Below are 56,568 nucleotides of genomic sequence, written 5' to 3' on the forward strand. Positions count from 1 at the left end.
GAGCGTGGCCCAGATGGGAATGAACAAGATGGAGTGGGTTAACCCCCGGTGCCACATCTGGTCCATGATGCGCCCCGTTTCCGTTAGGCGGGCTATCACATCGATGTCGGGAATTTGATTGCTGACCAAGGACATAAACAACAGGGCACGTTTGCTATCGGGAGAAGCGCCCTCTTTTTTTGCGCATTGATACATGGTATAGCCAAATAACCCATGGGTGAGCGTATCCATCGCGTCGCCTCTCTCTACGTGAAAGTTCACCTTATATTATAATGGAAATAAAAAAATCGTCATACGACGATTGTGATGGTAGGGAGGAAAAGGACGCGAATGGATGGTGGGGTAGGCACGGTTTCAGCCAACGGGGATCAAAGTCAAAAACCACTCCTATGCCATTCACGTGTTTCCGTACGGCTGATTCGAAATATGGGAAATGCTGTGTTCCCCAGGACCTAAAAAGATGAGGGAAATGGCATTCAGCATGATCAGGACATCAAATTCGTAACCGTTGATAAAGCCTTTAGTCCCTTTTACTGTGATGATCGTGCCGCACATTAACAAAATCGTGCAAAGGCTCGCCAAGCGTATGTGAATTCCCAGAAAAAACGCGATGCCGCACAAGATTTCGGCCGTGGCGATGACATAGGCGGCAATGGGCGGCGCGGGCAACTCAATGAGTTGGAAAAATTCAATGGTCCGACTGATGTATAAGAGCTTCTGTAAGCCGTGGAAAAAGAGGATGCTGCCAAGGCCGATCCTGATCAATAAGGGAGCGAGCGGGTTTGTTTGTGCCATGTTTTTCTCCTTTCATTTTTTCCATCAAAGTATGTGCTCACATTCTACCTGCTGATTGTTGAAGAAGGATGAAGGGATTCTTAAAAAGGAACAAAAAACGCGATCCGATTTGGGATCGGATCACGTATCAAGAGAGTGAGTATTTTATAATATAAAAGAACCTTTTTATATTTTGATGACAGTGCCTTTATTGGCGCTTTGCAGAGCGGCGGAGATGATCTGCATGACCATCCGTGCTTCTTGAGCGGGAACGGGAATGGCGGCAAGACCGCGAATGGCTTGGGCCAATTGTTGATAATAGGTTTCATAAGAACCGGTCAATGTGGGGATCGTTCCTTGGATTTCCACCCCTTGCACCGTTGTGTCGATGGAAGCTTGGAAGTGGGCATCTTCTTGGCCCCAACCGGGATCGCCCGGTTTCATCCCCAGTTTCAACATGTCTTCTTGCGGGTCCATGCCATGCTTGATCAAAGAGCCGAGACCCCCATGCACTTGATAACGCGGACCCGCTGATTTGACCAGGCAACTTCCGTGCAGGATCGCGCGCAAGCCGCTTTCGTATCCGAGAATGAGGTGGAAGTAATCGTTCACTTGGGCTTGCGGACGTTGGATCAACAGATCGGCGTATACCGTTTGCGGCATGCCAAACAATTGGAGCGCCTGATCGATCAGATGCGGTCCTAAATCATACAAGAGGCCTGCTCCCGGCACGTCTTGCTCGCGCCAACGATTGCGAACTTCCGGGCGGTATCGGTCATAGTGCGCTTCATATGTATAAATGTCACCCAGCAGCCCTTGCTTGATGGCTTGCTTGACAGTGAGAAAATCGCTGTCGAAACGGCGATTGTGGTAAACGCTGAGTATGCGGTTCTGCTTTTCGGCAAGTGCGATCAATTCATCGGCTTCGGCCACATCAATAACAAAGGGCTTTTCCACCACCACATGCTTTCCGCTCAGCAAGGCCCGCTTGGCGTAAGGGAAATGGGTTTCGTTGGGAGTGGTAATCACGACCAGTTCAATCGTGGGATCGCTCCACAGTTGCTCAAGTTCGGATACCACCTCCGCTTCAGGGAGTTGATGTTTCACTTTGTCCGGATTGGAAGAAACGACTTTGGTTAGCTTGAGTCCGGGAACCTGCGTGATGATGGGTGCGTGGAAAGTAGAGCCCGAAAAGCCAAAACCAATCAGTCCAACATGAATCGGTTGCAACGACAACACTCCTTATGGATTTTAAATTTGATGAATTACGAGCAGGGTAAAGAGGCATTCCCCTCTTGCCACCACTGCCATATTTGTTATTATTATAACATTACCGGGTAATAAAAAAGCGAACGCACGGGTGAATCCGGCGATCATGTGCATCAGAAAAATGTGTAATAATTGATGATTATATATGATTTTAAGCAGGGAATATAGTACTGTTAGTCGAATATTATCATAATTGCCAAAAATACTTATGTATGTGATGAATAGGTAAGGTTGAGGAGGAAGAATGGCTTGAGACCGCGTGTTGTAGTGACCAGGGACATAGGGAAAGAACCTTTGGCCCGATTGGCCGAACTGGCTGATGTGGTGTTGTTGCCAGCGGGGTGGACAACATCAGCGTTGATTAAAGAGCTGCAAACAAGCGAGGCCTTGCTCTGCAACGTGACGGATACGATAGACAGGGAGTTGCTTCGCGCTTGCCCCGGCCTTCGCATCATCAGCAACTATGGGGTAGGATATAACCATATCGATGTGGCTTATGCCAATGAACGACAAATCATCGTGACCAACACACCGGGTGTTTTGACAGAAGCCACCGCGGACCTGACTTGGGCCTTGCTCTTGGATGTTTCACGAAGAGTGAGCGAAGGGGATCGCTTCGTGCGACAAGGGCGTTGGGCTGGCTGGGAACCCCTGTTTATGCTGGGCAGGGAAGTGTCAGGCAAATCCTTGGGTATCATTGGCATGGGGCGCATCGGAAAAGCGGTGGCAGAGCGGGCCAAAGGATTCCGGATGAGGGTGGTGTATTGTTCAAGGACGAGATTGCCCCTCGAACAGGAAGCTTCATTGGGGGTCACCTTCGCCAATCTCGAGCAATGCTTAAGCGAGGTGGATTATGTCACCATCCATTGTCCCTATACTCCGGAGACCCATCACCTCATTGGCGCAGCCGAACTGAGCAAAATGAAATCAACCGCTTACTTGGTCAATACGGCTCGTGGCCCGATTGTGGATGAGCAGGCCTTGATTGTGGCCCTGAAGGAAGGTAGAATTGCCGGAGCGGCACTGGACGTGTATGAAGATGAACCCCATGTGCCCGAAGCATTGCGTCAAATGGAACAAGTGGTGTTGGCGCCTCATCTCGGCAGTGCCACGTTTGAGACCCGCTTGGCGATGGCAGACTTGGCAGTGCGGAATCTAACCGCGTATTTCCAAGGTGAAACCCCGCCGCATGTTGTTACCGGATGAAAAAACTTTAAGGGATCACTTGGAGTATTGATATAAATGTGCTAATATATTGTCCAGCTTGGGCTTTTAGTGAGGATGCTGACGCAACTCCAGTAGGTGGGTGTGAAATCGTTTTCCACATAAAAGTCTTTTGATCTGCGTAAAGTGACTAGAAGTATTCATAATACTGGCTGGTTTGGCATATGCATTTGACGGGGATCTATCACATTTGCAAGCTTATGTGATTAAGGAGGAAACGTTTGATGTCTCAAAATAAAAAAGAGGTTTTATTAACTGAAGAAGGTCTGGAAAAAGTAAAACAAGAACTTGAACATCTAAAAACACACAAACGCCACGAAGTTGCGCAACGCTTAAAAGAAGCGATTGCGCAGGGGGATCTCAGCGAGAACTCTGAATACGATGCGGCGAAAGAGGAACAAGCCTTTATCGAATCCCGCATTATCACATTGGAAAACATGATTCGGAACGCAAAGATTATCGGGTCTACCCAAAATACGGGTGTGGTGAGTGTGGGATCGAAAGTAACCATTCAAGAAGTTCCAGACGGGGACAAGGAAACTTATACCATTGTCGGTAGTGCCGAGTCCGATCCTTCTTCATTTAAGATTTCTAATGAATCCCCCATCGGTTCGGAACTGATCGGGAAGAAAGTTGGAGAGGTAATCAACGTTTCCACACCGAGTGGAACGATCCAATTTAAAATCATGGAAATCGAGTGAAGCCCATCCCCCGCTTTCGGGGGATTTTCCTTTTGTTTGAAGCAAATCGCGAGGGATGGAAAAGGAGAGGGCGAAAGATTACGAATATGCCTATAGCTATTGTATGCCAAGATTGTTTTCGTTTTGCAAATGGAATGTAAAAAAATTTTGAAACTGCTTACAAGTTCTTGGAGCAAAAAAGGAAGCGAGAGAGGGCCGCTTCCTTTGATTCGTATAATTGAAAGATCCTTCCATCCGAATTAGAAAAAGAAAAAATCCTATTTATAGATAATATGTGGTTTGACGCTGCGCAAGAAAGCTTCCACCCGCGCAATATCTTCAATGGCGACGTTAAACTTTCTCAGCGCGCTGTTGAGGTGTTTGATGGCGATTTCATACTCTTCCGAAGTGATATTTAAGCCGCTATGCGCTTTGCGCAAAGTATTCCCCTCATAGTGTTTCGGTCCGCCCAGCGCATAACTCATGAAGTAGGTGATTTGATGGCGCCGCAACACTTCCATGTTCACGCCGATGAAGTGATGATTGACGCGGTCGTCTTGAGTCATGCGGTCATAGAACTCACTGATCACGGCTGCTATCGACTCTTCTCCGCCCAACCTCTCATATAAGGTGCTTCGCGTGCTTCTTAACATGATGAGAGACCCCCATTCTAAGTGGAATATACTAAAAATTAAATAAAATCCTCGCGAATAATCTCTAAATTTTTATGTAAGTTCTAGTTAATCATTTGAAAAATTAAATCAGAATCCCTTTTCTCCTATCCAAAGCACATTTCGACTTGACGAATCAACATATCTTCCCAAGTGGCTTGATTAGCGGTTTTGAACGCTTTATCCCGCTTATGATGATGGGGAAGCTGTTCACATCAAAAGAGTACAGTTAGATGATTACAACGGGAAACCCTCATTTTTCCAAATGTTACAAAGGATGTTGCTTTGACGATTTATAAATTTCGTATACCATAATATGATATTTTTTTTGTTCGCGCAATGGTATTTATATTTGATTAGAACGAATTAAGTCCCATGTTTACCATGGGACTTAATTAAATTCTTACTCATTATCATGAATTCCTGCTTGGCTATACATTTGTTGAATCGCATTTTGCACATGGCGAATACCTTCATCATCGCTCAATTCGAATGAAAATTCAGTATCCGTTCGCTGTTTGTACATGTTTTGTGTCTGTTCTTGCGAATTCTCGATTGGGCTCACCTCCTGAGGTTGGTGTGGCATACCGTTAACGTCTCACCAAGCAGATTGGAATATACGTGTGCCCAAGCTGTCTAATTTTTGTAATTTGCCAGCGGGAAAAGGTTTGTTCTATGATGAAATAGATTTAATGTGAAATTATCTTTTAAGGAGAGAATGAGAAGTGGAAGGGTTGCAAGAAGGGTTTTCTGCATTTATTTCTGGATTTGCCCGTATTTTTTTAGTGTCGATTATCATCTGGATGGTTGGTTTAGTCGTGATCTTGTTTAGAGAGATGTTTCAGGCGGGTGAGTTTCATTTGCGCGACTACTTGCACAAAGTATGGAAGATGCTGCTCACTTCGTTTGAATTTACGGCATATGGTGCGGTGATTGTCGGGCCGATCATGATGATGCGCGCTGAAGAAGAAGGGCGGTTGACCTACAGTATGTTGACTGTGGCGGCGGTGATTTTGTCGGTCATTTATCTGTATATCCGCAAACAAACAGGTGGTTTTAAAAAAAACAAGCAAACTGAATAAAGCGCCAGTCTTTGCCATGACTCCGGTTGGTTCTGTTCCAACCGGTTTTTCATTGGTTCGGTCATGGTGGTGAAGAATCATTTTCTGGATTAGGTGAACAGCAATCTTTATGGGCGCTTTACTTTCCTATTGGTCTGAGTGATAATAATAGGAAAATTTCATTTTAGGTGCGGATGTGAGTGAAATGCAGGTAGAACAATTGCTAAGCCTTGCAGCTACCTATTTATCAAAAGATGACCTCGTGCAATTGGAGAAAGCGTATATGTTTGCGGAAGAGGCCCATCGCGGGCAATTCCGCAAATCGGGAGAACCGTATATTTTGCATCCTGTGGCCGTGGCGGAGATTCTCGCCGATCTGCGCATGGATGTGACCACATTGATCGCCGCCTTGTTGCACGATGTGGTGGAAGATACGGGCGTGACGTTGGAACAAGTGGAAGAGCGTTTTGGTGAAGCGGTGCGCCACCTGGTTGATGGCGTGACCAAACTGAAGAAACGGATGAAATTCACATCAAATGAGGAACACCAAGCGGAAAACCACCGCAAGATGTTTGTGGCGATGGCGCAAGATGTTCGGGTGATCTTGATCAAATTGGCTGACCGATTGCACAATATGCGGACGCTCAAATATATGCCGGAACACAAGCAACGGCAAAAGGCGACGGAGACTTTGGAAATTTTCGCCCCTTTGGCGCATCGGTTGGGGATTTCCAAAATCAAATGGGAATTGGAAGATATCTCGTTGCGCTATCTCAAACCGCAACAATATTACCGTATTGTCCACTTGATGAAGAAGAAGAGGGCGGAACGGGAAAAATACCTCGATGAAATCATCGATTCATTAAAGTTGCGTTTAGAGGAGATGGATGTCACGGTGTTGGACATCTCCGGCCGACCCAAGCACATTTATAGCATTTATAAGAAGATGGTTTCCCAGAACAAGGAGTTCAATGAGATCTATGACCTGATGGCGGTGCGGGTGATCGTGGAAACGGTGCGGGATTGTTATGCCGTATTGGGCATCATTCACACGGTATGGAAGCCGATGCCGGGTCGGTTCAAGGATTACATCGCCATGCCTAAAACCAACATGTATCAGTCTCTGCACACCACGGTGATCGGACCGAAAGGGGAACCGATCGAGGTGCAGATACGGACTTTGGATATGCATCGGACTGCCGAATATGGGATTGCCGCCCATTGGGCGTACAAAGAAGGATCCGCGGTTGAGAAAAGCAAATTTGATGAGAAGTTGAAATGGTTCCGGGAAATGATGGAGTTGCAGCAAGAGGCAAAAGATGCGCAAGAGTTTGTGGAAAACTTAAAGATGGATTGGTTCTCCGATTCCGTCTTCGTCTTCACTCCAAAAGGGGACGTGATCGAGTTACCGATGGGTTCGGTTCCGCTCGATTTCGCTTACCGAATTCACACCGAGATTGGAAACATGTGCATCGGTGCGAAAGTGAACGGAAAGATCGTGCCGCTTGACTATCCGTTGAAAACGGGGGACATTATCGAGATTTTAACGTCGAAGCATAGCTATGGGCCGAGTCAGGATTGGTTAAGCCTAGTCAAATCCTCTCATGCCCGCAGCAAAATCCGCAACTGGTTCAAGAAACAGCGGCGGGAAGAAAGTGTGGCCAAAGGCCGGGAAATGATAGAAGCCCTGTTGAAGAAACACGATTTCAATGTGAACGAAGTGCTGACAACAGATCGGATCGAAGATGTCACCAAGAAGTTTAATTTTAACGAAGAAGAAGATTTGTTCGCTGCGGTGGGGTACGGCGGCATTTCCACAGCCCAAGTGGTGCATCGTTTGACGGATGGATTAAAGGAAGCGGAACCCATTGTGCTTCCGGAAGTCAAAGCTTTGCCCACGCGCAAGCATAAGCCGGACCAAGGGGTGCGTGTGAAGGGCGTGGAAAACTTATTGATTCGCCTGTCGCGCTGTTGCAATCCCGTGCCGGGCGACGACATTTCCGGTTATGTTACGCATGGGCGGGGAGTGACCGTTCACCGGATCGATTGCCCCAATCTGAAAACTGTTCCCGAAGAGCGCCGAATCGAAGTGGAGTGGGATACTCACGCCACACAACAACATTATCAGGTCGATATTGAAGTGTCAGGCTTTGACCGCCAGGGGTTATTGAATGAAGTGTTGCAGGCGTTGACCGATTCGAAAACCGATTTGGCGGCCGTGAGTGCCCGGGGTGACCGACGGGGGATCGCTTCGATTCATGTTCGGATCGGCATCCAAAATATCAACCACTTGAAGTCGGTGGTGGAACGGGTCAAGCGTGTCCGCGATATTTACAGTGTGAGACGAATCATTCAGTGAGGAGGCCATCCGATGAAAATCGTGTTGCAGCGCGTGCGGGAAGCGAGCGTTACCGTCGATGGGGAAGTTACCGGCGCGATCGGGAAAGGCGTGATGCTTCTCGTCGGATTTACCGAAGGGGATGCCGAAGAGGATCTCCGCCACTTGGCTGAAAAAGTCGTGCATCTGCGGATTTTTGAAGATGAGGCGGGCAAGATGAACCATTCTTTGTTGGATGTGGGGGGAGGCATCTTGTCTGTCTCCCAATTCACCTTATACGGGGATTGTCGCAAAGGCAGACGCCCCAACTTTATGAATGCGGCCAAACCGGATGTGGCCAAGCCGTTGTATGAGCGATTCAATGAAATGTTGAGACAATATGGCGTTCAAGTGGAAACGGGGATTTTTGGAGCGATGATGCAAGTTTCTTTGATTAACGACGGTCCAGTTACGCTGATTTTGGAGAGTAAAGCGTGAGTGGGCTAAAGTAGGTTATGCTATAATAACCAAGAGAGTTTGAAGCGAGTTGAAAGAGAGGGATACATAGTGACAAGTGTAGAACAACAGGCTATTAACACCATTCGGATGTTATCGATCGACCAAATCGAAGCTGCGAACTCCGGCCACCCTGGTTTACCGATGGGTGCGGCGCCGATGGCTTACACATTATGGGCCCATTATATGAACCATAACCCGGCCAACCCAGGCTGGTTCAACCGCGACCGCTTTGTTCTGTCGGCGGGGCATGGTTCAGCCCTTCTGTACAGCTTATTGCACCTGTTTGGCTATAACCTGCCAATGGATGAGTTGAAGAAGTTCCGTCAATGGGGGAGCTTGACGCCGGGTCACCCAGAAGTGAAACACACGCCGGGGGTGGAAGCGACGACGGGGCCACTGGGACAAGGGATTTCCAATGGAGTGGGAATGGCGATGGCCGAAGCGCATCTTGCGGCAAAGTTTAATCGTGATGGGTTGGACATCATCGACCATTTTACCTATGTGCTCTGCAGTGACGGCGATTTGATGGAAGGCGTGGCCGCTGAGGCTTGTTCCTTGGCGGGTCATCTACGGTTAGGTAAATTGATTGCCCTGTACGATTCCAATGACATCTCACTCGATGGTGAGCTTGCGCATTCGTTTACGGAGAGCGTGCAAAAACGCTTTGAGGCTTACGGTTGGCAAGTGCTTCGTGTCGAAGATGGCAACGATGTGGAAGCGATTGGCCGCGCGATTGCCGAAGCGCAAAAAGAAACGGGACGTCCCACGTTGATTGAAGTGCGCACGGTGATTGGTTATGGAAGCCCAAATCGCGCAGGAACGTCCGAAGTTCACGGAAAGCCATTGGGCCAAGAAGAAGTGGGAGAAGTGCGCAAATCTTATAATTGGACCCATGAAGAACCATTCACCGTTCCAAGTGAGGTGAAAGAGCATTTTGCGGCGATCCAGTCCCGCCTTGCCGAAAAGGAAGCGGCTTGGAACGATTTGATGAAGCAATACGAGGCGAAGTATCCTGATTTGTCCAGAGCCTTACATCAAGCGATGAAAGGGGAACTGCCGGAGGGTTGGGATGCCGACTTGCCCAAGTTTCAAGTGGGTGACAAGGCGATGGCGACACGCGCGGCTTCCGGCGCGGCGCTGCAAGCGTTGGCGAAAGGCGTGCCTTCGTTGATTGGTGGATCGGCTGACCTTGCTTCTTCCAACAACACCCTGATGAAAAATGAAGGCATCTTCCATGCCGAAGATTTCTCCGGCCGCAATATCTGGTTCGGGGTGCGGGAACACGGAATGGCAGCGGCGATGAATGGGATGATGCTTCATGGGGGCGTACGCGTCTATGGAGGCACCTTCCTTGTGTTCTCCGACTATTTGCGTCCGGCTGTTCGTCTGTCGGCGCTGTCCAAGCTTCCTGTGGTCTATGTGTTGACGCATGACAGCATCGCGGTGGGGGAAGATGGACCTACCCACGAACCGGTGGAACATGTGCCTTCACTCCGTTTGATTCCGGGCTTGCGAGTGATTCGCCCCGCGGATGCCAACGAAACCGTAGCCGCTTGGCAATATGCGCTCAGCCAGAATGAACACCCCGTTGCGTTGATCCTGTCCCGTCAGAACCTGCCGATCCTACCGGGGACGGTTGGCAAAGACCAGGAGATCATCGCCAAGGGGGCGTATGTTGTTTCAGATGCGGAAGGCGGCAGTTTGGATGGGATCATCATCGCGACCGGTTCCGAAGTGAGCCTGGCCATTGAAGCACAGGCGAAACTCAAAGAAAAAGGCCTTCACGTGCGTGTTGTCAGCATGCCATGTCGTGAGAACTTTGACGCGCTGTCCGAAAGTGAGCGCGAAGTGATTCTGCCCAAACGGGTTCGTGCGCGTTTGGCGGTGGAAGCCGCCCATCCGATGGGCTGGGAGCGCTATGTGGGCGACCATGGCGCAGTGATCGGGATCGATCGCTTCGGAGCGTCGGCTCCAGGCGGCTTGGTCATGAAAGAATACGGTTTTAGTGTGGAAAATGTGGTGGCTCAGATGGAAGCGGTTTGCAAAAAACAATAACGGACGGATGGAAAAAACGGTCGCTGTGCATGGCAGCGGCCGTTTTCTTTTGCCGTGAATGGGCAAAACTAAGGGGAAAACGGAAGAGGTGAACAAGGTGCGGCGATCACCGCGCGAGATCGGCATCCAAGCCCAAATGGTGCTTCAGGGCTATGCTGATCCGATGCAACCCATGAGGCGTACCAATCAAGGAAAGGTCGGACAAAGCACTCACGCCCAGTTGCATATAAAACAGAAACCAACCATGAGCTCTATATGGTGAGCGGTTTTTTGGCTGTCCAAACCGTCCAGCGATCCTGTTCAACGATGGTTTCCAGCTTGAGATGTCGCAACTCATCAGTGATGTATTGGACCAGTTCATGAAGTTCGTCATCGCTCAGGTGATGCAGAATGCTGCGCCCAATGCGCCCGCTCATCTCTTTGGCCAATTCGCTCAATGTTTGATACGTGCGGCGGACTTCCCAGACAGTCGTGGATTTGACCGAGAGAAATCCCGATTGAATCAGATCGCTTTTAACTTCCAAGTCCGTATATCTCCGACGCCTTTCTATTTCTTTTAAATGGGGGAATTTCTGGAATAGGTAGCCGCGAATGTGAAATTCGCTGCCTGGCAAGAAACAGTCATCAGGCGTACGATTCTGCACGATGATGAACCCACCAGGTTTGATGATACGCTTGGCCTCTTGGAGAAAGGAGGGAAGATCGGTTAAATGGTGGATAAGGGCGCGGCTAAACACAATGTCGACCTCATTGTCCGCCAACCCGGTTTGTGTCGCTTCGCCCATCTGATAACGGATGCGCGGATCGGGATTTTTCTCGTTGGCCGCCTTCAGCATCTCAGATGAATAATCGATCCCGATGACGCAAGCCGCTTGAAGCTCCAGCATGGCTTTGGAGTATATCCCGCCACCACAACCGATGTCGGCCACAGTTTTCCCCTCCCAGTCAATGAGTTGGGACATCTGTTGCAACCAAGCTGAATCTGCTGATCGCGACGCATACGTGTGACGGTGCTGGCGATCATGAAAGAAATGGGTCATAAGGTGCCACCTTTCTTGTGAGGTTTCCTCTCCTTCTATTTTACAATAGAGTGATAATATTTCAAAAATATTTGTGATTGGTTGGTTGTGGCGAACATAACCAACCAATGATGGAAAGCAATTAGAGTTGTTTCACTGCCGCAACCGCCACCAGAATCCAGCCGGCGATAAACGCTACCCCACCGATCGGGGTGACGGCCCCCCATGTTCTCACTCCAGTGAGCACAAGTGTGTACAAACTGCCGGAGAAGAAAACGATCCCGGCAAAGATGAGCCAGCCGGCGATGGGCAGCAAGGAAGAGGCTCCGTTCACTTTGGACATCAACAGGCCGACCCCAATCAAGGCCAAGGCATGGATGATGTGGTAATGAGCGCCCGTGTTCCAGTTTTGCAACATCTTTTCGGTCACTTTCCCCGCCAAAACATGCGCGCCGAACGCGCCAATGGCCACGGCGAGAGCCATGTTGATACTGCCGAGCAAGACAAACAGCTTCATGCGCATTTCACTCCTTTATTCGGCGTTTGATCTGTCCATACTATATCATATTCCCATGGGAAGCTGAGAAGAAGGAGCCAAAATGTTGTCAAGTCGTAGCAACTTCGCCGCTGGATGATGGCCGTCGCTCCCTTTCAAAATTAAATTAAAAAATCGCTTCGCTTTTCTTGACAAACAGGTTTCACCTGTTTAAAATGAGTAAACAAATCCGCAATAATTAACTGCATATGGCACAACACCTATGAAGGGAAAAGTACTCGTTTACGGGCAATCAGAGAGGGGAACTCATCGGCTGCAAGGTTCTCCATGTTACGATTCGAGGAAAGACACCTGGAGGTTCTAACCGAACGCCGTCACCGCGGTTAGTAGACTTAGACGTCACCCTGGCGATAACAGGATCTGAAGCGGAGAGCTCCGTCCAATGGAGTTTTCAATAAGGGTGGCACCACGGGAAAACGTTAAACCAATCTCTCGTCCCTGACAATTGAGGTCAGTGGCGGGAGATTTTTTAATTTGCGCAGGATTCGACAGAAGGAGGTAAGATCTGGATGAAATTTCAAGCTTCAACGAAGGTTCAAATCCCTCGTGGCACGGATGACATTATGCCGGGAGAAGTGGAAAAATGGCAATGGATCGAACAAAAAGCGCGTGAAATCTGTGGATTGTATGATTATCACGAGATCCGGACACCTGTCTTTGAGCACACCGAACTGTTTCATCGGGGGGTGGGGGAAGCGACCGACATTGTTGAGAAAGAGATGTATTCGTTCACCGATCGCGGGAACCGGTCGATCTCTCTGCGGCCTGAAGGTACGGCGGGCGTGGTTCGTTCGTTTGTGGAGAAGAAAATGTTTGCCCAGCCGCAGCCAACCAAATGGTACTACATGGGGCCGATGTTTCGTTATGAGAATCCGCAAGCGGGACGGCGGCGCCAATTTCACCAATTTGGCGTGGAAGCTTTCGGCAGTGTGGACCCGCTCCTAGATGCGGAAGTGATTGCGCTCGGCATGCAATATTTCAAATCGCTTGGCTTGAAAGATGTGCGGGTTGAGATCAACACCTTGGGAGATGCGGAAAGCCGACAACAATACCGGGAGAAGCTGATTACGTACTTTGAGGGGTATATGGACGAATTGTCCGCCGAAGCGAAATCGCGCCTCTACAAAAATCCGCTTCGCATCTTGGACAGCAAGGATGCGCGAACGAAAGAGATTGCGGCAGGGGCCCCCTTGTTGCGCGACCACTTGAACGAAACGAGCCGCAACCACTTTGATACGGTGATTCGGACGCTTGATTTGCTTGGCATTCCTTACGTGATCAATCCCCGTCTTGTCCGTGGTTTGGATTACTATACGCACACGGCTTTTGAATACACGGTCGATATATCCGGGGCGCAAGCGGGCAGCATTGGTGGCGGTGGCCGCTACAATGGTTTGGTTGAGCAATTTGGCGGTCCGGAGATGCCCGGTGTCGGTTTCGGGATTGGATTGGAACGGGTGATTTTGGCTCTGACGGAGCAGCAAGTGAAGCTGCCGCTGGCGCAAGGGCTGGATTGTTACCTCATCACCCTGGGAGAAGAAGCCAAGCTGGTTGGGATGAAGGTACTGCAATCGATGCGGGAAGCGGGATTGCGTGTGGATCGTGACTATATGGACCGCAAGATGAAAGCGCAATTCAAGACAGCGGACCGCTTGCAAGCAACCTATGTGGCCATCTTGGGAGAAGAGGAATTGAAGCGAAATCAAATCAATGTGAAACGGCTCGCGACAGGGGAACAAGAGACGATTTCTTTGGACCAACTGATTTCCCATATTCAACAACAACGCTAAGGGGGAGAAAGTGATGGAAAGTTTCCATCGTACACATTTTGCATTGGAGTGCACAAAAGAACTTGTCGGGCAGACGGTGACTTTAAACGGATGGGTGCATAAGCGCCGTGATTTGGGTGGGCTGATTTTCTTGGATTTGCGTGACCGCTCGGGACGGGTGCAAGTGGTGTTTAATCCGGAAATCTCCCCCGAAGCCGTCAAAGTTGCGGAACAGGTACGTTCCGAGTATGTTTTGGCCATCACGGGGAAAGTGGTTGAGCGTGAACCGAGCACGGTCAACCCCAATATGAAAACGGGGGATATCGAGATTCAAGGTGAGCGGGTGCACCTGTTCAACGCGGCCAAAACGCCTCCCTTCATGATTCAGGATGATTTGGATGTGGATGAATCGGTTCGCTTAAAATACCGCTACTTGGACTTGCGCCGCTCGAAGATGCAGAAGACGCTGATGATCCGTCACCGGGCGATGCAAATCGTGCGCCAATTCCTGGACGAGCGCGGTTTTATCGAAATGGAAACGCCGATGCTGACGCGCAGCACACCGGAAGGGGCAAGGGATTATTTGGTGCCAAGCCGCGTGCATGAAGGTTCCTTCTATGCGCTGCCGCAATCCCCGCAATTGTTCAAGCAATTGTTCATGGTGGCGGGAATGGAGCGCTATTTCCAGTTCGCCCGTTGCTTCCGCGATGAAGACCTCCGCGCTGACCGTCAACCGGAGTTCACCCAGATCGATATTGAGGCGTCTTTCCTGCCGACAGAAGAGTTCTTGGCCATGATGGAAGAGATGGTGGCCAAACTATTCCAAGAGACGATTGGCGTCGAAGTGGCTCGTCCGTTCCAGCGTCTGACTTATCAAGAGGCGATGGAACGGTATGGATCGGATAAACCGGACTTGCGGTTTGGCATGGAACTGATGGATCTGTCCGACATCTTGCGCGACTCTTCCTTTAAAGTGTTTAGCGGGGCGATCGCCGCTGGCGGGCAGGTGAAAGCCATCAATGTGAAAGGCTGCGCCGACTGGAGCCGCAAAGAAGTGGACAATTGGGGACAAGTCGCGCAGACCTTTGGGGCCAAAGGCCTGGCATGGCTGGCATTGAAAGAAGATGGATTAAAAGGTTCCGTCGCCAAGTTCCTGAGTGAAGAGGAAGTGGCGGCGATCAAACGGGTGACGGGTGCGGACAAGGGCGACATGTTGTTCTTCGTGGCAGATAAGAAGAAAGTGGTGGCCGATGTTCTGGGGGAACTGCGCCTGCGTTTGGCGAAAGAGTTGAACTTGATTGACCAGAACCAGTATGCTTTCGCTTGGGTGACCGAATTCCCGCTGTTGGAGTACTCGGAGGAAGACAACCGTTACTACGCGATGCATCATCCATTTACGATGCCCATGGAAGAAGACATCCCACTCTTGGAGAGCGACCCGGGCCAAGTTCGCGCCAAAGCTTATGACATGGTGTTGAACGGTTATGAAATCGGCGGCGGAAGCCAACGGATCTATCAGCGCGATGTCCAAGAGAAGATGTTTAAGGCTTTGGGTCTCTCCATGGAAGAAGCGAAAGAGAAGTTTGGCTTTTTGCTGGAAGCGTTTGAATATGGGGCGCCGCCACATGGTGGGATTGCGTTCGGGTTTGACCGGATTGTCATGCTGCTCGCAGGCCGCACCAACCTGCGTGAATGCATTGCGTTCCCCAAAACAACTAGCGCCGCCTGTTTGTTGACGGAGGCGCCGGCCCCGGTGGATGAACAACAGTTACGCGACCTTCACATTCAACTGTCGACACCAAAATAGGTTTTCCTGCAATTTGCACAGTAGACAACTTGATCTTGCTGGTGAGATCTGTTAACATTAAAACAACAAATGAGTCCTGCGATGTACGTGACGCCCGAAAGTTTTGAGCCAACGCGATTAATACGGGAGCCTGAAGTCATCTGAGGGAGTGGAAGCCACCGCCGAGTGGACCCATGAACTACAGATTCAGGGCACCCACCTGCTGATGAGGCAGGTTCAAAACTGACGGAGCACGGCATAATGGGGCTCTTTTTTGTACATATCTCGCCGGATTTGGGGAAAATGTTAAATGAAATGATCTAACAGAAGGCAGGCGAGTGCGAAATGATCCTTGGTGTGGATATTGACGGCACAATCAAAGATACGCAACGAGCGGCGATTGAAGTACATAACCGGGTTTTAAAACGAGACGTAAAACAGGAAGAGGTCAAAGAGTTTTATCTTGATAAAGCGTATGGATTGACGCCCAAAGAAGCATCCCGTTTATGGCGCAAACTAGAAGAAGAGATTTATTCTTTGGGGATCCCGCTCCAGCATGCGTCCGAGGTATTGAATGAATTGGTCAAACAAGGGCACCAAGTTTATTTTATTACGGCTCGCCCAGGATTCCCCAACATTGTGCAGGTAACCAAAGCATGGTTGAAGAAACACGGGTTTCCCTATACGGGAGATAACCTGATCATGAATTCGCAAGATAAAGCGCGCAAAGCCAAAGAGCTTGGGGTGGAATTGTTTTTCGAGGATGCCCCCAACCATATCGAAAACCTAGTCAAACACCATGTTCCCACCGTGATTGTGGATGCGGTCTATAATCGCAAGATGCCCAAGGAGATCAAGCGGATCACGGATTGGCGGCAAGTGTATGACCTAGTTGAAGAACATATCAACCAAAAACTGAACGAAACGTAATGGAAAATAAGCCGATGTCCTTTTGAACAGGGGACACCGGCTTATTTTTATCAGACTTTTTAGCGTTTTGTCAGAAAGAACGCACCACCTATGACCCTTTCTTCATTGCTTTATTCATTTTTCCGAATGGATAAAAAAATGAGACGGCAACATGCCAATGGTCCAAGGTCAAAGCAATTCGATGCCCCAAATACCGGACATGCCGGAAAAGAAAAAACAGCCTAGCGAAGGCATGAGATCGCTAGGCTGTCGCCGCTGATTGGCGTTACTGCAGAGGAAGTTGAGGAGAAGCAGGGCTATAGGAAGTGGTCAATTGTTGCATCTCTTGAGGGGAGAATTGCGGAACTTGATAATAGCCATGCTTGTTTTGATACAGGAAGATTTCATAAGCCATCTCGATGCAGTTTGGGATGCTGTCCGCCAGAACGCGGCGTACGACCGGGTTGGTTGTTTCGGTAGCGGCAACGGCTCTATGGCCGGCACCCGTTTTCACACAGCTTAACATCTGTGAAGAAACGCGTTGGTCATTGATTTCGGTTGGGCTGGTCATGGGTTTTTTCGGTTGCCCCGGTTTTAAGCCATAAACAACGTTGTTTCCTTGTTTCATTTGATAACGGCTGGTCGGTTTCGATGGATCGCGACCGGTGGAGAAGCATTCAACCAAAGTGTTGTACTCGTTGACCATATATTGGTATTGGCGTTGCATAATGTCGGCCAGTTCGGGATCTTTCACATGCTGGCGCAACATCACGTACGTATCCAATGTGTTGACGGCATGCGACAAAATCTCATGCACGTCCAAGACTTCATGACCCGCATGGTTCATGACGGGTGGCACCGGATTGACCGTTTGGTTTTCCATTAGGTTCTGTGGATTTATCGGTTGCATGTTCAGAACTCCTCCTTCCTAAATGTGACACTAAGTAATATGTCCCCGGAAAGGCGATTTACTCATCACAAGTTATGGCAAGGATGGAATCATCACAGGATCATCCCGATGTGTTGTTTGGATCCTCCCCCTTCATCCAGCGCAGAAAGGTTTGCAATTTACGCTCGTATCCATGCGGGCTGGGATGATACAGCGTTTTGCCGCGATGTTCATCCGGCAAGTATTGCTGTTCCACATATCCACGCGGGTAATCGTGCGGATAACGATACCCTTTGCCTCTTCCCTGTGCCTTGGCGCCGGCAAAATGGGCGTCGCGCAGGTGTGGGGGAACTTCCCCGTTTTGTTCCTGTTTGACTGTGGCGTTGGCTTCGTTAATCCCCCGGACGGATGAATTACTCTTCGGTGCCGTGGCGATGTAGATGACCGCCTGGGCCAAGGGAATCTGCGCTTCCGGAAGGCCGATGAACTCAACCGCATGCGCTGCCGCTGATGCGATCAACAAGGCCCGGGGATCGGCCATGCCCACGTCTTCCGCCGCGTGGATAAAAATGCGGCGGGCGATGAAACGGGGATCTTCGCCTGCTTGCAGCATCTTGGCCAAATAGTACAAAGCGGCGTCCGGGTCTGATCCGCGCATGCTTTTGATGAAAGCGGAAATGGTATCATAATGCTGGTCACCGCTTTTGTCATAGCGAATCACTTTGCGTTGGATCGATTCTTCAGCCACTTCCAGAGTGATGTGGCGAATGCCCGCTTCATCGGGCGGGGTCGTGACGACAGCCAATTCCAAGGCGTTTAAGGCATTGCGGCTGTCTCCACCCGCACAGCGGATCAAGTGGGATTTCGCGTCGTCGTCCAGACGGACTTGGTAAGCTCCCAAACCGCGCTCCGGATCAGCCAGCGCGCGCTCAAGCACTTGGCTGAGATCCGTTTCGGTCAACGGTTCCAGCATAAACAGGCGCGAACGCGACAACAATGCGGCATTCACCTCAAACGAGGGATTTTCGGTGGTCGCGCCGATCAAAATGATGGTGCCGTCTTCAACGTATGGAAGCAAGGCATCCTGTTGGGCGCGATTAAAACGATGGATCTCATCGATAAACAGAACGGTGCGTTGGCCATACAAGTTGATCCGTTCTTTTGCCCCCTCCACGATGCGGCGAATATCATTAACGCCAGCGGTTACGGCATTGATGCGCTCAAAAAACGCGCTGGTGTGATTGGCGATCACATGGGCAAGCGTGGTTTTGCCTGTTCCGGGTGGGCCGTAGAGAATGATGGAAGAAAGCTGGTCTGCTTCGATCATTCGTCTAAGCAGCTTCCCGCGTCCAATGATATGGGTTTGTCCCACCACTTCATCCAAGTTGCGGGGGCGCATGCGGGCGGCAAGGGGTTCGTTTCGCCGCTCTTGGTCCCAGCTATACTGAAATAAATCCACGGTTCACTTCCGCCTTTCTATCGAACCTGCTTCTTTTCTCCCTATGATAGTGCGAATCCCGCGAATTGGCTAGAGTTCTACGGATTGATTTTTTATTTAAAGGGAAAAAATATGTCAGAATAGAATAATCCTATGATAAACTGGCAAGTGAGGCTGACTGATAAAATAAAGGAAAGATTACAATGAATGGGATGTTCCGCCAAGTCGCTTGGCGAACCGCACGGTTATGGCGGTGGGTGTTTTTTTTCGGCGGTTTGTGGATCATGGCTCTTGGAACCGTATTTGCGATAAAATCGAATCTGGGTGTAGCGCCTTGGGATGTTTTGCACATTGGGTTGGCCCATGTCTCCCGGTTGTCCATCGGTACTTGGGTGACCGTGTTTGGAATCTTGATTCTTGGCGTCACTTGCTGGCTCCAGCGCTCTCTTCCGCAATGGGGAACGTTTCTCAACATGCTATTGTTGGGGCCTTTTATCGATTTTATATTTTTTTTAGAGTTCATTCCTGACGTGCATGGCCTGATCTGGCGTCTCTCCTTTCTGACTTTTGGGGTGATGCTGGTTTCGCTGGGAGCGGGCATGTACATCGCGCCACGAGTCGGGGCGGGCCCGCGCGATGGTTTGACTCTGGAGATTTCCAATCGGACTGGCTGGTCGATTCGCGCCATTCGTACTATAATGGAGGTAATCGTTGGAGGGTGCGGCTGGTTTTTGGGTGGGCCTGTACATATTGGAACACTCTTTTTTTGTTTTTTGACGGGTCCACTCATGCAATGGTCCATTTCCTTCTGGGAGCGGTTATTAGAGAGAATATTGAAAAGGGGTGTCATTCTTGAAAATCTCGACAAAAGGGCGGTACGGGCTCACCATCATGATGGATCTGGCTGCTAGGTACGGAAAGGGGCCGGTTCCGCTGAAAAGTGTGGCGGAGCGTCACGCCTTATCTGAACATTATTTGGAGCAGCTGATTGCCCCACTCCGCAACGCGGGGCTCGTGCGCAGCGTACGGGGAGCTTATGGTGGATATAAGCTGGCGAAAGCCCCGGAGGAGATTTCAGCCGGCGATATCATCCGCGTGTTGGAAGGACCGATCAGTCCGGTCGAATTCAACGAAGAGGAAGATCCTGCCAGACGCGATCTGTGGAAGCGGATTCGTGATGCGATTGCGAAAGAATTGGATTCAACCACGCTTGCTTCCCTCATCAATTTCACGCATGATGGTAACAATGATAACTATATGTTCTATATTTAGCAGGTGAATGACTATGGCGATTTACTTGGATCATGCCGCGACCACACCGATCCATCCACAGGTCAAAGAGGCCATGCTCCCCTACTTGGAAGGGGTGTTTGGCAATCCTTCCAGCATGCATCAATATGGCCGCACCGTGCGCATGGCCATTGACCAGGCACGGGACCAAGTGGCGTATGCCTTGGGGGCGGAGCCGAGTCAACTGGTGTTTACAAGTGGGGGAACGGAAGCGGATAACTTGGCTTTGCTAGGCGTGGCTGCGGCATACGCGGATAAAGGAAAAAAGCATATCATTACCTCCCAGATTGAACACCATGCCGTACTTGATGCCTGTCGTTACTTGGAGCGAAATGGGTATGACGTCACGTATTTGCCCGTTGACGACACCGGCTTGGTTGATCCGGACCAATTGCGTCAAGCCATTCGCAAGGAGACGGCGCTGATCTCGATCATGATGGCAAACAATGAAATCGGAACGATTCAACCGATTGAACAAATTGGCCAAGTGGCGCGCGAACGGGGCGTTCTCTTTCATACGGATGCGGTTCAAGCTTTTGGTTCCCTTGAAATCGATGTGGAACGGCTTCCGGTGGATCTTGTTTCCGTCTCCAGCCATAAGATTAATGGACCGAAGGGAGTTGGCGCCTTATATCTTTCGCGACAAGTGAAGCTGGTTCCGCGCGCCTTTGGCGGGTCACAGGAACGACGCCGCCGTCCCGGTACGGAAAATGTGTTGGGGATTGTCGGCTTTGCCAAAGCGGTAGAGCTTTCGCAAGCCACAAGGGTACAACATATGGAAGACATGCGGGCATTGCGCCGGGCGTTTGTGGATGAACTGGAAAGATTTCAGGTTCCGTTTGTTGTCAATGGCCATCCGACACAGATGTTACCCCATATCCTGAACATCAGTTTTCCGGGAACAGATTCCGAGACGTTATTGATGAATTTCGACCTGGAGGGAATCGCATGTGCCAGCGGTTCTGCCTGTACCTCAGGGACATTGGAGGTTTCGCATGTATTAAAAAGCATGCATTTGCCTATCGATCGAACCCGGTCAGCCATTCGCTTTAGCTTTGGGCGGGGTAACACCGTAGCAGAGATAAAGCGCGCAGCTGAAATTACAGCCAACATCGTGAACAGATTACTTCAACATTAAGATACTTAAGGGGAGAGGGCTTGTGAATTTCAAAGAGCTAGATCAAATGGTCGGCTGGGAGCAAGATTTGGACAATATCGACTGGAAATCCATGTTGAAGGATATTGACCGCGCGTTGATGGACAACTTGGCCGCTGAACTGGGATTTCGCACGTATGAGCAGTTGGAGCAAGCGTCGGAGCGGATTGTGCAGGATTATTATATCGTATATCTCTCCGACGGGCGGTATGTTTGGTGGAACCCTGTGAGGTATGCCAAAGAAGATCCTCTTTATTTTGCCAATAAAGAGGAGGTTGAGCAGTATATCGCGAGTTTGCTCAAGCTGGATAACGAAAAACGCGCCCAGTTGCAAGTGGGGCTTGCGCGGATTCCACGGATGAAGCGTTGCGCCGTTTGCGAATACGAATTCAATCCCACAGATCCGGCGAGGAGCAAGTGGGACAGCAAAGAAGAGCAACATGAATTTTGTTCGGCAGAATGTGCAATGGAGCACGTGATGGCGGAAATGAAAGAAGACTTTACTGGATGAAACAAGACCTCTATCGATTAGAGGTCGTTTTTGTAAGTCCTTCTTAGCGAGCGTATTTTGCGAGGTTAGAAGGACTGCACCCCGGACCAGGGGGGCGGACAATAAGCACATGATGATAAGGTGTGCATGAAGATGAAGCAAGCGGAATTGGAATTGTATACCGAGCATTTTATCAAAGGCTCTTTTTTTCAAGAGATTTTTTACAATGAAGATAACGGTTATGGCGTTTTTTTGATGCGTGTGAGTGAAGCGTCGGAAGAAGTGGCGGATGAGGAAGTGACCGTCGTTGGCCATATGCTGCGCCCGCATGAGGATGAAGTGTACACTTGTTTTGGCGAATGGAGGGAACACCCCAAGTTTGGACGGCAATATTATGCGCATCAGGTAAAAAAGGAAGTTCCGCGTTCGAAAGAAGCGATTGTCAAATACCTGTCCAGCGGGTTGTTTGAGGGTGTGGGCAAAAAAACGGCGGAAAAAATTGTGGAGCATCTGGGTTCGGACGCGTTGGATAAAATCGCCCAAAACCCCGACGTGTTGACGGAAATCAAAGGCGTTTCAGGGTCCAAGGCGGAGAGAATCGCCAATCAGTTGTATGAGCATCAGGCCTTGGAACAAGCGATGGTCTATTTGTATCAGTTTGGAATCGGGGCCACATTGGCTTTGAAAATCGTTCAAACGTACAAGCACCAGACCATTCCCATTCTGAAGGAGAATCCGTATCGGCTGATAGATGATATTGATGGAATCGGTTTCCGGCGCGCGGATGAGATCGCCCGACATCAAGGCTTGGATGAAGCGTCTCCCGAACGGTTTCATGCCGCCGTCTTGTATGCCATTAAAGAGGCATCCATGTCACAAGGACATGTTTATCTTACTTTGAAACAATTGAACGCCCAAGTAAATGAGCTGTTGGGAGAACGGGCCGAAGAGTGGTTTCCGGCGGAGGTGCGAAAGCTGGGGTTGGAAAAGTTGCTGGATGATGAACGCCTGTTGTGCGAGGAGGATCGGTATTATATGCCATCCCTGTATTATGCGGAATACGGCTGCGCACTTCGGGTGAAACAGATGTTGGAGCAGGAGTTGGAACTGGAGTTCAGTGTGGCGGATCTTTACCGCGTCATTGGGGAGATTGAAGAAGAATTGGGCGTGAGTTATGCGGATAAACAAAGAGATGCGATGATCACGGCGTTAACTTCGCCTTTCATGATCTTGACCGGCGGGCCTGGTACGGGGAAAACGACGGTCATCAACGGGATTTGCCAGCTTTATGCCCGGCTTCACGAAGTCTCCATCCGTCCCGATGATTATGAGGGAACAGAGACGCCTTTTCCCATCCGGCTGGTTGCGCCGACGGGGCGGGCGGCGAAACGCATGTCGGAAACGACAGGACTTCCGGCCATGACGATCCATCGATGTTTGGGTTGGAAAGGGGAGTTTTTTGAACACAACGCCGAACACCCCATCACCGGTTCGTTGTTGATCGTCGATGAAACGTCCATGTTGGATATTTGGTTGGCCAACCAGTTATTGCGTGCCTTGCCGCAAGGGATGCAGGTGATCTTTGTCGGAGACCAAGACCAGCTCCCGTCAGTGGGACCGGGGCAAGTGCTTCACCATCTCTTGCAGGTTGAGGCGATTCCCCGGGTGGAATTAAATGAAATATTCCGTCAAGCGGAAGGGTCGTCCATCATCTGTTTGGCCCACTCCCTCAAACAAGGGGAAGTGCCTGATGATTTAATGAAGCCGTGGCCGGACCGGCGCTTTTTTCCATGCAAAAAAGAACAGGCTTTGCCGATTATCGTCAAAACGGTGCAGAATGCGATCAAAAAGGGGTACACCTTATTTGATGTGCAAGTTTTGGCCCCCATCTATAAAGGCCCGGTGGGAGTGGAACGCATCAATCAAGAGATTCAGGCGGTGCTGAATCCGAAAACGGCTGACAAAAAAGAAGTGGTTTGGGGCGAAACGGTGTTTCGTTTGGGCGATAAGGTGCTCCAGTTGGTCAATCATCCCGAACACCCCGTATATAACGGGGACATGGGGATGATCTCCGCCATCGACGAAGATGCGGGCGGGGATCAACCCGTGCTGTGGGTGCAGTATGATCAATTGGAAGTGCCATACAAACGAACGCAATTGGGTCAGATTTCCCTCGCCTACGCTTGTTCTGTGCATAAGTCACAAGGATCTGAATTCGCGATTGTGGTGTTTCCCGTGTTGCACGCGTATCGCCGGATGTTGGAGCGCAATTTGATTTATACCGGCATTACGCGCAGCAAATCTTACCTGATCTTGTGCGGGGAAAAAGAAGCTTTTGCGGAAGGGATCAAACGGCAACGGGGAGATGAGCGAAACAGTTGTTTAAAAGACCTCATTGAAGAAGATTGGTGAAAAGCGGCATGCATGTGATGTATGAGAAGTCCTTTTTCATCAAGCTGGATGGATATGACAAAGACAAAACCCCGACGCTTCCAACATCTCCCCTACATGCTTAAGCCGACCTTATCCATACTATAAGGTAAGCGGAGGAGGCGATGTTCCTTGCGCAAATCCCAGGAAGTGATCGGGCTATCCATCATCCACCGCCATACAGGCAAACAATTGGGGACGGTTGCAGATTTGCTCTTTGACTCCGCTCACGTTTGGCAAGGGATACTGTTTGAACATGGGGGACTGTTTAAGCGGCGTAAGTTCATCCCGGCCAAACGGATTCATTCAATGGGTACGGATGCGATCGTAGTGGACAGCGAAGCGGATATACAAGCTCTTCCCGAAGAAGCGGAATCCTGGATCAGTCTTCGTTCCGGAGGCAAGAAACTGAAAGGGCGCACCATTTTGCTAAGCAACGGACATGAATTGGGAATGGTAGAAAATGTCTATTTCCAAGAGGAAGTGGGAACGCTGATAGGGTACGAAGTATCGGAAGGACTCCTTGCCGATCTCAGACAAGGGCGTAAAGTGCTTAAGTTCACCAAGCCCCTCGTATGGGGTGAGGATGTGCTGATCGCGCCTTGTGAAGATATCCGGATCAAAGAAAGTTAGCTTGAAAGAAGGGAAGAAGTATGCTTCGCTGTCCCAATTGCAATTCGCACGACCTGGGAAAAGTAGGAACCAACCAGCTTTATTGCTGGCAATGTTATGTTGAGATGACGACGGAAAATAATCGGATCTCTTCCGTGTATCAAGTGGAGGAAGACGGCAGTTTAACGTCCCTCAATGACCTGTTTTTTGAAGAGGATAGCCAAACTGTTTATTTGGATTGATGATCAACCAACCGTGCCAAAGGAGGGAGCCACATGAGTCGTCAAATGATGATCACCCTGATGCTAGGTGGCCTGCTGGCGATCGGGGCCAACGCTTTAATGGGCATGAGACGGCGGAGAAACAAATGGTTTCGTTATGTGTATCCCATGTTGAAACGGTTCGATGGGAACCGCATGATGAAACGCATGATGAGAAATCTCTCACTGGCTAGGTAACCGACCGCACCCCTGGGCTGATTTAAGCCCGGGGTTTTTTCGATACGGGATCTTGAACGAAACGCGATCAGAGGGCGAAAACCGTGTGATTTTTTCATAAAACTCCCCGATTTTTCGTATCTTAAAGATAGCAAGTCTTGTCCGATAAGGGGGGGCGCCATTGGAACGGTGGAACCTGAGCAAAGCGTTGCAAATCTCTTTGCTTATCCTGGTGATACTGGGGATTTTATTCATGTTGTACCAGATCAATCCTTGGTTGCAAGTCGTGTTTGAGTTTTTGCGTGCGGTGTTGGGCCCCTTCTTCATTGCGATGATCATCTCCTATCTCCTTCATCCGATTGTTAATTTGTTAAGTCACAAGGGATTGCCCCGGTCTTTGTCCGTTTTGCTCATCTATTCTTTGTTTATCGTCTCCTTGGTTATTCTGACGATCAACATGGTGCCGATCTTGGAAGAACAGTTGCAAGAGCTGTCGGAGCATTTGCCGCAATGGAATCAACGAATTCAAGGAATGCTGAAAGAATACAATGACCACAGCAAAGAGATATTGCCGTCCGGGGTGCGACAAGGGCTTGAAAAATCGCTCGGGCGGATGGAAGAAAAATTAAGTTCGTATGTTGAAAAAATGATGAGTGGTCTGGGCGCCACCTTAAACCAGCTTTTTTTGCTGTTCATTACCCCGTTTTTGGCTTTTTATATGTTGAAAGATATTCATTCGATTGAGCGTTCCTTTTTCGCCCTGTTTCCAAAACAGCGCCGCCGGGAGTTTGCCCGGTTGGTTCATGACATGGATGAAGCGTTGGGCAATTATGTGCGCGGCCAGTTTCTTGTGTGCATGGTCATCGGGGTATTAGCCTATATCGGTTATCTGATCGTGGGTGTGCCCTACGCTCTGTTGTTGGCGGGATTGGTGGCGGTATTTAACATCATTCCCTATCTGGGGCCGATTTTTGGGGCGATTCCCGCCATATTCGTCTCATTGATCCATTCGCCGCGCATGCTTATGGGAGTGATCCTCGTCAATCTGGCGGTGCAAGTGCTGGAGGGCAACGTGATCTCCCCGCAGATCGTGGGACGGACGTTGCACCTCCATCCATTGGCCATCATTTTTGCGCTTTTGGTGGGTGGCGAGTTGGGCGGAGTGTGGGGATTGATTTTGGCCGTGCCGATTTTCGCCATGGGCAAAGTGGTGTTGGAACACATGGTGGACCATTTGAGCAAAGTTAGGGTTTGAAACTTTCAAAACGAACTTGTATAATGGTTTAAAGACAATGCAAAGCGAAGAATATGGTGATGGAACCGAGCGATCCATGTCCCCGTCAGAGAGGAAAGCCCTTGGCTGTGAGGTTTTCCCGGTTAAGACAGGCTCGCGGCCAGTTCCGGAATGCAGCTAATCCCTGCCGGCATCAACCGTGCCGTTATCCAAAAATGAAGTGACCGTGTTGTATAGTCGGCTTTTGGCCACTACCATAGATGCGGTAAATAGGGTGGTACCGCGGAAACCTTTCCGTCCCTTTCTCTGGGGATGGGAAGGTTTTTTCTTTGCACGGGATAAGGAGGAGACGAGTAGATGAAAGCAAGTGAAATTCGACGCAAATATCTTGAATTTTTCGCGCAGAAAGGGCACCAAATCGAACCGAGCGCTTCCTTGGTTCCAGTGGATGATCCCACACTGTTGTGGATTAACAGCGGGGTGGCCACGCTCAAAAAATATTTTGATGGCCGGGTGACACCGGAAAATCCGCGCATTGTCAACTCACAGAAGTCCATTCGCACCAACGATATTGAAAACGTCGGGTATACTGCCAGACACCATACGTTTTTCGAGATGTTGGGCAATTTCTCCATCGGAGATTACTTCAAAGAAGAAGCGATCACATGGGCATGGGAGTTTTTGACCAGCCCGGAGTGGATGGGCCTGGATCCCGACCGGCTCTCTGTGACGGTCCATCCGGAAGATGATGAGGCATATCGTTACTGGCATGAGAAAATCGGCATTCCAGCCGAGCGCATTGTGAAGCTGGAGGGGAACTTCTGGGATATCGGGGAAGGGCCAAGCGGTCCCAATACGGAGATTTTCTATGACCGCGGCGCGCACATTGGCGACCCCAACGATCCGGAGATGTATCCAGGGGGCGAAAATGAACGCTTTCTGGAGATCTGGAACTTGGTGTTCTCCCAATACAACCACAATCCGGACGGCACCTACACCCCACTGCCCAAGAAAAACATCGATACTGGAATGGGCTTGGAACGGATGGCTTCGGTGATGCAAGACGTGCCGACCAACTATGACACCGATTTGTTTCAGCCGATCATCCAAGCCACCTGCCGCATCACCGGGGCAACCTATGGACAGGACCTTGATACTGACATTGCGTTAAAGGTGATTGCCGACCATATTCGCACCATTGTGTTCGCTGTGGGGGATGGGGTTCTGCCATCCAACGAGGGACGCGGGTACGTCTTGCGCCGCTTGTTGCGCCGAGCGGTGCGGTATGGACGGAAGTTGGGGATGGAACGTCCCTTCCTGCATGAACTCACCCCGATCGTGGCGGAAATCATGCAAGATTATTATCCGGAGCCGCTGGATAAGAAAGATTTTATTGAACGCGTCATCAAAAGTGAAGAAGAGCGTTTCCTGGAAACCCTGAGTGAAGGTTTGCATATATTGGAAAACGTGGTGGCGACCGCAAAAACGGAAGGACGTGCCACGATCACCGGGATGGAAGCGTTCAAGTTGTATGATACTTACGGATTTCCCGTTGATTTGACCGAGGATTTCGCACGGGAACATGGGCTGGAAGTGGATCGGGACGGATTCGAACAGGAAATGGAAACGCAACGGGAACGCGCCCGTGCCGCCCGCCAAGATGTGGACAGCATGCAAGTGCAAGGGGGCGCTTTGGCTGAACTGGAAGCGGTCTCGCGATTTGTGGGCTACACCGAGCGCGAGAAACATACCCGCGTCTCCGCGATTATTGTTGATGACCAAGTGGTTGAGGAGATTCAAACGGGACAAAAAGGCCTTGTCATCTTGGAAGAAACTCCTTTTTACGCGGAAAGCGGCGGACAAGTCGCCGATACGGGTTGGATTGAATCGGCCGGCGGCACACTGCGGGTGGAAGATGTGAAAAAAGGGCCGCGTGGCGAACATGTGCACACCGTGGTGGCGGAAGCGGGAACGATCCGGCAAGGGGCTGAAGTGCGCGCTTCCATTGATGAGACCTTGCGGCAAGACATTGTCAAAAACCATACGGCGACGCATTTGTTGCACAAAGCGCTCAAAGAAGTGTTGGGAGAGCATGTCAACCAAGCGGGTTCCCTGGTCGCTCCCGACCGCCTCCGTTTTGACTTCTCGCATATCGGGGCGATGACATCAGACGAGATTCGTGATGTGGAGCGACGTGTAAACGAGCAAATCTGGGTGAATACTAAAGTCAACATCATGCAAAAACCACTGTCGGAAGCGAAAGCGATGGGCGCGATGGCGCTGTTCGGTGAAAAGTATGGTGATGTGGTGCGCGTGGTGCAAGTGGGTGATTACAGCCTGGAGCTTTGCGGAGGAACCCATGTGGAAAGCACCGGCGAAATCGGCCTCTTCAAAATCCTGAGCGAGAGTGGGATTGGTTCGGGCACACGCCGGATTGAAGCTGTGACGGGCCGTCGCGCGTTCGCATACTTGGAAGGGCAATTGGAACTTCTAAATAAAGCGGCTGCCCTGCTCAAAGCGAAACCTGCGGATGTGGCCGAGCGCATTGAGCAATTGCAGGAGCGGATGAAAGAATTGTCCCGTGAAAACGAGTCGCTTAGGGCGAAGCTAAACCAAGCGGCAGCGGGTGAACTGGTGAACCAGGTTCATGACGTGGACGGGGTGCCGGTTCTTGCGGCGCAAGTGGAAGCCAATGATATGGAGCAACTGCGGTCCATGGTCGACGACTTGAGACAAAAAGTGGGGCAAGGGGTCATTGTGTTGGGCTCCAACGCAGGCGGCAAAGTGCAAATCGTCGCCTCTGTGTCGCCGGACTATGTGAAAGCCGGCTTGCATGCGGGCAAATTGGTCAAAGAAGTGGCTACGCTCTGTGGCGGTGGCGGCGGCGGCCGTCCAGATATGGCGCAAGCGGGCGGCAAACAGCCTGAGCGTTTGCCTGAAGCATTGAGTCGGGTCGCTGAATTCGTCAAAGCGCAAAAATAGAATTTAACAGGAGAATGTCCGGGCAAGGGCGAAGAAGTAAGAAGCTGGTCATCCAAATAGAGAGGTGTGAAATCATCCATGGATGAAACAATGAAGTTTAATTTTCGGGGTGATCAAGACCTTGACCCTAAGGATGTCTTGTTTCAAGTGTACGAGGCGCTGAAGGAAAAAGGATATAATCCGATCAACCAGATTGTGGGCTATCTCATTTCCGGAGATCCTGCTTATATACCGCGCCATAAGAATGCCCGGACACTGATTCGCAAGTTGGAGCGCGATGAGATCATTGAGGAACTGGTCAAATACTACATTGAACAGAATAGTCAATAGAGAGGAAACGACATGGGGTTTGAGGAGTTCTCTTCATTGGATATAGATTCTCCACGCATCCTCGGGTTGGATGTGGGAGAGCGGAGAATTGGCGTCGCGGTCAGTGACTCACTGGGTTGGACGGCCCAGGGAGTCACCGTGATTGACCGGAAAGCGGGCGATTGGTGGCAAGCGCTGGATCGGCTGGTTCAGGAGTACCGCGTCAAAGAGATCGTGATCGGTCTTCCGCGAAACATGAATGGGACATTGGGACCCCGCGGAGAAGCTTGCCAAGCGTTGGCTAAAGAAATTCATGAGCGCTATTCCCTTCCCGTTCACATGTGGGATGAGCGTTTATCCACAGCCGCGGCGGAACGGACGCTGATCGATGCGGACATGTCGCGGAAGAAACGCAAGCAGGTGGTCGACCAATTGGCCGCCACTTGGATATTGCAAGGGTATATTGATGCAAACAGGAGGGTTTAAACATGGCAGAACAACAACAAGAGTTTCTTATGATTCCAACCGAAGATGGAACTGAAGAAAGATTCGAGATCCTGTACACCTTTGAAAGTGACGAAACAGGAAATAAATATATGTTTGTGGCTCCGGCGGATGAATTGGAAAACGAAAACGAAGAAGAAGGCGGCGTAGAGGTGCTGGCTTTCCGTTACACCGAAGAAGGCGATGACATTACGCTGGAGATGATTGACGAAGACAACGAACAAGAATGGAACCTCGTGGAAGAGATGTTTAACACCCTCTTTTCGGGCATCGAATTGGAAGACGAAGATCATAAATAGGTGAGGTTTTTAGACGATGGGTGGAACAGAGGCACGCGAGGTTCAGATTCTACGGCAACAGCTGGCGAATGGACAAATGATCCATCAAGAGACACCCTACCATTTGGTGAATGAAGTGGATGTGGCGGGGCAACATTACGCCTTGTTGCGCAAAGCTGACGATCATCCGGATGACGCTTATCTCTTCCGCGTCAACCAAGGGGCGCTGGAAGAAATTGAGGATGACAATGAATGGGAGAATATTGCCGAAGCTGTTGATGAAATGTTATATTTTCATGAATATCAGTAAAAACGGGGAGGTTTCCCCGTTTTTTTTTCGTTTATCTGTGATACCCTATAAAAGAGTTTTTTTGCAAAAAGGAGATGTTATTTTATTTAGGCAAAAGGGGTACTAAGACAAATGAAATGGTTTTGGCGTATCTTCTTTACCATTGCTCTCTTGGCCGGGTGGGGAATATTGGGTTACTTCTTCGCCGATTTCACCTTGGGATCGCCGAAACGAACCAAACCGGTAGAGGTTGAAATCCCCCCTAATTCGACCTTACAAGAGATCGGGCGCATTCTCAAAGAGAAACGGTTGATCCGCGAAGCGTATTTTTTTCGTTATTATGCGGCATGGAAAAACAAAACCACTCTTCGAGCGGGAACATTTGAAATCTTGCCCGGGGAAACTTTGGATGACATGTTGGCCAAGTTTGCCGATGGGAAAGAGAATAAAGTGAAAGTCGTCATCCCGCCGGGCTGGACCGTATATGAAATCGCAGATCGGCTAGAGGCCAAAGGCTTTGACAAGCAAGCGTTTTTAGAAGCGCTGAACAATAAGAAACCGCAATTCGCTTTTGAATATAAAATCACCAAAGGCCCCTACCGCAAATATAAATTAGAGGGCTATCTTTATCCGGATACATATTATTTCAAGCCAAATGAAAAACCAGAGAAAATCATCAATACAATGTTGGGCCAGTTCAATGACCACTATGAGAAGTTAAATGTGGAAGAAAAACTGCAAAGCCATCCGCGATTAAAAAACATGACGTTGGATAAGGTGGTTACAGTGGCCTCGCTGATTCAGCGCGAGGGACAGGATAAGAGCGAACTTCCTCGGATTGCGGGAGTGATCTATAATCGGCTGGATATCCACATGCCTTTGCAAGTGGATGCGGCGATTGTCTTTATGTATAGAGAGAAAGGGCAAAAAGTCACCCGGGTTTACCAAAAAATGTATAAAGGTGTCCGTCATCCGTACAATACGTACGAAAATATAGGCTTAACTCCCGGACCCATTTCCAACACGACCGAAGATGCGTTGGCGGCGGCGTTGGAGCCTGAGAACCATAAATTTCTGTATTATGTGACGAGAGAAGATGGCACTCATCGTCACTATTTCGCCACCAGTTATGAACAGCATCAGAAATATAACGCGATTAGTAAGAAAAATAGGGAAAAAGTCCAAGCTGTCCAAGCAAGTGGAGAATAAGTTGAGTAAACAGAATCCCCTTCCCTTATAATGAGGAGGGGACTTTTTGTTTTCAAAGCGTGTATGGGATATTTATGTAAATAAAGGATTGTTTTATTTATATAGTGATTGCACGAGTTATGTTAATATGGAATAAAGTTTGGTGAAAGGTTTTTATTTTATTTTGGTAAAAGGAGACCTACGATAATGAGATGGTTTTTGCGTATCTTCTTTACCTTGGTGCTCTTGGCCGGGTGGATCGGATTGGGTTTGCTCTATGTTGATTTTACCTTGGGGTCGTCCAAACGTTCACAACCGGTGCAAGTGCAAATCCCGCCACAAACCTCCTTGCAGGGGATTGGCCGGATTTTGGAGGAAAAAGGCTTAATCCGTGAGTCATACTTCTTTCGTTATTATGTCATTTGGAAACAAAAAACCAATCTGCGTGCGGGCAATTACGAAATCGCGCCCGGGGAAACATTGGACCAGATGTTGGACCGGTTTGCCGAAGGAAAGGAAAATACGGTCCGCATCGATGTCATTCCTGGCTTTACCGCGTATGACATTGCGGATCGCTTAACGAAGAATGGCTTGGATGGACAAGGGTTTCTCAAGGCGCTCAACAACAAGACTCCCAAGTTCGCCTTTGAAAAACAGATTCCCAACCATCCGCAGCGCCCTTATAAGCTGGAGGGGTATCTCTATCCGGACACTTATTACTTTCCTAAAAAAGAGAAGCCGGAAAACATCGTGAACGCGATGTTGGAACGGTTTAATAAACAACTGGTGGAATTGAAGATCCAGGAGCAGTTGCAACAAGATTCACCGCTGAACGGCAACAAGCCGATGACGCTGGACCAATTGGTGACCGTCGCTTCCCTCATTCAACGGGAAGGCCAGGTCAAAAGCGAAAAGCCCATTATCGCAGGCGTGATCTATAACCGGTTGCAAAAAAACAAAAAGCTGCAAGTGGATGCAACGATCGTGTTTATGTATCGAATGAAAGGGCAAAAAATTAAGACAGTGTTGGAGAGAATGTATTATGAAAAGCATCCTTACAGCACTTATGCGATCACCGGATTGCCGCCCGGCCCCATTTCCTCTCCGACCAAAGTGGAGTTGGAAGCCGCCTTGCACCCGCAGAAGCATCGATACCTATTTTATGTGACAAGGGATGACGGCTCCAACCTTCATTATTTTGCGGAGAATGATCAAGGGCATAAAGCCAATTTGCGAAAACGGGAGCAGAATCGTCAAAGAGCCCAAGCGAGTCGACAATAGGACTCCCCTCCACGTCACCCGCTTGAGCCCTAAAAAGCCTGGCTATGTATGAGCCAGGCTTTTTGATCATTTTTGGATGTCCGCGATGAGCGCTTGCTTCGATTCCAGCTTCGCGATGGCGGGAGCCACTTCGCGCGCCGGAGAGACCTCATTGCCGTTCACTGCGAATTTGCCTTGGTAGGCGCCAATGATCACATACGCCTCCTCAGCGGTAACGGGACCTTGGTATTTTTGCAGGAACAGGACATAAGACTGGTTCTTGTCCATGATTTTATTGCCCTCGACGGTATAATGATTGTTCCCATCAAATCCGCCGGTTTCCAAGATGCGAATCGTTTTGCCGTTCACACTGCCTTTGATCGTTTGCGTCACTTTAAAATCCGTAGTTGTGAACAGCATATTTTGATATTTGATCCCTCTTTGTTTGGCCAAGGTGGTTCCTTCGACGATTAATTCAGCTTCCTGCTTCATTTCATCCACACTGCTATATTGCTTGTCCAGGGAAACACCCAGTTCCAATTCTTTGGGTGCGAAAAAGGAATAGTATAATCCGCCCGCAAGCAAAAGAACGAGAGCGACCATCAACAGGGGATAGGAACTGCGCTTGATGTGGTTGATCATGGGGTTGGTTCCTCCTTTATGAATCAGTAAATGGCATTGACGCCGTTAATATCGTCTTGTGTCGGGGAATAAACGGTCCGTCCATCGTTGTCGTACATGACAGCCCCGCCGGGTCCCAAGCGGTTTTCATGGCCAAGTCCCAGGGCATGTCCCAGCTCATGGGTGATGACTCCTTTGCGTTTTTGGGAGCTGTATCCATCCGTATAGTAGGTGTTAATGGAGATATCCATGCGATAAACAGTGCTGCCGGAGCTGGAGCCAACGGAACAGAGTCCACTCCAGGATACGTTGCCAAAGTTGCCGGCCGTGGTGGTGATGCCGGGGCTTGAGCTGTAGGACAGATTGGCATCGGTCCAGTTGCTCCATTCCGTTTTGCCGTTGTTGCATTGCGTCGTGTAGTCGCCGTACATGTCGCATTCATACGTGATGTTGGGACTGGACCACTTATAACCCCACAGCACATAGGCAAATGTGGGCGACCAGGCACCCAGGACAAGTAAAAACATGGCGATCGCTAACCCTTTTTTCATGATGTTAACCTCCTGTAGCAATAGGTTAAAAAGTTTAATATTTAAATTATTTGATAACCAATCATATTTAACCTTTGTTTAAATGAAAAAATATTAAGACAATATATTTTTATAAAATCAATAAAGGATTGAGTCGTTAAATTGTGGCGGGATGTCGTATTTTTCTTTATTAATTGGTTAAAAATAACATTATTGCGATAAATTTATATAGAAAACACGAGATATTATCTGTTTCGAAAAAAGAAAGGCGATGGCCAAAAATATGAGAATCTAATTCCTACGGTTTCTTTATGAGTCGTTTACGTGTTGTTAACATCATTCCATTAATTTAGAACATGATAGAACCGCATTTCCGGATGGGGAGTGAGTGTCATCATGGCAGAAAATCATATAACACGACGAGAATTCATGAAGTTTGTCGGGGTGGGGACAGCGGCATTGGTCGGAGTGACAACGGGAATGGATCAAGTGGCCCAGGCGGCGGAAAAGGGAGCGACCGACGCCTTTAAGAAAATGGCGCAACGCCCGCCATTTCGCCCGATCTCTCCATCTGACCAGGACAAGTTGCTTTTGCCTCCAGGGTTTCAGTATGATGTGATCGCCGCTTGGGGCGATGACATCGGAAATGGCGAAAAGTTCGGTTATAACTGTGATTTGACCGTATACTTCCCAATCAAAGGATCATCTGAACACGGCCTCTTATGGGTAAATCATGAATATGTGGGCTCTGGGGCGTTATGGATGTATACAGCCGATACGCCGGATGCCCGGAAGCATGCCATTGAACAATACAATGTCGGTGGAAGCGTTATAGAAATTAAGAAAACGGATGGCAAGTGGAAGCTTGTGAAAGAGAGCCGCTATGCCCGTCGGATTACCGCCAATACGATGATGGATCTGACCGGTCCCGCATGCGGGGATGCCACGGTCGGTCACGTTACCGAAGTGAAAGGGACATTTGCCAACTGCAGCGGGGGCAGAACGTTATGGAACACCGTGCTTTCTTGTGAAGAAAACTTTGAGGAAGACGCGGCGCGTTGGGGACGCAACTCTACCCACTATGGTTGGGTTGTGGAAGTCGATCCGTTTGACCCAACTTCCAAACCTCGCAAACATACGGCGCTCGGTCGTTTCGCCCATGAAAACGCCGCGATGACCTTATCGAAAGATGGGCGCTTGGTTGTGTATATGGGTGATGATTCCAATGACCAATATTTCTACAAATTTGTGAGCGCGGAGAAATATCAGCCGGCTCTGGGCAAAGCCAACCACACGCTACTCAGTCGGGGGACGCTTTATGTGGCGAACTTGGGTGATGGCGTATGGGTGCCCTTGGATTTGGAACGGAGTCCGGCTTTAAAAGCGAAGTTCGCCACACAGGGGGATGTGCTGGTGCATGCCCGGGATGCGGCCAAATTAGTGGGGGCCACGCCGCTTGACCGTCCGGAAGACGTGGAAGTCAATCCGCGCGATGGCAGCGTATACCTCGCCTTAACCAATAATACGAAACACGGAAATTTTCACGGCCAAATCTTGCGCCTGATGGAAGCCGGGGATGATGCGGCGGCTGAACGATTTATCTTTGAAGTGTTTGCCGTGGGGGGGCGCCAAAGCGGCTTCTCTTGCCCGGATAATCTTCTGTTTGACAAGCAGGGCAACTTATGGGTGTGCACGGATATTTCCTCAAGCAAGCTGAACCAAGCCAATACCTATGAAACGTTTAAGAATAACGGGATTTTCTTTATCGCGACCCAAGGGCGGCAAGCGGGGGAAGCCTTCCAATTCGCTTCGGGGCCCCGGGAAGCTGAGATGACAGGGCCTGACTTTACCCCAGATCAACGCACGCTGTTTATCGCTGTCCAGCATCCGGGTGAAGAGACTCAAGATCCGCAGAATCCAACCAGCCATTGGCCTTATGGTGATATGCCGCGTCCGGCTGTTGTCGCCATTCGCGGATTCTGAACGGAGATTTGAATCAACTTTGACAACACGTTTTCGCGCGTATACCCCGCTCATTTCCTGTCCAAGCTGGAGAGAGAAGAGCGGGGTGTTTATGTATGAGAAAGTGGCGTACCTGGTTAATCAGCTTCGGATTGATCGCCACGTTTGGCCTGATCGTGTGGCGTCTTTATTATATTCAGATTGAGGCGACACGCTCATTTTCCATGTTCAATCAGCGGGTGGATCTCATCAAATTGGCGGAAGAGCGCCACCAGGAAGAAATGTTGCTCAACAGCGGCCGGGGTGCGATCTTGGATCGTCACGGGGAGCGATTGGCTGGTGGGGATGATTATCACCTCCTTGTGTTTCCGCAGACCCCATATCAGTTAAAATCGAGAGCGAAGCAGTTTGCCCAATTGGCCTCCTTTATTCATATGCCGGTTGCGGAGCTGGCCGACCAATTGGCGCGGATCCGTTTTCCCCTTCTGCTCTCGGGAAGGATGGGAGAAGAAATGGTCTTGTCCCAAGCGGATAAGGAAATGATTCGCCAGTTGAATTTGCCGGGGGTGTTGGTGGTTCGCTCCGACTATCGGATGGCGATGAACCAGCCAGCCCAACAGGTATTAGGGCGTGTGATTCAAAATCCCGCCCTTTTAAAAGCATGGTATCCCGATCATGTGGCGAACGGCCAATGGTCACCTGGCTCTTATATGGGGGTGACGGGAATCGAAGCCTCCTTTGAACCCTTTTTGCATGGCGGCAATGAGGAGCGCCTGGCTTATACGACGATGGGCAGCGGGCTGCCGCTTATCGGCGGGCAGATGAAGCTGAAACAAAACCGGGCAGGAGGCGATGCCATCCCTTATACAGTGGTGACCACGTTGGATAAGGAGATCCAGTTGCGCGTTGAACAGATCCTGCGTGAGGAAAACATGCAGGATGGAGCCGTCGTGGTGCAGGAGATCGCCAGCGGGGATATCTTGGCGATGGCAAGCCGCCCAGCGGTGACCAAGGGGGAAAATGAGAATCAACCTTGGGATAACCGGGCGCTGTTGGAGACAACACCCGGTTCAATCTTTAAGACCGTGATCGCGGTTGCGGCGCTGGAACAGGGAATCGTGAAGCCGGATACGGTCTTTCATTGCGATGGGGAATTGGAACAGGCCCGTTTAACGGATGAACAACCACATGGACGCCAAACGTTTGCGGAAGCTTATGCCGACTCCTGCAATGTGGTGCTGGGCATGATTGCGCAAAAATTGGGCGCGGAGCAAATTGAAGCCTATGCCAAGCGGTTGGGCTTGACGCAAGAAGTGATCTGGTCCGGCAAAGTGTTTCACGATAAGCACTTTAAGCAGTTGCCACAGGAACAGAAAGGAATGGTCTTTGCCAAATCGACGCCGAAAAACGATCTCGGCGTTAAGGCCCAGACGGGGATTGGCCAGCGGGATGTGAGGGTGACCCCATTGCAAGCGGCCAATATGGTAACGGCTTTGTTTCACCAAGGAAAACCACCCAAACCCCGGGTGGTGAAGGAAATCCAAGATGGGACTGGACAGGTGATTTATCGGTTCCAGCCTCAATATGTGCCGGAAGCACAACCATTAAAACCGGAGACGATTGAAGCGATGAAGCGGATGATGCGCATGGTGGTTACCGAAGGGACCGGCCAATCGATTGCCCATGCCGAGTGGCCCCTGGCCGCCAAAACAGGAACAGCGCAAATAGGAATGGATAAAAAACGTTATAACAAATGGATGATTGGTTTTGGTCCATACGCCAAACCGAAAGTGGCCATCTCCGTGGTGTTGAGAGGGATAGGAAACCCGGATGATCCGCGGGCCAAGCGGATTTTCATGAAAATAACGGACGAAATAGCAAAACTGGGGAAATCGGATGAAAAGCAACGCTGAATGAAGAGTTGATTTGTTTTGAAATAGAAGATTATATGAATATAAAAGCAACCAGATCGACTTCTGGTTGTTTTGTTATGTCGATATGATTATCATATAGTTAGGCTAAAAGGATAAGGTAAAAGGAGTAGAAACGATGAAGATCACAGTGAACCTGACAAAGGCTGAACTAGATTTGATTGAAGAAGCACTCTTACAGTACCAAAATCTGTTGTTGAAGTCCAAAGACCAGGATGAGATGGTATCGGATGAGTTGAAACTGGTTCGCCGCGTCTTGGAAGAATTCGGCATGGAAGGATTGGATGATGAACAGTTGGAGCAAATCCAACCACAAGGACAAAAAGCATTGCCGATCCCACCCGCCAACAACCAATATCCAACCCAACCCAACCAATTCCCTGGACCGAACCAATACCATGGTCCAGGCACGTTTGTAGCACCCAATCAATACCCGTTTTCTCGTTGATGCCAGCTTGAATAAAAGGTGAACATGGGGATGGATTCACTCCCTTTCTTAGCCTGATCCGTGCATGTTCATGCGCTAATAGGAGTTGCCTCACTTGATGGGGTCAACTCCTTTTTATATCAATGCGAGCAAGAAAACCCCTAGCTTCAGCTATGGGGATGAGAGCGAGCGTCGCGGGATAACCCAAGAATTCCCTGCCTTTAGGCATGGGGAGTGGTCAATTGACAGGCATAAAGAACAATGAACCAAGTAACACGATTTACTAACGGTTGGTTTAAAGAAGAAAAAACGAATATATTATTGTATAATTAATTTTGATATAAACGAATTCATGTCTCAGGAGGCTTTTATGCATGTTTTAAACAAGGGTTTGCTGGCTTTTACCCTGCTATTCTCTCTATCCGGTTGTTCGATGCCTTGGCAGGAGGAAAAGCCTGTCTTGGAAAAAACGGAACCTTCACTGCGTCCGCCCACGTTAGTGGAAGTGCTGGAATTGGCGGAGACAACGTTGAAACGAGGAGAAGGCTGGAGCTTTCAGCTCAAAAGCCAGGAAAAATTAACATTGAAGCAGCAACAGACGGGAGCCCGGTTTGAAGCAAAGGTCAATGTAACCATAGACCCTTATGCGTTAAGCAGTCAGGGTACCATCTTATCCAAGGGGAAGAAAAAAGCGGAGCAGTTGGTGATCATCGGGGAAAAAGGTTACCTCAAAGAGGGGAAAGGGCCTTGGAAGACGGGAACACGCGTCCAGATGCAGACGAGCATAGAAGATCCGACGCAAGCACTGGTTGAATTGGCATCAGTGGCCAAGCAAAAAAACGCCAAGCTGAAGATGGTGGAGTCGCATGGATACACCAGCGTTACGGCGGAGTTGGCCCCGGGGCAAAACGAAGGGGTTTTGTGGAGCAAGGCGCGGGCGGAGCTGGAGCCCACCCTGAAACAATTAAAGGGATTGGGAATCCGGGTTAATCCGGCTAAGATTTCCTTAAAATCCTATAAAAGAGAAGTGCATATCGATCCAAAGACGCATGTGCTTCACGCCGTTTCGACTCAGTTTGTGTTTCAGCTTCCAACGGCGACGGGCATGATTGCCTATCAACAAATCCAAACGGCAGAAGTGCGCGGTGTGTTCAAGGGAAGAATCACGCTTCCGGCCGAGTTACAACCGAAAGCAAAGTGATGCGGGAACCAACGCTCTAACCAACAAATGAGAAGCGCCTCTCATTGACGATCACCTGGCCTTGGACTGGGTGTGATTGTTTTTCCCCGACATGGCGGTTTGGGATGGCTGAGCTCAACTAAACTCCGAATTCAATTCAGAATGTTGAGATGATTTGGATTGACCTTTAATCGAGGGAGGAGAAAGGATGAACCGAAAGGACAAGGTGCGACAACAGTTTGGCGCAACGGCGGAGGGTTATGCGACGAGCGAGATTCATGCCAAGGGACAAGACTTGGCGTGGATCGTAGAAGAAGTGTCCCGCTTGGAACCGCGCTCGCTCCTGGCGCTCGATATCGCAACAGGGGCCGGAAATACGGCATTTGCCTTAAGCTCTTGTGTCGGACGCGTGATTGGTTTGGATTTGACTGAGCAAATGGTGGAAGTGGCGGCACGGGGGGCACGGGAGCGGGGAATTCGGAATGTGACTTGGATGGTCGGTGATGCTGAACAATTGGCCTTTCCCGACCAATTGTTTGATGTGATCACCTGCCGGTTGGCCGCACACCATTTTCCGCGCGTAGCCCAGGCTTTTAAAGAAGTGGTTCGTTGCCTGGTGCCGGGTGGCTGTTTTATCTTGATCGATAATGTCGCTCCTGAAGGGCCGGGTGAAGAAACGCTTTATAATCAGATTGAGGCGTTGCGGGATCCGTCTCATGGGCATATCCATACGGTTGAAGGTTGGACCTCATTCCTGAAAGAAGCGGGTTTTACGCGGGTGGAACGGGTGCGCGCATGGACATTTGCCGAAGATATGCATCAGTGGTTTGAACGCATGAAAACGCCCCAAGATCACAGGGAAAAGATATTGGCGCTGCTAAAGGCCGCTCCATCGGCACAACAAGCCGCCTTGGGATTCGATCCGAGCAGTGACCGGCCCAAATGGCTGTTGCGCAAAGCGTTGTGGGTTTGCAAGAAGTAGCCTGCATGACTGTTAAATAAATGAAAAAGCTAGGTTGAATCCTAGCTTTTTCTATTTCGCCCTAGTTATGTTTAATCAGGGGATGGTTTTTATTTTTTGATTTGGCAGGAAATGATTGCCGACGAGTCGTATGCAATATGGAAAGGGTAACGCAATCGCAATGGATTACATAACAGGGAAGCGAACAGATCCGTTCAAGAGAGGTTCTACCAGATCCAGTCCCTTACCTAATTGGTTGCATGACATAAAAAAAGGAGAGTCGTTATGTTGAAAACGATGGATACAACAACAGCCGCGGAGGAAGGGTTCGTGGGGAAAATGGCGGAGAATGGCAGTGTGGCATTTAACAAGTCAAGTAAAAAATCCGAACGGAAGAATGACCACTCCAAAGGAATTTTGGCTCACTACATGGCCACCAATGTGGTGGAAAATTACATCCGTGTGGAAACCAGTATGCCGGAATCGCTCTATCGTTTCTTTGAAGAGTATTGCCGGCGTTATAATATCACTGTCGCGCAGGCCTTGTGTTTGTTGGTGGAGATTGAGCGTGATCTGATCCGCGGGATCGAAGAGTGAACCGCTCTTTTGTGAACGCAGATGATTCAGTTGTCCAGGTTTAAGGGGTTCCCAAGCGGAAAAAAGCGGTTCTGACGAAGCCGATGAAGGAATGGGCATCCCTCGCAGCCAAAGGGGAGAGAGAATGGAGATTGCGGGCGTCATCTTAGCCGGGGGACAAAATCGGCGGATGCATGGACAGATGAAGGCATTGTTGCCAATAGGGGAAGAGATGATCATTGAGCGGCAAGTCAGGGAGATGAAGCGGATTTGTCAGCAGGTCATATTGGTGACCCAGCAACCGGAAGTGTTTCCTGCGTGGGTTAAGCGGGAGGTGCAGGTGATTGGGGACGAGATTGCCGGATGTGGTCCGTTAAGTGGGATGGATGCCGCCTTTGCAGTAGCCGCGACGCCGTATGTATGGGTGGTGGCTTGCGACATGCCGTATCTTTCGGCGGTGGTAGCGGCCGCGTTGAAACAAGAACTGGAACGGTTGCGGAAAGAAGCGGCGATCCCGCGTCTTCAAGGCAAAGATCATCCGCTGCATGGGGTGTATCGGGTCGACACGGGTGAGCGAATACGGGAACTCCTGTTGCGGAAGCAGTATCGGGTCAAGGAGTTGCTGCAACAATTGTCATGCGCTTATGTGGAGGAACGTTTCTTTGCCGAGCAAGACCTTTCCACGCGATGTGTGATCAATATCAACACAAGGGAAGAGTATGAGGCGTTCGTTAAACAGGGAGCTTCCTGATGCGGGAAGCTCCCTGTTCTTCAAATGAACCGGTAATAGAAACAAGGTGAAACGAATCTTGCGCATTGGCACAAACATAATACCCTTAGGTAACAAGGTAAACCCTCTTATTAGCAATGCCCATTTGCCGGATTGAGTGGGCATCTAAGGAAAAGCGATTTAAGATTAGACAGCATTGGAAAAGAGGCTGGTTGGGACTAAAAATAACCAAGGCGCGGTGATGATGCCCATGGTTAAGCCCAGGCGATAAGCCACTTTCTCTTCAACGCCGGCACGGTATGCCAGCCAATGGTTGAATCGGAACAGGAGGTAGCCGCAAAAGATCACGACCAACAGGTGAATCAGTACAGTGGTCGGTTCATTCCATATGAAGTAGATGTCGAGGATTTTCCCTGTCATTGCTTCGTATGACGAAATGAGGATGCTCAGCGTCAACACGCCGATGATATCGACAAGAAACCCGATGCCATAGGCCTGCAAGATAAGTCTGCGCATGTTTTTCCATGGCAAGGAGACGCCATTGTACCGCAACTTGAGACTCCACACGGCTGAAGCCGTGGGATTCTTGGGTAGTTAGCGCACTCAATCCATTTCTGCTTCATGCAACTCCCAAGTTCAGGGCTGTCTCATCAGCCCATCCCATGCAGTTCTACAACTCATGTTGCATGTACCCACATGGGCGGAACGCCTGTTACCAGCGTCCTAGTTCCGTTTCACTCACTCTCATGATTTTACCCAGTGGGAGAGATTGGTTCGCCACTGGAACCCCATATCATGACGTACAGAGGAACAAAACCCACTACCAGTGGGATGAGCACCGCTCATGCGTTAGATTATACTGAAAATTGTTGTTCTTAACAATCCCATAAAGGGATTACCGAGCAACGCAGACTTTCATCCCATCCTTGAAAGAGTTGGGCTTTCAGTCGGCAACTTCTGTAAAGGGATGAAGATGAGTAGCGGGATAAAAATGGCGATCCACAAAGGGAAGATGAGATTATACAAGTTGATGCCTGGTTGCGTATTCCTCACCAGGGGCCTTCCTTGAATAAGACAATCGGGAATTATCGGGGATTCCCTGTGTGTCGATATGGCCTAATCGCTTACTCAGGCAGTGTCCACTTCCACCAGTGAGGAATCCCCGGGGAATCTTTTGTTGCCCGCTTTACCCCTTCGCATCAATGATCAGAAAATATTCGCATGTTGTATCTTGACGGTTATCAAAGCGATGGTCCACATTGGCTTCGAAATAAAAAGAATCTCCTTCGTCAAGGTTGTAGCGATATGTTTCATCCAACGTGACCGTGAGGCTTCCTTTGCTGACGTAAACATATTCTTTGACATGTTTCTTATGGGCGGGGAAAATTCCAGTGCTCTGACGGGGCGGCAAAACATTCAAAATGAATTCAATCCCTTTGGACGGAAACGCGGGCGAGAGAAGGTGGCGTTTAAAGCCGCTTTCGTCATCGCTTAAGATGATCCGTTCCGCCCGGGGAATGAGAATGGCGTCGCGGATTTCGCGTTGCTCCAGCAGTTGGGAGACAGATACGTTGAGGGAATTCGGTTGCCCGAAAACGGTTATGGATCGCGTTAACCAGGGGGATGTGTACAATGCCAAACCAAGAGAAAGGATTTTGTTCGTATCAAGATTGGATGTGATGATGCCGAAACGGAATGGCTTTGAAGTGTGCAAGATGCTCCAAGCCAGGTTTGATGTGGGCGTGATTCTTCTCACCGCCAAGAATGATATTGTGGACAAAGTATTGGGGCTGGAATTTGGGGCGGATGATTATGTGACGAAACCGTTTGACATCCGTGAATTGGTAGCCCGGGTTAAATCCCTTATCCGGCGTTTGGATAAGAAACATCCCCATTCTCCTGCGGAATTGCGGGTAAGTGGACTGCGGATCGGCTTAAAACAGCGCAAAGTCCTGGTGCATGATCAAGAGGTCGAGCTGACCCCCAAGGAATTCGACCTGCTGGCTTTGCTGTTCTCCAATCTGGAGCGTGTCTATACGCGGGAAGAATTGCTGGATTTGGTCTGGGGGATGGAATACGTCGGAGGGACGCGGACTGTGGATATTCATATCCAACGCTTGCGCAAAAAGTTGGGCCCTTCATGCCAACAGTTGTTGCAAACCGTGTATGGTGTGGGATACAAAGCGGTCGGTGACTGCGGATGAACCTGAGCATCCGGATCAAATCCAGTGTTTTTTTGGCGCTCTTACTTTTGTTGACGGTCTTCATTTTAAGTACGATGGTGCTGAAAAGTGTGGAAACCAATCAACGACAACAGCAGGAAGCCGCGCTTGACCACCAAATCAAGCTGGCCCATCTGACCATCACCGAAGCGTATTTGGTCTCCACATCAGAGCAACCGCAATCCTTCACGCGGTTTATGGACCGCCACGGCCAGGAGCTTGCGACGCAAATCGGCTTGACGAGCGGTTTGCATGTGCGCCTCTTCAACCAACAAGGGACGGAGATCGGGAACTCCGCCTCCAATATTAATTCAAGAAACATCCGCCCGCTCGTTTCGCAAGCGCTCAAGGGGAAAATCGCATATCAAACGCAAGGGGAAACCTTGGTTTATGTCTCCCCTCACATTGGAAATGAAGTGCAGGTAGATGGAGTATCCAGTGGCAAAAGATCAGGCCTTCTATCATTATATCTATACTCGTTTTCTATCTATCGGCACATTGATTTTCATCATCAGTTTTATTGTCGGCTACCTCTATTTCAGCCGTCTCACCGGGGGGATCATGCGGTTGAAAACAGCAGTGGAACAAATCCGGCGAGACGCGTTTCTGGCCAAGTCGCCGCTCGATCGGAAGGACGAGTTGGGCGACTTGAGCCAAGGCGTATATTATATGAGCACGCAAATCGCCCAGCATATCGAACAGTTGCAAGAAGAGAAAGACAAATTGCGGGCGGCGGTCGAACAGCTCAAACAGCTGGAGCAAAAACAAAAACGTTTCATCGGCAATGTGACGCACGAATTTAAAACTCCCTTGACGGTCCTGAAAGCGTATACAGATTTGCTCGAATGGTATCCGGATGATCTTGAGCTGATCAGTGATGCGAAACGGAAACTTGGCAAGGTGACGGACAACTTGATTCAAATGGTGGAGAAAGTGCTGTATTTGGCCTCTTTGGAACAATACGATTTCACCCATTACGCCGAGCCGGTTGCCGTCAAGGAAACGCTGGGTGAATTGTGTGAACGGATGAAAGGGAAAGCGCAAACATTGGGCATCAAGTTGCATATTGCGTTGACCGAAGCGGTGATCTGGGCAGATCGGGAGAGTGTGATGCATATCTTCATGAATCTGTTGGATAATGCGATCAAATATAACCGACCGCAAGGGGAAGTGTGGGTGGATAATGAAATCCAGGGAAACGAAGTCGTCATTCGCGTCGGCGATACGGGGATGGGAATTCCCGAGGCCGCCCGCGCCAAAATCTTTGAGCCGTTTTATACGGTGAACAAAGACCGTTCACGCCAATCCGGGGGAACGGGATTGGGATTGACCCTCGTCAAAGAGTTGGTGGAGAAACAAGGAGGCAAGATTCAGCTGAAAGAAGAGAAGGGGCAGGAAACTTGTTTTGTCGTTACCTTTTCAAGGCATCAACCCTGAAGTTACAACTTTGAAACAATGAATTGCTAGTTGGAAACGATCGTTGATCTTGTGGAGAAAAACGTTTGTTATGCTGGAAGCAAGAGAAGGGAAGGAGGCTTCAGAATGGGATGGTTCCCTAAAGGGATGAGCGGTTTGGCCTTGGTTTCGCTTGCTTTTTTAACAGGTTGTTCGATGGAAAGATTGTCTGAGACGGAAGCATCCACGACGGGTCGGCAAGAGATCGCTACGCCATCCGGCACGATGACTGTGAAAGATAGCCCGAGACACCATGTGTACAATGAAGTGGCTTTGCGGAAGATCATGCGCTACGAAGGCTTTCACGGAATGGATTTCCATTCGGAGAACCAATTGTTGATTCGCCAGGATAACAAAGATTACCCGCCCATTCCGGTGGAGGATGGGGAAATCTATCCGCGCAATCTCTATCTGTATCACACCGTCAAGAAAGAAGCGAAGCTGATCTACGGGGCACCAGAAATCCACTGTAACGCGCAATATTCACCAGACAAGCGTCATATTTACTATGTACAAAACACGGAAGAGACCGGCACCGCTTATATCATGGATCATGAAGGGAAAAAGCGGGTGCCTGTGTCGGAAAAAGGAAGGGTCCATGTCTTCTCCGGTCATTGGTTAAACAACGAGGAAGTGTTGTATGCGACCTTCTCCGGTGAGATTTACCGGGCGGATCTCAGCGGGAAGAAGCAACTGTTGGTAAAGACGGGCAAATCCTCCATCAAAAATACGTATTTGATCAATGACTGGGTGTATTACACCACCATTGACGGCGAACTGGTTGCGTACAATTTGAAGACGAAGCAAACCAAAGGGTTGAAAAAGAATGTCGTGTGGGTTGCCCCTTCTCCGGACCAAAAGTGGCTGGCCCTTGTGGTGAATGAGGCGGACAGCCACATGACACTGATGTTGACCGATTTGCAGGGCCGGTCCAAAGCCAAATTAAACGAAGCGTCGGAAATCCATGGAGTGAGCTGGTCTCCGGACCAGACAAAGCTTTCCTATATCTTGTCTTCCCAGGACGCGAAACAAGGGTTGTTTGTCACGGATGTGCGATCAAACAGAGCTGTCCAACTGACGGCGGATGTCTATCATCTCATCGCTCCCATCAAGTGGGATGCCGCCAGCAAGAACATGTTGCTTTCCACAGTGGGTGAAAAAGGGTTTGTCACTTATGTATTCAGCTTGAAATGACAAGATAGGCCTGGGGTCATGGCATGTTCATCCGCCCATGGCCCGCGCAAACATGAAAAAGCAGCCGGATCCGTTTCCGGCTGCTTTCATCATATTTGAATGGGTTGGGAGAATGATTTCGGTGGAAACCTCACTTCCGCATGCCGAATGCGGCGTTGATTTGACCCCGAATCATTTGATCGCGCAGTTGGCGATGTTTCAATTGGTTTTCCATTCGTTTGATTTCCAACGTTTGCAGACCATCTTCCATATGATTGGCAATATCCATCAGCTTCTCAATATCCGAAAATGAGAATTTCCTTGTACCGCCTTTGGTTCGCTCGGGAAAAATCAATTGTCTCTCTTCATAGTAGCGAATCTGCCTAATGGATAATCCCGTTATTTCGCTCACCGTCCCAATATTAATGACTTTGCGGTCTTTGTAGGACATAAGCAGCTCACCTCGCTTTTTACTTTAACATAAAAGCGGGTTGGCGCATGGTTTTTTGTTAGATTTTCTTACAAAAAAAGTGGATATAGGTGTTTTTTGTGTAATGTAATCTAACATAAATATGGAAAGATTATTCGTGGCTATGACATAATTATTTTGAAAGGATAATGAGGTCGGTTAGAGAATAGTTGATAAATTGGCATTCGATTCCAATATGGGCGGCGCATGTGGATGGTACTCGCTTTGGCATGTGCGGAGAAATCTCCGCTGTTCACGTATCTATAAGATGAGAGGGGATGGAAAGGTTGGAATATTCGGCTTGTTGTCAAATCCCGTCAAAGATTGCGTTGGTTGATGTCATCCGATTTGTGGAGAAGGCCGATCAATACCGTTGTTATATTATCATCGAAGCGAATCATATCAGCATCAATGCCAAAAGCTTGCTCAGCATGTGCATGCTGGTGTCGGGGTTGATCAAAGGTCCCGCCATCATCCGCACTTCGGGCGAGGATGCGAGAAAGGCGCTGGAGGAAATGAAGTGGTTGCTCACACAAACGAAGCGGCATCAGAGCCAAGCGGAAGCGCGTGTGGAAGCGGACACCTTGGCGAACATCGATTTGTGTCCGGTTGACGCCAAAGAAAAGTGGGGCTCTTCTCCGCCGGACATATAGGACAAGTTGTTGGGGTGCATCGCCATATGGGCAGGGCTGGCATTCGGGAAAAACACATCAGCCTTCAGAGACGCGGCCTGGAGGAAATGCCCGCCAAGCTAAACGGACCGCGATCAAACCGATGATTGGTGGGATTGGAACGGAAATGAGCGGGAATTGGTTGAAGAAGGGGTACCTGAATATATAACTGAATACTCGGTTCACCGTTGTGGACTACGCGCCTCGGGCTTTGTGTACCAGCCTGGGGTTTTCTTTTGAATAAGGGTATGTGTTCGCGAATTTCATGTCAGTCCGCAAAATAAACAAGTGTCTAACACCACATTTAAATGAAAAAGGTGTGTTGACCTTGACGTTGGGTCAACCGTTACTCTGATTCTTGAAAAAAGTTGATTGGGAGGGGTTCCCGTGCCAGATCACACAGTCATTTATACTAAGAAAGCCGAACAATATGACCTTTTGATTTCAAGGCAGAAAAGTGTTTATCAAACCTTGGAAAAAATTAAACCATTTGAGGGATTGGACATCATTGACATGGGAGCGGGGACGGGAAGGCTGACTTGTCTTTTGGCCCCAAAAGCCAAATCGATTCTTGCTCTTGACGCTTCACAAGCGATGTTGGATGTGACGGCAAACAAGCTCAAGGAGATGGGTCTCAATCATTGGAAAACCCGAGTGGCCGACCATCGGCAACTCCCTGTTGGAGATAACAGTGCGGATTTGATTGTTTCGGGATGGAGCATTTGCTACTTGGGCAGTTCAAATGTGCCGGGCTGGAGACGATATGTTCATCAGGTTATGGAAGAAATAAAACGGGTTCTAAGGCCCGGTGGCAGCGTGGTGATTTTAGAAACAATGGGTACAGGAACCGCCCTTCCGACTCCTCCTGATTTTCTAAAGGGCTATTACTCGCTGCTGGAAAATGGTTATGGCTTTTCCAAAACGGTAATTAGAACAGACTATGCTTTTGCAAATATTGCGGAAGCCGGAGACTTAACGAGACTTTTCTTTGGCGATGAGTTGGCGGATCGGGTTGTTGAGCAAGGACTCGTTCAATTGCCGGAGTGGGCCGGAGTTTGGTGGCGCGAGTTTACATGATACTTGCCAAGCAACAATGGCCACTTCTAACATGTCAACTGAACAGGCATGAAATCTGCGAAAAAGCGTCAAATTCCTTTAGATGGCATGGAACGGGATGCAAAAGAGATCGATTGATTTACGAAATCACAATTTCGTAAATCAAAATCATAAAACCAGCCATGCCAATGGTTTTCTTATAGATTGATTCGGTTTTCTTGGTGTTTGAATTTGTCATCTACTTCTCGTTTCTCATTTTGTTAAGTCATCTTGGTTTTGTGATGCGGGTTGTTCTTATAAGCTTGAGTTCACATGTTGAAAATTTGGTTTGTCAACAAACAAGATGATGATTGCGTTCATGGCAGGTCATGGATTGTTCTGGTGGATACTTATTACCGCGTCCGGGATTGGGCGTTTTTTTTGTTTTTGCTTGCTGCCAAACGCACTCGCATCTTGGCGGAAATAGGACAAAAACCCTCCATCATATACATAAAAAGTGGTTAGGCAAATAGGGGTCACCCATAAGCCCAACGTGTCATAAGGTAGTATTGTCTGCGCTTACGAACGGGTGGAGGTGGAGTTATTGTTTGGACTTTTTTCTACAGTGGCGATGCTGATCAAAGAGATGATCGCCTTTGTTTCGTATATTAAAAATAATGCCTTTCCGCAACCCTTGTCAGAAGAAGAGGAAGCGGAATGTTTGAGGCGTTTGGCTGCGGGAGATCAGGATGCGAGAAACAAGCTGATCGAACACAACTTGCGCTTGGTGGCCCATATTGTGAAGAAGTTTGAAAACACAGGAGAGGATAATGAAGACCTCATCTCGATTGGCACGATTGGCTTGATCAAAGCGATTGAGTCTTACCAGCAAGGCAAAGGAACAAAGCTGGCCACTTATGCTGCTCGTTGCGTAGAAAACGAAATCCTGATGTTTTTGAGATCGCTCAAAAAGTCACGCAAAGATGTATCGTTGCATGATCCGATCGGAACGGATAAGGAAGGGAATGAGTTACCACTTAGAGGTTATCTGTTTTAAGGCATCATTAGATTTTTGGGTGTAAAGTCAGCTCGAATTCTTCTCCTCGCTGGTGTTTTTCTTTACGGTATATGCAAAATTCGAGGACACTCTTGAGCAGAGTGTTTTTTTGTTTGGGGTCATCTAGCTGGGGATATAATTCCAAGACGTGCTTGACCCGGGGAATGATTTCAATTTGGGCTTTGGCTTTTGATTTTTCCTTTTCAAGTTCCATGAAAGATCGTTCAATCGCTTCACGCACTTCATTTAATCGCACCGCCAAGTTTTTGGACCGTTCCAGATAGGTCTCTTCATCGTAAATTTGCCGTTCCAACAAGTCATGCAACCGTCCCTTTTGCGCTTCCAGGTTCTTGATCTCCGTTTGCAAATTTTTGATCGTTACTTCAATCAAATCGACCTTATGGTTAGATTCTTTAGGCATATCCTCTTGGCTCCATTGGAGTTGATATGCTTCGAGCCAAGTGTTTAAACCGGTGATCACCCGGTTTTCCACCAAATCGAATCGGGTGCTTTTATTGTCGCAGTGGCGGTTTTTGCAGATCAAGTGTGGCTTTTGTTTGGTGTAGGGTCTTAAGACCATCGATGAATTGCATTTGACGCAACGAATTAAACCTGCCAGGGGATTGGTTATTCCATTCATTAAGTGATATGGCACATGATATTTTTTCTTCAAAATCTCTTGTGCTTTTTGGAACTGTTCTTCAGAGATCAAGGGTTCATGTTTTCCTTTTACATCGATCCATTCTGATTGTGGACGCGTTTTTGATTCCCGTGTTTTAGTTGGATCGAGCGACTTTTTGTAGGACTTTTTCTTCCATTGAATGCGACCGATATAGACGGCGTTTTTAATAATGGTTAAGACACTAGAACTGTTCCAGAGTTTGTTGGTATAAGTGCGCAGGCCCAGTTCATTTAAGCGATTGGCGATATGACCGCAGCCTAGTCGTTCATTGGGGTTATCGTTGGTGTACCAATCGAAGATCATTTTTACCACTGGTGCTTGCTCGGGATCAGGTACCAAGTATCTGCCGCTACGATCGTCCACTATCTGGTAACCGTAGGGCGGACGGGTACCGATATAATTCCCTTCCTCTACTGAGCGTACACGACCGCTTTGCAGTCGTCGGGTGATGATTTTTAACTCCTTGCGTGCCATAAACGCTTCAAATTCTGTATACTCTTCATCAAATTCATCGCGCAAGTCATATGTTTTACGCGGTGTAATAATCTTCGTGCCGGACTTTTTAAAGGTATCCAAGATAATTCCTTGTTCCTGCATGTTACCGCGTCCCAAGCGGTCCATATCCATCACCAGAACCCCATCGTAAAAACCTGCATCCACTTCTTTCAAAAGCTCCATCATTTCCGGCCGGTGGATCAAGCTTTCTCCGGAAACGACCTCTTGCCGGATGCGCACGATATTTAGGTTCATTTTCTTTGCCAGTTTAAGTAGAGCTTTTTTGTGTTTGGCCAGTGTTTCCCCTTCGCCACGCGCTTCGGCTTCTAAATCGGCACGAGATTTACGTAAGTAGATTGCGACTCGTTCCATAACGACCTCCTAAAATTAGTTGGGTTGTCCTCGTCTTGCTTCTGCATACCTTTTAGCGAGGTGATCAGGATGAAGGCAGACAAGGCTTTTGCTGCGACTTATCGAGTGGGAAAGACCATGATTCATATCGTTCCTCCTCAAATTACAGAGGTGGAAAGAGAGCGCAGGATTAATGAAGTGAAAAAGGTTATTATTTCGATTCTATATCAACTAGATAAGAGAACGAATATTCCTAATTCATTATAGCACTAATTTGGTTTATAGGAAGATGGAAGGAAAAGAACAAACCGGAAATGGGTTTGTTCTTTTTATTTTTATTCAAGTAAGGGCTTGCTCAGTATTTAAGGATCCGGTCCAATGACCAGATTTTATAAATTAGTCGGAGTTATGAAGAAGTGATATACAAAAAAATCATACATAATTATTGACGTACAAAAATCTTGTATGATATATTGAGGTTAAGTTGTACAAGAGATTTGTACATATTTGAAAGCTGAATTGAAGTTGTTTAGAGGAAAGTGTTGTCTAACAAGGCAAGAAAGAGAAGGGTGTGGATTTTTTTTGAGGAAAATGTACAAATTATTCATACAAAAAATTGACCATTAGTACCAAAACACAAACTGCATTAAGGGAGAATGATTCAGATGGTAAATACTGCAGAAAAGTTACTCCTTCAAGTCATTCACCATGACAAAAATGGCGCAATCTATCAGATTGGTCAAACTCGATGTGTAGTGTTCGCACCGCAGATTACTGATGAGGAACGCGAACGCCGCTGTAAAGAAATTCAGCGAGTCGCTTGGGCGGTTTGGAATGAGATGTGTATTTCAAAAATTGAATGATCCCCCTCTTGATGGTGTGATTCGCCAGGCTCAGAAAAGAAACCACAAAAAGGTGAGATGGATGGAACAATTTATGTTATCTGGTCTAAGCGTTAAGGAGATGCGAGAATTAAACCGAAAGGCTAAGGAAGCCTTTCTTGTGGTAGAAACTCGATTGGAGGAATTAACCACGAAGGTCATTTGCAAAAGCGGCGTAACCCTCAGGTTCACAAGTGATGGGCAAACAACCATTACTAATTCACGTGGTGCTCAAATTGGATACAAAGACGGGGAACTTTCGATCAATGGCGTGCCGGTAGAAAAGCCAGCCTTCGATCATGAACAAATCAAGAAATTGGAACAAGCCATCGAGCTTTTGAAGCATTTGCGGATGATATCTGGCCTAGAGATCGGATTCATCCAAGGAGATTTTGAACCCAAAGACATGGGATATTCCGCCGGTACTGTGCCACCAAAGGATGTGGAGGCAGAACGGGCAAAGGTTAGGCAATTCATCGGGATGTGTGATCAATTGATTGAAAAGGTCAGGTAAAAGGAGCGGCCGGTGATATCTTACATCGATCCCACATATGTGAAGGGGGGTGAGAGGTTGACAGTCATTCATGGGGTTTTGAAATTGGAAGAGGTTCAAGTGGGAATGTCAGTGTCGATAGTCGTAGAAGGTAAGCTTCTAACAGATAGAGTGGCGATGATCACTGACGAGCATTTGGTTCTTGGCGTGGCAATCCCAAAAGAAAAAATAGACCAAATATTCGATACGGAAAAGAGATTTGTATTACAGGAAGATGATTTGGATCGCTTTGTTGTTCGGCCTGAAAAGGATGTGCCTTCGTCATAGGAGGTGAGTGAGTTGTTTTTCAGTAAAAAATCAGAGGAAGATGCTTCAAATGCTATCCAAGACATCTTCTACATGAGTAAGGAGGAATGGGAAGATAAGTGGGGGTCTAAGGCTGAAGAGAAAGAAGACGACAACAGCGCTTATGCTTGGAACAAATAAAAAGCACCTGCAAAAATGCAGATGCTGAGAAAAAATGGGTTGCTTTAAGTGTATCACGATTTACATCAAAAATGAAAAGGAGAGATTCGCATGGGTTGGGGAAAAGATGCTGAATGGAAATTTAAGTGCGATAACTGCGGCAAGGAGTGGACAGATAAAAGCGTTGATGCGACCAAATGTCCGCTTTGTAAATACGACAGTACAAGGAACTGGACGGGAGATAAAGAGTAAAAGAAAACGCGGGGGTTTCCCTCGCGTTTTTATATTTTGTCAGGAGATATTATGTATTTTACTCCAAGGTGTTCAACTTCAACATTAGTCATAGGAATTCTAACGTTTTTCCATAACCAATAACAAATGTCCAATGCCTGCTCAACATTCCCGACAAAGTAAATGCCGCAATACCGAAAGGCGGCTTTTTTTGCACGTAATTCAGGTTGTTCCTGGCATCGAGTAAAGAAATCGACAGCTTGCGGGGGATATCCTAACATTTCGCCTATAATCCGGTGATATTCATGACTACCAGGTTCAACGAGATCCAAGCGGGTCACGAAATTATTTTTTAGTTCTTCACTTTTAAAGAACATGACGTTTCTCTGATTTAAATATATATATGGATATTTTTCTATTAAGTCTTGAAATCCTGATTCTGATTCGTCTGATATGTAGGCTGGTTTAATTCCAGAGGCAAACAATGTGAAAGCAGTCTGTTCTATTGATGTTTGTGTCATTTGATCTCTCCTTTGTCACTTCCTATCTTAGCAATTCTATAACAAAAAAAATTAACCTTCCCAGATCATTGGGAAGGGTCTTTTGCGTCTCGCTGATACACTTCTATTCGCTTTGCCTGGCGTCGGACGGAGCGGCAACGTCATCTACGATTTTTTCGCGATAAATGGGTTATCTATCTTGATCCAGTACTTGGAGCCAGCAGAATAGGGTTGACACGTGTGGCGGGTCCCACTTGGAAATTATCCCCTTGTCATAGACTGAAAAATTAGATATGTTGAATAGTAGGGAGTGAGAAACGGATGAGTGAAAACCATTGGGAAGCACGACTCGAGCGCATAGAGGAAAAGTTGGAGCATATCCCAACGAAAGAGGATTTGGAAGCGGTGATCCATGTTCAAGAGGTAGCGGCCGCCTCCCTTCAGGAGAAGACCCATCAAGTAGATGATAAGTCCGAGAGTGGGTATGTTGTCCTGGAATCGTTGTTTAAGGGTATGGAAAATAGAGTGGCAGCCATGATCCAAGAGTCCGAACAACGGCTGACAGAACGGATGGACCATCTCGACGAACGTGTTGATCGGATCGACCAGAATGTCTTGCAAATGGGAAAAGTGCTGGAGATGGTCGCACAACTCAACCAGAAGCAGGATGAACGGTTAACCCATTTAGAAGTCAAAATGGATCAGATGGTAGACCAAATCAGCGCGTTAACGGATATCACCCGCGCATGGATATATAAAGGAAATCTGATTGAGAAGGAAGTCCAAGAATTGAAGAGGCGGATGGGGGACGAGTAGTCGTCCTTTTTTTATTGCGTCCAAAAAAGATCTAATCCGAACTATTTGCATGATTAGAAAGGAAAAAGGGGAAATTTATAATAAAGAGAATTTTGTTGCTAATCAGAGAAAGTAGGTGAATTAATGGACAAAGATTTTATGGTAGGGATTATCGTTTTGGGTATCGTTTTAATATTCGCTGTTACCATTGTTGTACTACCAAAGTTAAAGAAGAAACAAAAACCTCATCATTATGACCCTTATATCAATCGGAATAGCCAAATTGGCTCAGATACTAGTACTAGCCACCTTCCAAGTGATGCAGGAGGAAATTCCGATATTTGATTCTCAAAAATACAAGGTGATCTAAATCTGATCACCTCTCTTCAACTTCATATACCCTTTCAATATCTCCCCGCACTCCACTCGCATGAACTCATTTAGATATTTTACCTTGAGACGATACCCCTTCCAGACATACTCCACCATCCGCTCACCCACCAATTGAACCGTTTGGATGATCTCCCCTTGGGATTGGCGGAAGTAGCGGCGAAGTTCGGCCATGTCCTTTAATATTTGGTCGCTGATGTAGTCGATCTGGTCTTCGTATACCTCCGCCATCTTGAGGTGGCCAAGCTGTTTCTTATCTCGGTTCAACGCTTCGAGTAGCACTTCAAGGTGGACATATCGTTTGAGTTTGACTTCAAAATCGAGATGGTCGTCGTTGTACAACATCTTCCATCACCACCATTTATCATAACACGGCAATCAAGGGAATGAAAAAAGACCGCACAGAGCAGTCCTTTAACCTTTATTATTGAACGATAAACTTAACACGAGTTCCATCTGGATACGGCTCTAATTGATTTCCTACCCATGCACCAGCACCACGGCAACCTTAGACTTGAAACTCGGAAAAATATGTGGGTGTAGTTGAAGTCGATTGCATTAGGTGCTAACCTGAACATTGAAGTGAAAGGAAGTGGTCAAGTTTTGGCTACCCACTACCAATGAAAAAACGGCAGACAGACGACGGTGATGAATCCAACCTCCGCTAAAAAAGAAATTCAGAAAGCGAAACAAAGTGGGAAGTTGCCCAAAACCGCAACATCCTACTCGGTAGGCGCAGTTTCGGGTGCTGGGTGATGCAGTGATGGTTGGCTGCCGTTGATTTAACTAATCTTGAAGAAGGGGACCCTTCTTTTTCTTTAAGGGGGGAAACACTCATGTGATATAAAAGAATCTTGGTTAATTCCCTTGCCCTAATTATCTCTATTATC

60 protein-coding genes, 1 other RNA gene and 3 pseudogenes (1 of these 64 running past the window's edge) are annotated in these 56,568 nt (G+C 48.6%); 47 read left to right on the plus strand and 17 right to left on the minus strand.

Features of this window, described 5'->3' with window-relative positions; genetic code table 11:
• From ACFQNG_RS09315 to ACFQNG_RS09325, 3 genes are all read right to left on the minus strand, one after another.
• A protein-coding gene (locus ACFQNG_RS09315) for a metal-dependent hydrolase (protein ID WP_379864648.1) crosses the window boundary here: on the minus strand, positions 1–231 show its 5' portion. 639 nt of this gene lie to the left of the window's left edge; the window shows 231 of its 870 coding nt (coding positions 1–231); its start codon is at positions 229–231; its stop codon lies off the left edge, out of view.
• 165 nt (positions 232–396) lie between these two features.
• Positions 397–795 carry a DoxX family protein gene (locus ACFQNG_RS09320; RefSeq protein WP_379864649.1) on the minus strand — a complete coding sequence of 133 codons (399 nt, stop codon included), beginning with the start codon at positions 793–795 and terminating at the stop codon, positions 397–399.
• Between the two features lie 165 nt (positions 796–960).
• Positions 961–2,004 (minus strand): oxidoreductase, encoded by a 1,044-nt coding sequence (locus ACFQNG_RS09325; protein WP_379864650.1) that lies wholly within the window; start codon positions 2,002–2,004, stop codon positions 961–963.
• A gap of 288 nt (positions 2,005–2,292) precedes the next feature.
• Between ACFQNG_RS09325 and ACFQNG_RS09330 the strand changes: the two genes are divergently transcribed.
• Together ACFQNG_RS09330 and greA are read left to right on the plus strand one after the other, a co-directional pair.
• The gene (locus tag ACFQNG_RS09330; RefSeq protein ID WP_379864651.1) at positions 2,293–3,249 is read left to right on the plus strand and encodes a 2-hydroxyacid dehydrogenase; all 957 of its coding nucleotides are present in this window, start codon (positions 2,293–2,295) and stop codon (positions 3,247–3,249) included.
• Between the two features lie 242 nt (positions 3,250–3,491).
• Positions 3,492–3,968 carry a transcription elongation factor GreA gene (gene greA / locus ACFQNG_RS09335; RefSeq protein WP_379864652.1) on the plus strand — a complete coding sequence of 159 codons (477 nt, stop codon included), beginning with the start codon at positions 3,492–3,494 and terminating at the stop codon, positions 3,966–3,968.
• Between the two features lie 257 nt (positions 3,969–4,225).
• Here greA and ACFQNG_RS09340 read toward each other — a convergent pair whose 3' ends face one another.
• The gene (locus ACFQNG_RS09340) at positions 4,226–4,600 is read right to left on the minus strand and encodes a group I truncated hemoglobin (protein WP_379864653.1); all 375 of its coding nucleotides are present in this window, start codon (positions 4,598–4,600) and stop codon (positions 4,226–4,228) included.
• 743 nt (positions 4,601–5,343) lie between these two features.
• Between ACFQNG_RS09340 and ACFQNG_RS09345 the strand changes: the two genes are divergently transcribed.
• The 4 genes from ACFQNG_RS09345 to tkt all read left to right on the plus strand — a co-directional run bounded on the left by ACFQNG_RS09345 (position 5,344) and on the right by tkt (position 10,570).
• Positions 5,344–5,700 carry a hypothetical protein gene (locus ACFQNG_RS09345; RefSeq protein WP_379864654.1) on the plus strand — a complete coding sequence of 119 codons (357 nt, stop codon included), beginning with the start codon at positions 5,344–5,346 and terminating at the stop codon, positions 5,698–5,700.
• Between the two features lie 184 nt (positions 5,701–5,884).
• Positions 5,885–8,038, plus strand: coding sequence for a RelA/SpoT family protein (locus tag ACFQNG_RS09350; RefSeq protein WP_379864655.1), 2,154 nt, complete (start codon positions 5,885–5,887; stop codon positions 8,036–8,038).
• A 12-nt stretch (positions 8,039–8,050) separates the two neighbouring features.
• Entirely contained in the window at positions 8,051–8,494 is a 444-nt protein-coding gene (dtd, locus tag ACFQNG_RS09355) for a D-aminoacyl-tRNA deacylase (RefSeq protein WP_379864656.1), read from the plus strand.
• A 66-nt stretch (positions 8,495–8,560) separates the two neighbouring features.
• On the plus strand, positions 8,561–10,570 hold the full coding sequence (gene tkt / locus ACFQNG_RS09360; protein ID WP_379864731.1) for a transketolase: 2,010 nt from the start codon (positions 8,561–8,563) through the stop codon (positions 10,568–10,570).
• Positions 10,571–10,821: 251 nt separating this feature from the next.
• Here tkt and ACFQNG_RS09365 read toward each other — a convergent pair whose 3' ends face one another.
• Together ACFQNG_RS09365 and ACFQNG_RS09370 are read right to left on the minus strand one after the other, a co-directional pair.
• A complete protein-coding gene (locus ACFQNG_RS09365) occupies positions 10,822–11,610 on the minus strand; it encodes a class I SAM-dependent methyltransferase (RefSeq protein ID WP_379864657.1) in 789 nt (262 codons plus the stop codon).
• A gap of 121 nt (positions 11,611–11,731) precedes the next feature.
• The gene (locus ACFQNG_RS09370; protein WP_379864658.1) at positions 11,732–12,106 is read right to left on the minus strand and encodes a DUF423 domain-containing protein; all 375 of its coding nucleotides are present in this window, start codon (positions 12,104–12,106) and stop codon (positions 11,732–11,734) included.
• A 548-nt stretch (positions 12,107–12,654) separates the two neighbouring features.
• On the opposite strand from ACFQNG_RS09370, the gene hisS reads away from it, so the two are divergent.
• The 4 genes from hisS (at position 12,655) to ACFQNG_RS09390 (ending at position 16,630) form a co-directional block, all read left to right on the plus strand.
• Positions 12,655–13,935, plus strand: coding sequence for a histidine--tRNA ligase (hisS, locus tag ACFQNG_RS09375; protein ID WP_379864659.1), 1,281 nt, complete (start codon positions 12,655–12,657; stop codon positions 13,933–13,935).
• Between the two features lie 13 nt (positions 13,936–13,948).
• Positions 13,949–15,721: an aspartate--tRNA ligase gene (gene aspS, locus ACFQNG_RS09380; RefSeq protein WP_379864660.1), complete on the plus strand. Its 1,773-nt coding sequence runs from the start codon at positions 13,949–13,951 to the stop codon at positions 15,719–15,721.
• 70 nt (positions 15,722–15,791) lie between these two features.
• Positions 15,792–15,972: non-coding RNA, 6S RNA (gene ssrS, locus ACFQNG_RS09385), on the plus strand.
• Positions 15,973–16,045: 73 nt separating this feature from the next.
• Positions 16,046–16,630, plus strand: coding sequence for a 5' nucleotidase, NT5C type (locus tag ACFQNG_RS09390; protein WP_379864661.1), 585 nt, complete (start codon positions 16,046–16,048; stop codon positions 16,628–16,630).
• Between the two features lie 265 nt (positions 16,631–16,895).
• Here the strand turns inward: ACFQNG_RS09390 and ACFQNG_RS09395 are convergent, their stop codons facing one another.
• Together ACFQNG_RS09395 and ACFQNG_RS09400 are read right to left on the minus strand one after the other, a co-directional pair.
• On the minus strand, positions 16,896–17,519 hold the full coding sequence (locus tag ACFQNG_RS09395; RefSeq protein WP_379864662.1) for a spore coat protein: 624 nt from the start codon (positions 17,517–17,519) through the stop codon (positions 16,896–16,898).
• Positions 17,520–17,619: 100 nt separating this feature from the next.
• Entirely contained in the window at positions 17,620–18,957 is a 1,338-nt protein-coding gene (locus ACFQNG_RS09400) for an AAA family ATPase (protein ID WP_379864663.1), read from the minus strand.
• A 182-nt stretch (positions 18,958–19,139) separates the two neighbouring features.
• On the opposite strand from ACFQNG_RS09400, the gene ACFQNG_RS09405 reads away from it, so the two are divergent.
• The 16 genes from ACFQNG_RS09405 to mltG (ACFQNG_RS09480) all read left to right on the plus strand — a co-directional run bounded on the left by ACFQNG_RS09405 (position 19,140) and on the right by mltG (ACFQNG_RS09480) (position 33,416).
• Positions 19,140–19,847, plus strand: coding sequence for a YczE/YyaS/YitT family protein (locus ACFQNG_RS09405; protein WP_379864664.1), 708 nt, complete (start codon positions 19,140–19,142; stop codon positions 19,845–19,847).
• Positions 19,789–20,208, plus strand: coding sequence for a cysteine metabolism transcriptional regulator CymR (cymR, locus tag ACFQNG_RS09410; protein ID WP_379864665.1), 420 nt, complete (start codon positions 19,789–19,791; stop codon positions 20,206–20,208). Before ACFQNG_RS09405 ends, cymR begins: the two co-directional genes overlap by 59 nt.
• A 7-nt stretch (positions 20,209–20,215) precedes the next feature.
• A complete protein-coding gene (locus ACFQNG_RS09415) occupies positions 20,216–21,364 on the plus strand; it encodes a cysteine desulfurase family protein (protein ID WP_379864666.1) in 1,149 nt (382 codons plus the stop codon).
• 22 nt (positions 21,365–21,386) lie between these two features.
• Positions 21,387–21,893, plus strand: coding sequence for a hypothetical protein (locus ACFQNG_RS09420; protein ID WP_379864667.1), 507 nt, complete (start codon positions 21,387–21,389; stop codon positions 21,891–21,893).
• 132 nt (positions 21,894–22,025) lie between these two features.
• Entirely contained in the window at positions 22,026–24,284 is a 2,259-nt protein-coding gene (gene recD2, locus ACFQNG_RS09425; protein ID WP_379864668.1) for an SF1B family DNA helicase RecD2, read from the plus strand.
• Between the two features lie 150 nt (positions 24,285–24,434).
• The gene (locus tag ACFQNG_RS09430; RefSeq protein WP_379864669.1) at positions 24,435–24,935 is read left to right on the plus strand and encodes a PRC-barrel domain-containing protein; all 501 of its coding nucleotides are present in this window, start codon (positions 24,435–24,437) and stop codon (positions 24,933–24,935) included.
• Positions 24,936–24,955: 20 nt separating this feature from the next.
• Positions 24,956–25,156 carry a hypothetical protein gene (locus ACFQNG_RS09435; RefSeq protein WP_379864670.1) on the plus strand — a complete coding sequence of 67 codons (201 nt, stop codon included), beginning with the start codon at positions 24,956–24,958 and terminating at the stop codon, positions 25,154–25,156.
• A gap of 33 nt (positions 25,157–25,189) precedes the next feature.
• Positions 25,190–25,372, plus strand: a complete 183-nt coding sequence (locus ACFQNG_RS09440; RefSeq protein WP_379864671.1) for a hypothetical protein — start codon at positions 25,190–25,192, stop codon at positions 25,370–25,372.
• A gap of 160 nt (positions 25,373–25,532) precedes the next feature.
• Positions 25,533–26,606 (plus strand): AI-2E family transporter, encoded by a 1,074-nt coding sequence (locus ACFQNG_RS09445; protein ID WP_379864672.1) that lies wholly within the window; start codon positions 25,533–25,535, stop codon positions 26,604–26,606.
• Positions 26,607–26,942: 336 nt separating this feature from the next.
• Positions 26,943–29,567, plus strand: coding sequence for an alanine--tRNA ligase (gene alaS / locus ACFQNG_RS09450; protein WP_379864673.1), 2,625 nt, complete (start codon positions 26,943–26,945; stop codon positions 29,565–29,567).
• Between the two features lie 90 nt (positions 29,568–29,657).
• A complete protein-coding gene (locus ACFQNG_RS09455; protein WP_379864674.1) occupies positions 29,658–29,897 on the plus strand; it encodes an IreB family regulatory phosphoprotein in 240 nt (79 codons plus the stop codon).
• A 36-nt stretch (positions 29,898–29,933) separates the two neighbouring features.
• Positions 29,934–30,362: a Holliday junction resolvase RuvX gene (gene ruvX, locus ACFQNG_RS09460; RefSeq protein WP_379864675.1), complete on the plus strand. Its 429-nt coding sequence runs from the start codon at positions 29,934–29,936 to the stop codon at positions 30,360–30,362.
• Between the two features lie 2 nt (positions 30,363–30,364).
• A complete protein-coding gene (locus tag ACFQNG_RS09465; RefSeq protein WP_379864676.1) occupies positions 30,365–30,679 on the plus strand; it encodes a DUF1292 domain-containing protein in 315 nt (104 codons plus the stop codon).
• Positions 30,680–30,695: 16 nt separating this feature from the next.
• Positions 30,696–30,968: a DUF1292 domain-containing protein gene (locus tag ACFQNG_RS09470; protein WP_379864677.1), complete on the plus strand. Its 273-nt coding sequence runs from the start codon at positions 30,696–30,698 to the stop codon at positions 30,966–30,968.
• A 111-nt stretch (positions 30,969–31,079) separates the two neighbouring features.
• Positions 31,080–32,156: an endolytic transglycosylase MltG gene (gene mltG / locus ACFQNG_RS09475; protein ID WP_379864678.1), complete on the plus strand. Its 1,077-nt coding sequence runs from the start codon at positions 31,080–31,082 to the stop codon at positions 32,154–32,156.
• Positions 32,157–32,342: 186 nt separating this feature from the next.
• The gene (gene mltG, locus ACFQNG_RS09480) at positions 32,343–33,416 is read left to right on the plus strand and encodes an endolytic transglycosylase MltG (RefSeq protein WP_379864679.1); all 1,074 of its coding nucleotides are present in this window, start codon (positions 32,343–32,345) and stop codon (positions 33,414–33,416) included.
• A gap of 66 nt (positions 33,417–33,482) precedes the next feature.
• Here mltG (ACFQNG_RS09480) and ACFQNG_RS09485 read toward each other — a convergent pair whose 3' ends face one another.
• Both ACFQNG_RS09485 and ACFQNG_RS09490 read right to left on the minus strand, forming a co-directional pair.
• On the minus strand, positions 33,483–34,037 hold the full coding sequence (locus tag ACFQNG_RS09485; protein WP_379864680.1) for a hypothetical protein: 555 nt from the start codon (positions 34,035–34,037) through the stop codon (positions 33,483–33,485).
• Between the two features lie 23 nt (positions 34,038–34,060).
• Positions 34,061–34,567 carry a matrixin family metalloprotease gene (locus ACFQNG_RS09490; protein ID WP_379864681.1) on the minus strand — a complete coding sequence of 169 codons (507 nt, stop codon included), beginning with the start codon at positions 34,565–34,567 and terminating at the stop codon, positions 34,061–34,063.
• Positions 34,568–34,942: 375 nt separating this feature from the next.
• Between ACFQNG_RS09490 and ACFQNG_RS09495 the strand changes: the two genes are divergently transcribed.
• From ACFQNG_RS09495 to mobA, 7 genes are all read left to right on the plus strand, one after another.
• Positions 34,943–36,529, plus strand: coding sequence for a PhoX family protein (locus tag ACFQNG_RS09495; RefSeq protein ID WP_379864682.1), 1,587 nt, complete (start codon positions 34,943–34,945; stop codon positions 36,527–36,529).
• A gap of 95 nt (positions 36,530–36,624) precedes the next feature.
• Complete coding sequence (locus ACFQNG_RS09500; RefSeq protein WP_379864683.1) at positions 36,625–38,421, plus strand: peptidoglycan D,D-transpeptidase FtsI family protein; 1,797 nt, start codon at positions 36,625–36,627, stop codon at positions 38,419–38,421.
• A gap of 136 nt (positions 38,422–38,557) precedes the next feature.
• Complete coding sequence (locus ACFQNG_RS09505) at positions 38,558–38,887, plus strand: hypothetical protein (RefSeq protein ID WP_379864684.1); 330 nt, start codon at positions 38,558–38,560, stop codon at positions 38,885–38,887.
• Between the two features lie 349 nt (positions 38,888–39,236).
• Positions 39,237–40,067: a hypothetical protein gene (locus ACFQNG_RS09510; protein WP_379864685.1), complete on the plus strand. Its 831-nt coding sequence runs from the start codon at positions 39,237–39,239 to the stop codon at positions 40,065–40,067.
• Between the two features lie 187 nt (positions 40,068–40,254).
• Positions 40,255–41,028 (plus strand): class I SAM-dependent methyltransferase, encoded by a 774-nt coding sequence (locus ACFQNG_RS09515; protein WP_379864686.1) that lies wholly within the window; start codon positions 40,255–40,257, stop codon positions 41,026–41,028.
• 264 nt (positions 41,029–41,292) lie between these two features.
• Positions 41,293–41,604: a hypothetical protein gene (locus ACFQNG_RS09520; RefSeq protein ID WP_379864687.1), complete on the plus strand. Its 312-nt coding sequence runs from the start codon at positions 41,293–41,295 to the stop codon at positions 41,602–41,604.
• A 124-nt stretch (positions 41,605–41,728) separates the two neighbouring features.
• On the plus strand, positions 41,729–42,334 hold the full coding sequence (gene mobA, locus ACFQNG_RS09525; RefSeq protein WP_379864688.1) for a molybdenum cofactor guanylyltransferase: 606 nt from the start codon (positions 41,729–41,731) through the stop codon (positions 42,332–42,334).
• 165 nt (positions 42,335–42,499) lie between these two features.
• Here mobA and ACFQNG_RS09530 read toward each other — a convergent pair whose 3' ends face one another.
• Together ACFQNG_RS09530 and ACFQNG_RS09535 are read right to left on the minus strand one after the other, a co-directional pair.
• Positions 42,500–42,865, minus strand: a complete 366-nt coding sequence (locus ACFQNG_RS09530) for a hypothetical protein (RefSeq protein ID WP_379864689.1) — start codon at positions 42,863–42,865, stop codon at positions 42,500–42,502.
• A 634-nt stretch (positions 42,866–43,499) separates the two neighbouring features.
• Complete coding sequence (locus tag ACFQNG_RS09535) at positions 43,500–43,946, minus strand: cupin domain-containing protein (RefSeq protein ID WP_379864690.1); 447 nt, start codon at positions 43,944–43,946, stop codon at positions 43,500–43,502.
• Between the two features lie 37 nt (positions 43,947–43,983).
• Here ACFQNG_RS09535 and ACFQNG_RS09540 point away from each other — a divergent pair.
• From ACFQNG_RS09540 to ACFQNG_RS09550, 3 genes and pseudogenes are all read left to right on the plus strand, one after another.
• A pseudogene (locus ACFQNG_RS09540) lies at positions 43,984–44,517 on the plus strand (winged helix-turn-helix domain-containing protein); the annotation flags it as partial.
• A gap of 456 nt (positions 44,518–44,973) precedes the next feature.
• A complete protein-coding gene (locus ACFQNG_RS09545) occupies positions 44,974–45,972 on the plus strand; it encodes a sensor histidine kinase (protein ID WP_379864691.1) in 999 nt (332 codons plus the stop codon).
• A 105-nt stretch (positions 45,973–46,077) separates the two neighbouring features.
• A complete protein-coding gene (locus ACFQNG_RS09550; protein WP_379864692.1) occupies positions 46,078–47,184 on the plus strand; it encodes a TolB family protein in 1,107 nt (368 codons plus the stop codon).
• Positions 47,185–47,314: 130 nt separating this feature from the next.
• On the opposite strand, the gene ACFQNG_RS09555 is transcribed toward ACFQNG_RS09550, so the two are convergent.
• Positions 47,315–47,614 carry a MerR family transcriptional regulator gene (locus ACFQNG_RS09555; protein WP_379864693.1) on the minus strand — a complete coding sequence of 100 codons (300 nt, stop codon included), beginning with the start codon at positions 47,612–47,614 and terminating at the stop codon, positions 47,315–47,317.
• A 296-nt stretch (positions 47,615–47,910) separates the two neighbouring features.
• Here ACFQNG_RS09555 and ACFQNG_RS09560 point away from each other — a divergent pair, with 296 nt between their 5' ends.
• The 3 genes and pseudogenes from ACFQNG_RS09560 to ACFQNG_RS09570 all read left to right on the plus strand — a co-directional run.
• The gene (locus ACFQNG_RS09560) at positions 47,911–48,285 is read left to right on the plus strand and encodes an HPr family phosphocarrier protein (RefSeq protein ID WP_379864694.1); all 375 of its coding nucleotides are present in this window, start codon (positions 47,911–47,913) and stop codon (positions 48,283–48,285) included.
• Positions 48,286–48,690: 405 nt separating this feature from the next.
• Positions 48,691–49,380, plus strand: coding sequence for a class I SAM-dependent methyltransferase (locus tag ACFQNG_RS09565; RefSeq protein ID WP_379864695.1), 690 nt, complete (start codon positions 48,691–48,693; stop codon positions 49,378–49,380).
• Between the two features lie 562 nt (positions 49,381–49,942).
• Positions 49,943–50,377, plus strand: a pseudogene (locus ACFQNG_RS09570) (sigma-70 family RNA polymerase sigma factor); the annotation flags it as partial.
• A gap of 25 nt (positions 50,378–50,402) precedes the next feature.
• On the opposite strand, the gene ACFQNG_RS09575 reads toward ACFQNG_RS09570, so the two are convergent.
• Positions 50,403–51,944: a recombinase family protein gene (locus ACFQNG_RS09575; protein ID WP_379864696.1), complete on the minus strand. Its 1,542-nt coding sequence runs from the start codon at positions 51,942–51,944 to the stop codon at positions 50,403–50,405.
• 69 nt (positions 51,945–52,013) lie between these two features.
• Between ACFQNG_RS09575 and ACFQNG_RS09580 the strand changes: the two genes are divergently transcribed.
• The 6 genes from ACFQNG_RS09580 (at position 52,014) to ACFQNG_RS09605 (ending at position 54,014) form a co-directional block, all read left to right on the plus strand.
• On the plus strand, positions 52,014–52,190 hold the full coding sequence (locus ACFQNG_RS09580) for a hypothetical protein (protein ID WP_379864697.1): 177 nt from the start codon (positions 52,014–52,016) through the stop codon (positions 52,188–52,190).
• 398 nt (positions 52,191–52,588) lie between these two features.
• Positions 52,589–52,786 (plus strand): hypothetical protein, encoded by a 198-nt coding sequence (locus ACFQNG_RS09585; RefSeq protein ID WP_379864698.1) that lies wholly within the window; start codon positions 52,589–52,591, stop codon positions 52,784–52,786.
• A gap of 61 nt (positions 52,787–52,847) precedes the next feature.
• Positions 52,848–53,318: a hypothetical protein gene (locus ACFQNG_RS09590; RefSeq protein WP_379864699.1), complete on the plus strand. Its 471-nt coding sequence runs from the start codon at positions 52,848–52,850 to the stop codon at positions 53,316–53,318.
• Positions 53,319–53,375: 57 nt separating this feature from the next.
• Positions 53,376–53,624, plus strand: coding sequence for a hypothetical protein (locus ACFQNG_RS09595; RefSeq protein ID WP_379864700.1), 249 nt, complete (start codon positions 53,376–53,378; stop codon positions 53,622–53,624).
• 12 nt (positions 53,625–53,636) lie between these two features.
• Positions 53,637–53,783, plus strand: a complete 147-nt coding sequence (locus ACFQNG_RS09600) for a hypothetical protein (RefSeq protein ID WP_379864701.1) — start codon at positions 53,637–53,639, stop codon at positions 53,781–53,783.
• A 90-nt stretch (positions 53,784–53,873) separates the two neighbouring features.
• On the plus strand, positions 53,874–54,014 hold the full coding sequence (locus ACFQNG_RS09605) for a hypothetical protein (protein WP_379864702.1): 141 nt from the start codon (positions 53,874–53,876) through the stop codon (positions 54,012–54,014).
• A 29-nt stretch (positions 54,015–54,043) separates the two neighbouring features.
• Here the strand turns inward: ACFQNG_RS09605 and ACFQNG_RS09610 are convergent, their stop codons facing one another.
• Entirely contained in the window at positions 54,044–54,514 is a 471-nt protein-coding gene (locus tag ACFQNG_RS09610; RefSeq protein WP_379864703.1) for a hypothetical protein, read from the minus strand.
• A 300-nt stretch (positions 54,515–54,814) separates the two neighbouring features.
• Here ACFQNG_RS09610 and ACFQNG_RS09615 point away from each other — a divergent pair, with 300 nt between their 5' ends.
• Positions 54,815–55,309, plus strand: coding sequence for a hypothetical protein (locus tag ACFQNG_RS09615; RefSeq protein WP_379864704.1), 495 nt, complete (start codon positions 54,815–54,817; stop codon positions 55,307–55,309).
• A 123-nt stretch (positions 55,310–55,432) separates the two neighbouring features.
• Positions 55,433–55,633, plus strand: a complete 201-nt coding sequence (locus ACFQNG_RS09620) for a hypothetical protein (RefSeq protein ID WP_379864705.1) — start codon at positions 55,433–55,435, stop codon at positions 55,631–55,633.
• Positions 55,634–55,654: 21 nt separating this feature from the next.
• Here the strand turns inward: ACFQNG_RS09620 and ACFQNG_RS09625 are convergent, their stop codons facing one another.
• Together ACFQNG_RS09625 and ACFQNG_RS09630 are read right to left on the minus strand one after the other, a co-directional pair.
• Complete coding sequence (locus tag ACFQNG_RS09625) at positions 55,655–56,023, minus strand: YhjD family protein (protein ID WP_379864706.1); 369 nt, start codon at positions 56,021–56,023, stop codon at positions 55,655–55,657.
• 79 nt (positions 56,024–56,102) lie between these two features.
• Positions 56,103–56,180, minus strand: a pseudogene (locus ACFQNG_RS09630) (NucA/NucB deoxyribonuclease domain-containing protein); the annotation flags it as partial.
• Between the last annotated feature and the right edge of the window lie 388 nt (positions 56,181–56,568).

The organism is Laceyella putida (assembly GCF_042665195.1).
Taxonomy (GTDB): domain Bacteria; phylum Bacillota; class Bacilli; order Thermoactinomycetales; family Thermoactinomycetaceae; genus Laceyella; species Laceyella putida.

Coding starts and splice junctions, on each gene's coding strand:
- ACFQNG_RS09320 (WP_379864649.1), bottom strand. CDS start 795: ATGGCACAAACAAACCCGCTCGCTCCCTTATTGATCAGGATCGGCCTT.
- greA (WP_379864652.1), top strand. CDS start 3,492: ATGTCTCAAAATAAAAAAGAGGTTTTATTAACTGAAGAAGGTCTGGAA.
- ACFQNG_RS09340 (WP_379864653.1), bottom strand. CDS start 4,600: ATGTTAAGAAGCACGCGAAGCACCTTATATGAGAGGTTGGGCGGAGAA.
- ACFQNG_RS09350 (WP_379864655.1), top strand. CDS start 5,885: ATGCAGGTAGAACAATTGCTAAGCCTTGCAGCTACCTATTTATCAAAA.
- dtd (WP_379864656.1), top strand. CDS start 8,051: ATGAAAATCGTGTTGCAGCGCGTGCGGGAAGCGAGCGTTACCGTCGAT.
- ACFQNG_RS09365 (WP_379864657.1), bottom strand. CDS start 11,610: ATGACCCATTTCTTTCATGATCGCCAGCACCGTCACACGTATGCGTCG.
- ACFQNG_RS09370 (WP_379864658.1), bottom strand. CDS start 12,106: ATGAAGCTGTTTGTCTTGCTCGGCAGTATCAACATGGCTCTCGCCGTG.
- hisS (WP_379864659.1), top strand. CDS start 12,655: ATGAAATTTCAAGCTTCAACGAAGGTTCAAATCCCTCGTGGCACGGAT.
- aspS (WP_379864660.1), top strand. CDS start 13,949: ATGGAAAGTTTCCATCGTACACATTTTGCATTGGAGTGCACAAAAGAA.
- ACFQNG_RS09390 (WP_379864661.1), top strand. CDS start 16,046: ATGATCCTTGGTGTGGATATTGACGGCACAATCAAAGATACGCAACGA.
- ACFQNG_RS09395 (WP_379864662.1), bottom strand. CDS start 17,519: ATGCAACCGATAAATCCACAGAACCTAATGGAAAACCAAACGGTCAAT.
- ACFQNG_RS09405 (WP_379864664.1), top strand. CDS start 19,140: ATGAATGGGATGTTCCGCCAAGTCGCTTGGCGAACCGCACGGTTATGG.
- ACFQNG_RS09415 (WP_379864666.1), top strand. CDS start 20,216: ATGACTATGGCGATTTACTTGGATCATGCCGCGACCACACCGATCCAT.
- recD2 (WP_379864668.1), top strand. CDS start 22,026: ATGAAGCAAGCGGAATTGGAATTGTATACCGAGCATTTTATCAAAGGC.
- ACFQNG_RS09435 (WP_379864670.1), top strand. CDS start 24,956: ATGCTTCGCTGTCCCAATTGCAATTCGCACGACCTGGGAAAAGTAGGA.
- ACFQNG_RS09440 (WP_379864671.1), top strand. CDS start 25,190: ATGAGTCGTCAAATGATGATCACCCTGATGCTAGGTGGCCTGCTGGCG.
- alaS (WP_379864673.1), top strand. CDS start 26,943: ATGAAAGCAAGTGAAATTCGACGCAAATATCTTGAATTTTTCGCGCAG.
- ACFQNG_RS09455 (WP_379864674.1), top strand. CDS start 29,658: ATGAAGTTTAATTTTCGGGGTGATCAAGACCTTGACCCTAAGGATGTC.
- ACFQNG_RS09465 (WP_379864676.1), top strand. CDS start 30,365: ATGGCAGAACAACAACAAGAGTTTCTTATGATTCCAACCGAAGATGGA.
- ACFQNG_RS09470 (WP_379864677.1), top strand. CDS start 30,696: ATGGGTGGAACAGAGGCACGCGAGGTTCAGATTCTACGGCAACAGCTG.
- mltG (WP_379864678.1), top strand. CDS start 31,080: ATGAAATGGTTTTGGCGTATCTTCTTTACCATTGCTCTCTTGGCCGGG.
- mltG (WP_379864679.1), top strand. CDS start 32,343: ATGAGATGGTTTTTGCGTATCTTCTTTACCTTGGTGCTCTTGGCCGGG.
- ACFQNG_RS09485 (WP_379864680.1), bottom strand. CDS start 34,037: ATGATCAACCACATCAAGCGCAGTTCCTATCCCCTGTTGATGGTCGCT.
- ACFQNG_RS09490 (WP_379864681.1), bottom strand. CDS start 34,567: ATGAAAAAAGGGTTAGCGATCGCCATGTTTTTACTTGTCCTGGGTGCC.
- ACFQNG_RS09495 (WP_379864682.1), top strand. CDS start 34,943: ATGGCAGAAAATCATATAACACGACGAGAATTCATGAAGTTTGTCGGG.
- ACFQNG_RS09500 (WP_379864683.1), top strand. CDS start 36,625: ATGAGAAAGTGGCGTACCTGGTTAATCAGCTTCGGATTGATCGCCACG.
- ACFQNG_RS09505 (WP_379864684.1), top strand. CDS start 38,558: ATGAAGATCACAGTGAACCTGACAAAGGCTGAACTAGATTTGATTGAA.
- ACFQNG_RS09510 (WP_379864685.1), top strand. CDS start 39,237: ATGCATGTTTTAAACAAGGGTTTGCTGGCTTTTACCCTGCTATTCTCT.
- ACFQNG_RS09515 (WP_379864686.1), top strand. CDS start 40,255: ATGAACCGAAAGGACAAGGTGCGACAACAGTTTGGCGCAACGGCGGAG.
- ACFQNG_RS09520 (WP_379864687.1), top strand. CDS start 41,293: ATGTTGAAAACGATGGATACAACAACAGCCGCGGAGGAAGGGTTCGTG.
- mobA (WP_379864688.1), top strand. CDS start 41,729: ATGGAGATTGCGGGCGTCATCTTAGCCGGGGGACAAAATCGGCGGATG.
- ACFQNG_RS09550 (WP_379864692.1), top strand. CDS start 46,078: ATGGGATGGTTCCCTAAAGGGATGAGCGGTTTGGCCTTGGTTTCGCTT.
- ACFQNG_RS09555 (WP_379864693.1), bottom strand. CDS start 47,614: ATGTCCTACAAAGACCGCAAAGTCATTAATATTGGGACGGTGAGCGAA.
- ACFQNG_RS09560 (WP_379864694.1), top strand. CDS start 47,911: ATGGAAAGGTTGGAATATTCGGCTTGTTGTCAAATCCCGTCAAAGATT.
- ACFQNG_RS09575 (WP_379864696.1), bottom strand. CDS start 51,944: ATGGAACGAGTCGCAATCTACTTACGTAAATCTCGTGCCGATTTAGAA.
- ACFQNG_RS09580 (WP_379864697.1), top strand. CDS start 52,014: ATGAAGGCAGACAAGGCTTTTGCTGCGACTTATCGAGTGGGAAAGACC.
- ACFQNG_RS09585 (WP_379864698.1), top strand. CDS start 52,589: ATGGTAAATACTGCAGAAAAGTTACTCCTTCAAGTCATTCACCATGAC.
- ACFQNG_RS09590 (WP_379864699.1), top strand. CDS start 52,848: ATGGAACAATTTATGTTATCTGGTCTAAGCGTTAAGGAGATGCGAGAA.
- ACFQNG_RS09605 (WP_379864702.1), top strand. CDS start 53,874: ATGGGTTGGGGAAAAGATGCTGAATGGAAATTTAAGTGCGATAACTGC.
- ACFQNG_RS09610 (WP_379864703.1), bottom strand. CDS start 54,514: ATGACACAAACATCAATAGAACAGACTGCTTTCACATTGTTTGCCTCT.
- ACFQNG_RS09615 (WP_379864704.1), top strand. CDS start 54,815: ATGAGTGAAAACCATTGGGAAGCACGACTCGAGCGCATAGAGGAAAAG.
- ACFQNG_RS09620 (WP_379864705.1), top strand. CDS start 55,433: ATGGACAAAGATTTTATGGTAGGGATTATCGTTTTGGGTATCGTTTTA.
- ACFQNG_RS09625 (WP_379864706.1), bottom strand. CDS start 56,023: ATGTTGTACAACGACGACCATCTCGATTTTGAAGTCAAACTCAAACGA.